Annotated in this window: 53 protein-coding genes and 3 pseudogenes (2 of these 56 only partly in view); 35 read left to right on the forward strand and 21 right to left on the reverse strand. The window is 43.1% G+C overall.

Annotation, left to right across the window (positions count from 1 at the left end):
- On the reverse strand, positions 1-670 hold the 5' portion of the coding sequence (lysS, locus tag ABWT76_RS01090; protein ID WP_054465191.1) for a lysine--tRNA ligase. Its footprint begins 908 nt before the window's first position; only the first 670 of its 1578 coding nucleotides appear in the window; the start codon lies at positions 668-670; its stop codon lies off the left edge, out of view.
- A gap of 348 nt (positions 671-1018) precedes the next feature.
- Here lysS and ABWT76_RS01095 point away from each other — a divergent pair, with 348 nt between their 5' ends.
- Entirely contained in the window at positions 1019-1246 is a 228-nt protein-coding gene (locus tag ABWT76_RS01095; RefSeq protein ID WP_054465190.1) for a hypothetical protein, read from the forward strand.
- 92 nt (positions 1247-1338) lie between these two features.
- Here ABWT76_RS01095 and ABWT76_RS01100 read toward each other — a convergent pair whose 3' ends face one another.
- A complete protein-coding gene (locus ABWT76_RS01100) occupies positions 1339-1563 on the reverse strand; it encodes a ferredoxin-thioredoxin reductase variable chain (RefSeq protein ID WP_082348764.1) in 225 nt (74 codons plus the stop codon).
- Positions 1564-1938: 375 nt separating this feature from the next.
- Between ABWT76_RS01100 and ABWT76_RS01105 the strand changes: the two genes are divergently transcribed.
- The 3 genes from ABWT76_RS01105 to ABWT76_RS01115 all read left to right on the forward strand — a co-directional run bounded on the left by ABWT76_RS01105 (position 1939) and on the right by ABWT76_RS01115 (position 3723).
- Positions 1939-2091, forward strand: coding sequence for a hypothetical protein (locus tag ABWT76_RS01105; protein ID WP_156331565.1), 153 nt, complete (start codon positions 1939-1941; stop codon positions 2089-2091).
- 57 nt (positions 2092-2148) lie between these two features.
- Entirely contained in the window at positions 2149-2502 is a 354-nt protein-coding gene (locus ABWT76_RS01110) for a hypothetical protein (RefSeq protein ID WP_054465187.1), read from the forward strand.
- Between the two features lie 516 nt (positions 2503-3018).
- The gene (locus tag ABWT76_RS01115) at positions 3019-3723 is read left to right on the forward strand and encodes a pentapeptide repeat-containing protein (protein ID WP_054465185.1); all 705 of its coding nucleotides are present in this window, start codon (positions 3019-3021) and stop codon (positions 3721-3723) included.
- A gap of 332 nt (positions 3724-4055) precedes the next feature.
- On the opposite strand, the gene ABWT76_RS01120 is transcribed toward ABWT76_RS01115, so the two are convergent.
- The gene (locus tag ABWT76_RS01120) at positions 4056-5717 is read right to left on the reverse strand and encodes a pentapeptide repeat-containing protein (protein WP_054465184.1); all 1662 of its coding nucleotides are present in this window, start codon (positions 5715-5717) and stop codon (positions 4056-4058) included.
- An 851-nt stretch (positions 5718-6568) separates the two neighbouring features.
- Here ABWT76_RS01120 and ABWT76_RS01125 point away from each other — a divergent pair.
- Positions 6569-7879 (forward strand): cytochrome P450, encoded by a 1311-nt coding sequence (locus ABWT76_RS01125; RefSeq protein ID WP_354635500.1) that lies wholly within the window; start codon positions 6569-6571, stop codon positions 7877-7879.
- A 45-nt stretch (positions 7880-7924) separates the two neighbouring features.
- Here the strand turns inward: ABWT76_RS01125 and ABWT76_RS01130 are convergent, their stop codons facing one another.
- Entirely contained in the window at positions 7925-8188 is a 264-nt protein-coding gene (locus ABWT76_RS01130) for a hypothetical protein (RefSeq protein WP_231636645.1), read from the reverse strand.
- A gap of 294 nt (positions 8189-8482) precedes the next feature.
- Between ABWT76_RS01130 and ABWT76_RS01135 the strand changes: the two genes are divergently transcribed.
- The 3 genes from ABWT76_RS01135 to ABWT76_RS01145 all read left to right on the forward strand — a co-directional run bounded on the left by ABWT76_RS01135 (position 8483) and on the right by ABWT76_RS01145 (position 10601).
- On the forward strand, positions 8483-9061 hold the full coding sequence (locus tag ABWT76_RS01135; RefSeq protein WP_354635501.1) for a TerD family protein: 579 nt from the start codon (positions 8483-8485) through the stop codon (positions 9059-9061).
- An 84-nt stretch (positions 9062-9145) separates the two neighbouring features.
- Positions 9146-9748, forward strand: coding sequence for a TerD family protein (locus ABWT76_RS01140; protein WP_354635502.1), 603 nt, complete (start codon positions 9146-9148; stop codon positions 9746-9748).
- Between the two features lie 139 nt (positions 9749-9887).
- On the forward strand, positions 9888-10601 hold the full coding sequence (locus ABWT76_RS01145) for a matrixin family metalloprotease (RefSeq protein ID WP_354635503.1): 714 nt from the start codon (positions 9888-9890) through the stop codon (positions 10599-10601).
- A gap of 231 nt (positions 10602-10832) precedes the next feature.
- Here ABWT76_RS01145 and ABWT76_RS01150 read toward each other — a convergent pair whose 3' ends face one another.
- A complete protein-coding gene (locus ABWT76_RS01150; protein ID WP_054465181.1) occupies positions 10833-12191 on the reverse strand; it encodes an MFS transporter in 1359 nt (452 codons plus the stop codon).
- A gap of 134 nt (positions 12192-12325) precedes the next feature.
- On the opposite strand from ABWT76_RS01150, the gene ABWT76_RS01155 reads away from it, so the two are divergent.
- Positions 12326-12550: a hypothetical protein gene (locus ABWT76_RS01155; protein WP_190882973.1), complete on the forward strand. Its 225-nt coding sequence runs from the start codon at positions 12326-12328 to the stop codon at positions 12548-12550.
- An 8-nt stretch (positions 12551-12558) separates the two neighbouring features.
- On the opposite strand, the gene ABWT76_RS01160 is transcribed toward ABWT76_RS01155, so the two are convergent.
- The 4 genes from ABWT76_RS01160 to ABWT76_RS01175 form a co-directional block, all read right to left on the reverse strand.
- Entirely contained in the window at positions 12559-12708 is a 150-nt protein-coding gene (locus ABWT76_RS01160) for a hypothetical protein (protein WP_156331564.1), read from the reverse strand.
- A gap of 262 nt (positions 12709-12970) precedes the next feature.
- Positions 12971-13549: a cobalamin biosynthesis protein gene (locus ABWT76_RS01165; RefSeq protein ID WP_072160679.1), complete on the reverse strand. Its 579-nt coding sequence runs from the start codon at positions 13547-13549 to the stop codon at positions 12971-12973.
- A 70-nt stretch (positions 13550-13619) separates the two neighbouring features.
- Positions 13620-15002, reverse strand: coding sequence for an FAD-dependent oxidoreductase (locus ABWT76_RS01170; protein WP_082348761.1), 1383 nt, complete (start codon positions 15000-15002; stop codon positions 13620-13622).
- Between the two features lie 54 nt (positions 15003-15056).
- Positions 15057-15530: a hypothetical protein gene (locus tag ABWT76_RS01175; RefSeq protein ID WP_054465180.1), complete on the reverse strand. Its 474-nt coding sequence runs from the start codon at positions 15528-15530 to the stop codon at positions 15057-15059.
- 177 nt (positions 15531-15707) lie between these two features.
- On the opposite strand from ABWT76_RS01175, the gene ABWT76_RS01180 reads away from it, so the two are divergent.
- Positions 15708-15920: a helix-turn-helix domain-containing protein gene (locus ABWT76_RS01180; RefSeq protein ID WP_054465179.1), complete on the forward strand. Its 213-nt coding sequence runs from the start codon at positions 15708-15710 to the stop codon at positions 15918-15920.
- Positions 15921-15966: 46 nt separating this feature from the next.
- Here the strand turns inward: ABWT76_RS01180 and ABWT76_RS01185 are convergent, their stop codons facing one another.
- The 3 genes from ABWT76_RS01185 to ABWT76_RS01195 all read right to left on the reverse strand — a co-directional run bounded on the left by ABWT76_RS01185 (position 15967) and on the right by ABWT76_RS01195 (position 19499).
- Positions 15967-16314: a XisI protein gene (locus ABWT76_RS01185; protein WP_054465178.1), complete on the reverse strand. Its 348-nt coding sequence runs from the start codon at positions 16312-16314 to the stop codon at positions 15967-15969.
- Complete coding sequence (locus ABWT76_RS01190) at positions 16302-16715, reverse strand: element excision factor XisH family protein (protein ID WP_054465177.1); 414 nt, start codon at positions 16713-16715, stop codon at positions 16302-16304. The genes ABWT76_RS01185 and ABWT76_RS01190 overlap by 13 nt, the downstream gene beginning before the upstream one ends.
- 129 nt (positions 16716-16844) lie before the next feature.
- Complete coding sequence (locus ABWT76_RS01195; protein WP_054465176.1) at positions 16845-19499, reverse strand: chloride channel protein; 2655 nt, start codon at positions 19497-19499, stop codon at positions 16845-16847.
- Positions 19500-20031: 532 nt separating this feature from the next.
- Between ABWT76_RS01195 and ABWT76_RS01200 the strand changes: the two genes are divergently transcribed.
- Positions 20032-22053, forward strand: a complete 2022-nt coding sequence (locus ABWT76_RS01200) for a mechanosensitive ion channel family protein (RefSeq protein WP_054465174.1) — start codon at positions 20032-20034, stop codon at positions 22051-22053.
- 332 nt (positions 22054-22385) lie between these two features.
- Here the strand turns inward: ABWT76_RS01200 and ABWT76_RS01205 are convergent, their stop codons facing one another.
- Together ABWT76_RS01205 and ABWT76_RS01210 are read right to left on the reverse strand one after the other, a co-directional pair.
- Complete coding sequence (locus tag ABWT76_RS01205; protein ID WP_313890615.1) at positions 22386-23624, reverse strand: aminotransferase class V-fold PLP-dependent enzyme; 1239 nt, start codon at positions 23622-23624, stop codon at positions 22386-22388.
- A gap of 119 nt (positions 23625-23743) precedes the next feature.
- A complete protein-coding gene (locus tag ABWT76_RS01210; RefSeq protein ID WP_054465173.1) occupies positions 23744-24058 on the reverse strand; it encodes a histidine kinase dimerization/phospho-acceptor domain-containing protein in 315 nt (104 codons plus the stop codon).
- Positions 24059-24582: 524 nt separating this feature from the next.
- Between ABWT76_RS01210 and ABWT76_RS01215 the strand changes: the two genes are divergently transcribed.
- The 23 genes and pseudogenes from ABWT76_RS01215 to ABWT76_RS01325 all read left to right on the forward strand — a co-directional run bounded on the left by ABWT76_RS01215 (position 24583) and on the right by ABWT76_RS01325 (position 49300).
- Complete coding sequence (locus ABWT76_RS01215; RefSeq protein WP_082348759.1) at positions 24583-24720, forward strand: transposase DNA-binding-containing protein; 138 nt, start codon at positions 24583-24585, stop codon at positions 24718-24720.
- Positions 24696-24881: pseudogene (locus tag ABWT76_RS01220) on the forward strand (IS4 family transposase); the annotation flags it as partial. The gene ABWT76_RS01215 and the pseudogene ABWT76_RS01220, both read left to right, overlap by 25 nt.
- Before the next feature lie 154 nt (positions 24882-25035).
- Positions 25036-25755 (forward strand): annotated as a pseudogene (locus ABWT76_RS01225) (transposase family protein).
- 256 nt (positions 25756-26011) lie between these two features.
- Positions 26012-27418 (forward strand): HEAT repeat domain-containing protein, encoded by a 1407-nt coding sequence (locus ABWT76_RS01230; RefSeq protein ID WP_190878075.1) that lies wholly within the window; start codon positions 26012-26014, stop codon positions 27416-27418.
- Positions 27419-28306: 888 nt separating this feature from the next.
- The gene (locus tag ABWT76_RS01235) at positions 28307-29464 is read left to right on the forward strand and encodes a KamA family radical SAM protein (RefSeq protein ID WP_054465171.1); all 1158 of its coding nucleotides are present in this window, start codon (positions 28307-28309) and stop codon (positions 29462-29464) included.
- Between the two features lie 2 nt (positions 29465-29466).
- On the forward strand, positions 29467-30459 hold the full coding sequence (locus ABWT76_RS01240) for an ATP-grasp domain-containing protein (RefSeq protein ID WP_054465170.1): 993 nt from the start codon (positions 29467-29469) through the stop codon (positions 30457-30459).
- A gap of 492 nt (positions 30460-30951) precedes the next feature.
- Positions 30952-32115 carry a glycosyltransferase family 2 protein gene (locus ABWT76_RS01245; protein WP_082348758.1) on the forward strand — a complete coding sequence of 388 codons (1164 nt, stop codon included), beginning with the start codon at positions 30952-30954 and terminating at the stop codon, positions 32113-32115.
- Positions 32116-32475: 360 nt separating this feature from the next.
- A complete protein-coding gene (locus ABWT76_RS01250) occupies positions 32476-33708 on the forward strand; it encodes a DegT/DnrJ/EryC1/StrS aminotransferase family protein (RefSeq protein ID WP_054465168.1) in 1233 nt (410 codons plus the stop codon).
- 213 nt (positions 33709-33921) lie between these two features.
- A complete protein-coding gene (locus ABWT76_RS01255) occupies positions 33922-34953 on the forward strand; it encodes a Gfo/Idh/MocA family protein (RefSeq protein ID WP_054465167.1) in 1032 nt (343 codons plus the stop codon).
- Between the two features lie 154 nt (positions 34954-35107).
- Complete coding sequence (locus ABWT76_RS01260; RefSeq protein WP_054465166.1) at positions 35108-35731, forward strand: acyltransferase; 624 nt, start codon at positions 35108-35110, stop codon at positions 35729-35731.
- Between the two features lie 36 nt (positions 35732-35767).
- The gene (locus tag ABWT76_RS01265; protein ID WP_072160678.1) at positions 35768-37132 is read left to right on the forward strand and encodes an NAD(P)/FAD-dependent oxidoreductase; all 1365 of its coding nucleotides are present in this window, start codon (positions 35768-35770) and stop codon (positions 37130-37132) included.
- Positions 37133-37162: 30 nt separating this feature from the next.
- Positions 37163-37831: a class I SAM-dependent methyltransferase gene (locus ABWT76_RS01270; RefSeq protein WP_054465165.1), complete on the forward strand. Its 669-nt coding sequence runs from the start codon at positions 37163-37165 to the stop codon at positions 37829-37831.
- A gap of 82 nt (positions 37832-37913) precedes the next feature.
- Positions 37914-39584: a glycosyltransferase family 39 protein gene (locus ABWT76_RS01275; RefSeq protein WP_054465164.1), complete on the forward strand. Its 1671-nt coding sequence runs from the start codon at positions 37914-37916 to the stop codon at positions 39582-39584.
- A gap of 184 nt (positions 39585-39768) precedes the next feature.
- Positions 39769-41388: a glycosyltransferase family 39 protein gene (locus ABWT76_RS01280; RefSeq protein ID WP_354635505.1), complete on the forward strand. Its 1620-nt coding sequence runs from the start codon at positions 39769-39771 to the stop codon at positions 41386-41388.
- Between the two features lie 241 nt (positions 41389-41629).
- Positions 41630-41965 (forward strand): acyl carrier protein, encoded by a 336-nt coding sequence (locus ABWT76_RS01285; RefSeq protein WP_054465162.1) that lies wholly within the window; start codon positions 41630-41632, stop codon positions 41963-41965.
- Between the two features lie 5 nt (positions 41966-41970).
- A complete protein-coding gene (locus ABWT76_RS01290) occupies positions 41971-42669 on the forward strand; it encodes an SDR family NAD(P)-dependent oxidoreductase (protein ID WP_054465161.1) in 699 nt (232 codons plus the stop codon).
- 62 nt (positions 42670-42731) lie between these two features.
- A complete protein-coding gene (locus ABWT76_RS01295; RefSeq protein ID WP_354635507.1) occupies positions 42732-43232 on the forward strand; it encodes a hypothetical protein in 501 nt (166 codons plus the stop codon).
- A 226-nt stretch (positions 43233-43458) separates the two neighbouring features.
- Positions 43459-44805 (forward strand): fatty acid--CoA ligase family protein, encoded by a 1347-nt coding sequence (locus tag ABWT76_RS01300; RefSeq protein ID WP_354635508.1) that lies wholly within the window; start codon positions 43459-43461, stop codon positions 44803-44805.
- Between the two features lie 466 nt (positions 44806-45271).
- Positions 45272-45421: pseudogene (locus ABWT76_RS30625) on the forward strand (DapH/DapD/GlmU-related protein); the annotation flags it as partial.
- A gap of 2 nt (positions 45422-45423) precedes the next feature.
- Positions 45424-46437 (forward strand): alpha/beta fold hydrolase, encoded by a 1014-nt coding sequence (locus ABWT76_RS01310; protein ID WP_354635509.1) that lies wholly within the window; start codon positions 45424-45426, stop codon positions 46435-46437.
- The gene (locus ABWT76_RS01315) at positions 46437-47156 is read left to right on the forward strand and encodes an N-acetyltransferase (RefSeq protein WP_054465156.1); all 720 of its coding nucleotides are present in this window, start codon (positions 46437-46439) and stop codon (positions 47154-47156) included. The genes ABWT76_RS01310 and ABWT76_RS01315 overlap by 1 nt, the downstream gene beginning before the upstream one ends.
- 1 nt (position 47157) lies before the next feature.
- Complete coding sequence (locus ABWT76_RS01320; protein ID WP_354635510.1) at positions 47158-48252, forward strand: lysylphosphatidylglycerol synthase transmembrane domain-containing protein; 1095 nt, start codon at positions 47158-47160, stop codon at positions 48250-48252.
- A 46-nt stretch (positions 48253-48298) separates the two neighbouring features.
- On the forward strand, positions 48299-49300 hold the full coding sequence (locus ABWT76_RS01325) for a polysaccharide deacetylase family protein (RefSeq protein WP_354635511.1): 1002 nt from the start codon (positions 48299-48301) through the stop codon (positions 49298-49300).
- Positions 49301-49472: 172 nt separating this feature from the next.
- Here the strand turns inward: ABWT76_RS01325 and ABWT76_RS01330 are convergent, their stop codons facing one another.
- Entirely contained in the window at positions 49473-49772 is a 300-nt protein-coding gene (locus tag ABWT76_RS01330) for a 30S ribosomal protein PSRP-3 (RefSeq protein WP_054465154.1), read from the reverse strand.
- A 113-nt stretch (positions 49773-49885) separates the two neighbouring features.
- Between ABWT76_RS01330 and ABWT76_RS01335 the strand changes: the two genes are divergently transcribed.
- Positions 49886-50710 carry a TIGR01548 family HAD-type hydrolase gene (locus ABWT76_RS01335; protein ID WP_354635512.1) on the forward strand — a complete coding sequence of 275 codons (825 nt, stop codon included), beginning with the start codon at positions 49886-49888 and terminating at the stop codon, positions 50708-50710.
- 208 nt (positions 50711-50918) lie between these two features.
- Here ABWT76_RS01335 and ABWT76_RS01340 read toward each other — a convergent pair whose 3' ends face one another.
- The 6 genes from ABWT76_RS01340 to ABWT76_RS01365 all read right to left on the reverse strand — a co-directional run.
- Positions 50919-51089, reverse strand: a complete 171-nt coding sequence (locus ABWT76_RS01340; protein ID WP_190878055.1) for a type II toxin-antitoxin system HicB family antitoxin — start codon at positions 51087-51089, stop codon at positions 50919-50921.
- Positions 51090-51288: 199 nt separating this feature from the next.
- Entirely contained in the window at positions 51289-52029 is a 741-nt protein-coding gene (locus ABWT76_RS01345) for a tetratricopeptide repeat protein (RefSeq protein ID WP_354635513.1), read from the reverse strand.
- A gap of 249 nt (positions 52030-52278) precedes the next feature.
- Entirely contained in the window at positions 52279-53808 is a 1530-nt protein-coding gene (locus ABWT76_RS01350) for a hypothetical protein (RefSeq protein WP_354635514.1), read from the reverse strand.
- Between the two features lie 266 nt (positions 53809-54074).
- Positions 54075-55802, reverse strand: a complete 1728-nt coding sequence (locus ABWT76_RS01355; RefSeq protein WP_190878051.1) for an ABC transporter permease — start codon at positions 55800-55802, stop codon at positions 54075-54077.
- 12 nt (positions 55803-55814) lie between these two features.
- Entirely contained in the window at positions 55815-57383 is a 1569-nt protein-coding gene (locus ABWT76_RS01360) for a hypothetical protein (RefSeq protein ID WP_354635515.1), read from the reverse strand.
- 140 nt (positions 57384-57523) lie between these two features.
- Positions 57524-57671: the final stretch of an ABC transporter ATP-binding protein gene (locus tag ABWT76_RS01365; RefSeq protein WP_054465150.1), read on the reverse strand. The gene runs 803 nt beyond the window's last position; the window shows 148 of its 951 coding nt (coding positions 804-951); the start codon falls outside the window, past its right edge — the gene reads right to left on this strand; the stop codon is at positions 57524-57526.

Genomic DNA, 57671 nt, shown 5'->3' on the forward strand with positions numbered 1-57671 from the left:
TGATAAACGGTCTAGCCGCAGCCCCTCCATAAATTGCTTGCAACACTGGAGTTTCAATTTCATAAAATTGTTGCTGATTCAGATAATTTCTAATACTCTGAATAATCCGACTCCGCATCATATACCGTTGCAAAGATTGGGGATTTCCGGCCATATCCATTTCCCGATTGCGGCGGCAGATTTCTGGGTCGCCAACACCATAATATAAATCAGGAAAAGGAATGGTAGCTTTTGAGATCAATGTGATGCTATCTACCTGGAGAGAAAGTTCACCCCGATTCGTCCGACAAGCAATCCCTTCTGCCCCAATAAAGTCCCCTTCATCTAATAGTTTTTGAATCTGTTTGAAGCTTAAACCAGAATCTTCTTTAACCAGTTTTTTCTCGATTTTTAGTTGAAGTTTCCCACTAATATCCGTCAGGTCAATAAAGCAAATGCTGCCACTACTGCGAAAAGAGGTAATCCGACCGGATAAGCGAATGTTTAAGCCTTCCGGATCCGCTTGACCATTTTCTAGTTCTTTTCCCGGTTGGGCGAAATGCTGGCGCACTTGCTCTGTGGTGTGAGTGCGCTGGTAAGATTGGCTAGGATAAGGTTCTATCCCTTGCGATCGCAGTTGTTCCACTTTTTGGGCGCGAACTTCTGCTTCATTGCGAGTAGTCTGAGTCATGCTGTGTTTTTTTTATTTTAGAGAAACTTTCCATTATAACATACTCGGTTCCATCTGTTGGCAAAAAACAAAAGCATTCTCTTGAACCGGGGGCGGGAGAATTGATTGATCGATTGCCTGGAATGACCGCGATCGCCATTCGACAAAGGAAAGAAGAGAAAGAAAAGAAAAAGTAAAATGAATAAAATGAATAAAATGAATAAAATGAGTAAAATGAAGAAAATGAAGAAAACGAAAAAAATGAAAAAAATGAAAAAAATGAAAATATTGCTATAGACCGCCCTGATGGATAAATCTCAACTATCCCTGGCTTTAAAAATAAAATCAAACTACCTTTGTTAAAAAATTATGCTACCTAACAATTTTTCCCAACTGATTCCTTACATACAACCGGAACTGGAAATTTTAGAAACTTACCAAGTTACTCAGCAATTTTACCAGGAAGTGAAATATAGACAAGAGTTTGAAAGCTATTGCCAATGGTATGAGGATACTGCCGAATTCCATCGTCAAGAATTGCAGAAAATGCGGGGGGATTTGAACTTATTCGGTTGGTTCATGCGGCAAAAATCCTGAAAAGTTTAGCAACAGTCTGGGCCCGCAAATTGCCAGGGGGCGAACTCACTCAATCGCCCCTATTTGGTATTTGGTGTTTGGCTGTCCGTTAATTATGACAATATTTCGAGTTCTTCTTCCCGAAAATGAGCTTTGAACTTTTTGTCAAATTGGACTTGTACTGGCAAGTTGGCGCTGATGGGTTTGCCTTGCCAGTCGTTTACCAAAGCCACCACTTCTCCTTCCAAACCCTTGAGGTCAAAGGCTTGATTCCGAGATTCAGGATGATGGTAAACAATCACAGATTCTTGAACACGAACACGAACGCCTGCTTCCATAAACAAATCCATTAGCTAATGTATCTACAAATTTGGCTCCAAGAGGTTTGGCATTTCGGTGATGCCAACAATGTCACTCTATCATCTCACATTATGTAACCACGATATGTAACCACGATATGTAACCAAGATATGTAACCACGATGAGTTTGGGGTTGAGGGGTTGGGTTTAAGGCTTTGGGTTTAAGGCTTTGGGGTTGAGGCTTTGGGGTTGAGGGGTTGGGGTTGAGGCTTTAGGGTTGAGGCTTTGGGGTTGAGGCTTTGGGGTTGAGGGGTTGGGGTTGAGGGGTTGGGGTGATGCCATCAGCGTAACTTGATCGCCTACTCCTTTGACCCTAAACAAAGGCAAAGAGCCTAAAAAAACTGTTAAATTTTATGAAGTTTACCAAGTTGATCGCCTCAAATGGTAAAGAAGGATCGTCAAGGAAATATGCTGGAGTGAAAGCGGGCAAAGGATATCGACCGGGCTGTACCAGCAACTTCTTCACCTTTGGCCAAGATGTAAATTCTGTCACACTCTCTGGGTGAAAAAGTGCTATCACATAAATATAAATCAAAAATAATAAATAGCTTGGCGAGGTCGCTATGTCATCATATACATTCGACATTTTAGGAGTTTCTCCTCTATTAGATTTTTTCACACAACAGGAAAAAATTAAGGAAAAAACTGCTCATCTCGATTTGGAATATTTAGGTAGCTATACCTGCACCCTGGATAGTTTCCTCTCCTCGGTGGAAAGCGTTTCATTGTATAAAAACTGGCAAAGAGATAAAGTGTTGGATACGGTGATTAATTTCTGGATGAAAAACGGCGAAAGTATTGAGTATTGGACTGAACGGTTACACGATGCTGGGGCTGAAAACCTTTTGGTGGCACGAGTTGGTGATATTCAGGGTTTAAAGTACACTTTTGAGTCTTTGATGAATTCTAGCCTGTAACATCATTATTGAAGAGATTTTGGCTCAAACACGAGCAAGTTTCCCTCCAACCCAATTGGTATGGAGGGTTTTTTTGTTCCCTTTTTCTCAAATCCAAGCAAATGGTAATCGGTGGGCTGATTTTAGCCCATGGGCGATCGCCCATTACCGGGAAAGACCTTGGCACTGGGTTGATTCCCCTGACCACGGGGGTCAATCATCCAGGCCGCCGCTGAATTGTTCCGGTCTTAACCAGGTCGCTCGATCTGACCCTTGATGAAATCTAGAAAATTTGTTGCAAAAATTTATACAATAATAACCCAGTTTTTTATACAATGAGAGCATAACAAGAGATTAAGTCAATTATCTCAGTGATGAACAGCACAGAGGAAATTGACCTAGATCACATTGTCCAGAAACATCAACAAAAAACTATTGATAGATTACCAGAATCTTGATCTGAAGAGATTGATCGCCTCCGGTAATGCAAAAAATGTTTTAAAGTAATAATATTAGGAGTTGAGAGTGGGAGTGAGTATGAAGTTTGGGAACTGGGCGATCGCGGTACTAATCGGCACAATCTCTGTAGGGACTCCGGCTAAAGCCGAAAATCCCGCAGATCTGCAACAATTACTAGAAACCAAGCAATGTAGCAGATGTGATTTAAGCGGGGCAAATTTAGCCGGGGTGGATTTACAAGGCGCCAACTTGGAAGAAGCCAATCTCAGTGGCACAAACCTAGAAGGCGCAAACCTGAATCAAGCGAATTTAATCCGAGCCAATTTGACCGACGCGAAATTAATCCGAGCCAGCCTGATTGCCGCTAAACTGCATGGTGCAAACATGGAACGGGCTAATTTAATTGCCGCGAATTTAACTTTAGCCGGGTTGGTAATTACTCGCTTGAATTATGCCAACCTGACCTCGGCGAATCTGGTTGGGGCGAATCTAGAAAGTGCCGATTTAGTGGGAGCCAATCTTCGTCTGGCATCTCAGTCAATCTTCAGCTTGAGGGAAGTCAGCCTCAGAGAGGGTACTCCGTTTGGTATGGAAATGGCTGGAGTTAACCTACGGGATGCGGATTTAACCAATGCCAACCTCATGGGAGCCAACTTGAATTGGTCTGATTTGACCAATGCCAAGTTAGAGAATGCGGATATGCGGTATGTGCAACTTCAAGGAGCGCAAATTTCGCCCCAAAGTGCCTATTCGATCCCTTCAGTGGTTCAAGCGGAACCGTAAGAAAAAAAAGATTGTTAGTAATTGATTTTTTTGTGGGATGACCACCAGGAAATCGAGCCGGATCTCAGACGACTATCTCCCTAAAGACTAGACCTAGATTCGACTCCCGTGGCGGCAAAATCTCTCAAGTAAAACATGAAAACATCAGTAATCATCAGGAATAATTTATAGGCGATCCCTTCTGGAAGGTTATCAAGAGGGGATCGCCTATAAATTATTCCTGATGAATTGCTAATGATGAATTGCCAATGATGAATTGCTAATGATGAATTGCTAATGATGAATTGCTAATGATATGAAATCATGGGCGGGCGATCGCTTATGGGTCTGGATCAGCCATCAAACCAACTCGACCACTGTAATCGCAATTTGAGCAATTCTTGATTTGGTTTAAACTTTTCCATAGTCGTTAAACGTAGTGGCTGTTGATGAAGCGATCCATAGATCGTATCTCGTAAATTTGGCGCCACCATAATCTGGAAAGTTTCTGGCTCAACTACAATCAAATGCAGATCAAATAGAGTATGAACATCCGCCCGCAGCAGTAAACCATAAGAAGGATCGCTACTTTGGGTGGGTTGATTAGGTTGCAAAAACGCCACTTCTAAAATCGGTTCGACATCGCAATCAGTCATCGAACAACGTCCCTGATAAGCTTCTAGCAATTGTTGTCGAAGTGTAGAAGGGCCTCTTCGCTTGGCGATCGCCAAACTCACAGAGGTAAAATACCCATTCTCACCCATTCGCTGTTTAATCAACTCCAAAAATTCTTCCGGTTCAGCATTCCCTCTCGTTCGATAATGATGACTCCGATTCAGATCCTTTTGACTCAGATGCGCTTTACTCGGACTCCTACTGACAGACTTTAACGGTAGATCCAAAGATTTCGGCTCAGGACTTGGCACAGAAACCTCTGCAACCGGGGCTTCCGATTTCCCGGACAACTCACTGACCGTCAAGGGAAAACCAGAATCCATCTTGCCATTGCTTTCTTCCCTCAAGGAAATCAAAGGCGGATCTAACAGCGGATCTAACATTTGTTCCGTCACCCCTGTCGATAGATCGGGGCTAATCGCTGCTTGACTATCTGGTAGTCTATCTGGCAGCAAAGACAATAAAATTGGTGATTCAATCTCTGGAGCTTGTGGCAAACTTGGCAAACTTTTCACCCCCTTAACCGAATCCAACACAAAACCATCCTCAAGAATTGCGGGATCTAATACTTTTCCTTTGGGCAATAGAGTCCCCAGCAATTGTGCTCCCTTGAGAGAAGCCCCTTGCATATTTTCCAGAGAAGGTAATCTGGTTTTTTGCAGATTTGCCCCTTGAAGATTTGCCGCAAACAGCTTGGCTTCCGTCAAATCCGCCTCTTCCAGATTCGCCTGTTGTAGGTTAGCATTTTGCAGATTCGCACCAAAAAGATTAGCCCCCCGCAGATTAGCCCCTTGAAGATTCACCCCTTCTAAATTGGCTCCAGTCAAGTTAGCTTTTGACAGGTTAGCTCCTTGTAGTTTTCCCTGTTTAAGGTCAGCATTGCGTAACTGTGCTTGAATCAAATTGGCAACCCGCAAGTCCACTCCGGACAATTCAGCCTTGTCCAAATCTGCCGCTTCTAAATTCGCCAAACGCAGACTAGCTCCCCGAAAGTTGGCACACATTAACCGACATTGAAACAAATTTGCCCCCTGAAGTTGTGCCTCTTGTAAATCAGCCCATTGCAAATTTGCTTTTCGCAGATTAGCTTCTTTCAGCGTTGCCCGTTGTAGGGTTGCATCAGACAAATTTGCTTTTTGCAAGTCTGCCCAAGGAAGATTCGCCAATTTTAAGTTCGCACCTTGGAAATCTATCCAACGCATATAGGCACCCTGGAGGTCGATTTCTGGTAATTGTGCTCGTTTCAGTTCCAAGCCACTTAAATTGGCATTGCGAAAATTGCGCTGGCCGCTCGTATAAAATTTGATCAATTCACTGGCACTTTTACTTTCCTCGATCATGGTTTCTCTCCTAGTCCCAAATTGTTGGAGTTTGATAACTTAAGTTGCGATGCCCCTGATTTTTCTCTGGCAAAAGTTATACTTATTGCTTCTAAATTCAGTATATTTTAATCTGCGTGCGGATGCAATCCAATTTGATGGCGATCCATTGCCATGATTGGTACACCAATTTTAAAATAAATGAAAATTATATAAAAATCAGATTTCTTTTATAATTCACGAAACTGTTAATAGTTAAACTATTGACAAAAAAATTTTTTTTGTATATATTAATCGAGAAAATTAATCTTGTTATTCAAAAACTATTATTTATATTCCAATACCTTCGCCATTTTCATGTAGAGCCTGCCCCCGCGAATGTGGGGGTTGGGTTGAGCGAGGGGAAACCCAACGGAGGAAAGAGGTTCTTAGGAAAGAGGTTCTTAGGAAAAATTTCAGAGTGGAGATTTCAATTTTCACCCTTATACGAAAATCCTAAGAACCTTTATTTTATATTCTCTATCCTGCGTTGGGTAACAGCCAAAGAACCAACCTACTTTTCAAGGCAATGCATGATTTTGGCGAAGGTATTGATATTTAAGATAGATATTTACAGCCCTTGGCGATGTAATAAGGTACATTAAGCCAGCCCCCGCGCGGGCGGGGGATCCCCCCTAGCCCCCCTGAAAAAGGGGGGGACAAAGAAAGCCGATGGCGGGATCCGAAAGCTACGAAAGCCCCCACCTCCCCTTCAAAGGCGACGGGGTGGTGGGGGGCTAAAACGTACCTCATAATATCGAAAAGTGCTGTATAATATAACTAATAGGTTGAAAATATGAATAATCAAAAAACCTTTATTTTGAGCAAGGACTATGAGAAAAGATTTACCTTTACCTCCCGGCAGTTCCGGTTTGCCTTTGATTGGGGAAACCCTTTCCTTTGTGTTTGATAAAAATTTTGCCGATAAGCGGATAAAAAAATATGGCAATATTTTCCGCACCAATATTTTGGGGCAGCCTACGGTGGTGATGTCCGGGACAGACGCGAATCAATTTATTCTTTCTAGCCATTTTGACTATTTTTCTTGGCGGGAAGGTTGGCCGCCCAATTTTGGCGAATTGTTAGGAGAATCTCTGTTTTTGCAGGAGGGAGAAGAACACCGCAGGAATCGCAAATTACTGATGCCCGCATTTCATGGGCCGGCATTACAAAATTATTTTCAGACAATGGTGGAGATTTGCGATCGCTCCCTGGAAAAATGGTCAGAATTAGGAGAATTCACCTGGTTTCCTTTAATGAAACAGATGACATTTGCGATCGCCAGTATATTATTACTCGGAAGTGAACCCGGTCAGGAAACTGAACGCTTATCAAAGCTTTTTACCCAACTCACCCAGGGTTTATTTGCCTTTCCCATTCCTCTCCCTTGGGCAACCTATCCTAAAGCCCTGAAAGCCAGAGATCAACTTTTAGCTCATATTGAAACCGCCATCCAAGATCGTCTGGAAAATCCCCGGAATGATGCATTAGGATTATTATTACAAAGTCGAGATGAAGAGGGCAATGCGCTGTCAGAAGCGGAAATTAAAGTCCAAGCTTTGTTAATGTTATTTGCCGGTCACGAAACCACCACTTCTATGTTAATTTCTCTAGCCATGAGTCTGGCACAATATCCAGATGTTTGGCAAAAAGCGCGGGCAGAACAAGAGGCCATATCCTCGGAAACCCTAACATTTGAACATCTCAAACAAATGCCCTATCTGGGTCAAATCCTCAAAGAAATTGAACGACTTTATCCCCCAGTGGGGGGAGGCTTTCGCGGGGTGGTGAAGCCTTTTAAATTTCAAGGCTATCATGTACCCGCAGGCTGGAAAGTTCTGTATCATATGAAAGGAGCACATCAAGATAGTAACATTTATTCTCATCCAGAGAAATTCGATCCCGATCGCTTTAGTCCAGAAAGGAACGAGAACAAAAAAGTTGAGTATAGTTTAGTCGGTTTTGGTGGTGGCCCAAGAATTTGTTTGGGCATGGCTTTTGCCCAGATGGAAATGAAAATATTTGCCGCCCGTTTACTGCAAAATTATCATTGGGAATTGTTGCCAAACCAAGACTTAACAATGGATCCCATTCCGACCCTTCACCCGCGTTCTGGTCTGAAAGTGAAACTCTGGAAACGTTAATTTTTTATAGCCGCCCATGCTATTTTGAACCGCTTTTATTGCGATCTAAAACTGTAGGTTTTTTTTTGCATTAAAATAGTTCCTGTTCGCGAGGGGGAATTCATCCCGATAGGACTCGAAAGCGGGGAAATCAGAGACTCCTTGATAAGACAAAATCGTCTCTGACCATTGGGAAACTGAAGTCGATGGCGGTTGCATTTGATGGCGTAAAACTTGCAGAATCAATGTTGGCAGGGGAATATTAGATTGTGTCGCTTGACGGATGAGGTCTTGTTCGAGGTCTGGCGGTAGGTCGATTGTAATTTGCATCGGTAATTTCCCTCAATTGATCCGGTTTAGATATTTTATCACACCCCCACATCCCCGTCGCCTCCCACCGACCAACCCAGAAACCACCCAGAAACAGAGTTTCTGCCGTGACCTTTGCATCCTCATCCAAATCTGGTAGAGAAACCCGGTTTCTTAGACCCTTCTCGTTCCCTAGAGACCGACCCAGTGCGATCGCGGCCTATCGTTATTTTTTGTAAATCCTAAGATTCAATCTTAAATGTCGGTATAGAATAGATGATAAATTTCAACTAAAACCCAGGAAAAAACTTCATTATGGCAGTTTCACTGAAAAAAGGACAACGAGTATCCCTGGACAAGGTAGCTCCAGGACTTTCCGAAGCATTTATTGGTCTTGGATGGGATGTTAAATCTACGGACACCGGCCATGATTTTGATCTGGATGCCTCTGTATTTCTACTAGGTGCTGATGAAAAATTAATTTCCGACAACCACTTTATTTTTTACAATAACCTCACCAGTCCGGATCCGGATAAGTCAGTTCAAAATACAGGAGATAATCTGACTGGTGTAGGAGAAGGAGATGATGAAGTTATCAAAGTTAATCTGAAAAAAGTACCGGCAAATGTTCAAAAAATTATCGTTGCCGTAACCATCTACGAAGCCGAAGAACGACGGCAAAACTTTGGTCAAGTTGAAAATGCTTTTGTGCGGATAGTCGATGCCCAAACCAAGCAAGAAGCCATCCGCTATGACTTGACGGAAGACTACTCTGTGGAAACAGCCTTAGTGATGGCAGAACTTTACCGTAAAGATGGGGAGTGGCGACTAAACGCCGTTGGTTCTGGCTATCAAGGCGGCTTAAAAGCTTTGCTCGATCGCTATAGCAATTAGCATCGCCCCTTACTTGACAAAACCCAGCGGTCTATATGGAGCGCTGCCAATAAATAGGACCCAATAAATAGGACATAGAATAAAATGGGAATTAACCTGCAAAAAGGACAGCGGATTTCCCTTTCCAAAGAGTCACCCGGTTTGAAAAAAATCTTATGCGGACTTGGATGGGATGTAGCCACAAGTTCTGGAGGAGGGGTTTTTGGGATGTTCGCTAATACTCAAAACTACGACCTGGATACCTCAGTGATCTGTTTGGATGCCAATGGCAAAATCAACGATATCGCCAATGTTATTTACTTTGGCAATTTATCTCATCGTTCCAAAGCAATTACCCATTTAGGGGATAATCTCACGGGTGAAGGAGATGGGGATGATGAGCAAATCATTGTTGATTTAACCCTGGTTCCTCCAAATATTTCCAAGTTGGTTTTCACGGTCAATATTTACGAATGTACGAAGCGTGAACAAGATTTTGGACAGGTGAAAAATGCTTTTGTGCGTTTAGTAAATGCTTCTAATAACCAGGAAATTGCGCGTTATAACTTATCTGGTTCTGAATACAAAGGCAGTACCGGCATGATTATGGCTGAAATCTACCGACACGGTAATGAATGGAAAATGGCAGCAATTGGCACAGGGGTTAAAGCAAACGGCTTAGGCGATCTGATAAAAGCATACGCCTAATGCAACCTTGAATGCTAATATATTTTTAGGAATTTTTAGGAGTCGGTCAGAAAATCTCGATCGACTTTTATTTCGCCGGATTTTCTGAACGCTGCTTTATCTAAACATTTTCTAAACACTTATTGACAGTTACAAGCAAATGTCTCTGTACGATCGCCTGAACTTCACCAGACCTACTCGCAAGCTTAAAGTCCCAATTTGGGAACGCATTGATTTGACTAGACCTCCCAAATCTCGTTGTCCCTACTGTCGATCGCTCATCCAGAAAGATTGGCAGTTTTGCGGTGACTGCGGAGTTTCTCTGCGGCAAAAAAATGACGATTTTCGCCATTGTATTTGGGCCGATTTATCAGGGATCAGTTTAGCATCAGAAAATTCAGAAAATAAAGAAGTAATCACTAATATCATCATGGATGCTTTTTCCAAAGTTTTCGGTGCTTTTAGAAGTGTCCAAGTATTTTTAACCTCAGATCCACCGGATCCGAACAAGTGGGTAACGAATTTTACTCACGTTTATATATGTGTCGATCAGGAACCCGTTAATTATCTTGGCATAGCCAGTTTCAAGCTGGGAACGGTTACGAATGGGGCGATCGTTCGCCTGGATCAAATATTTAATGCTTCTTACAGAGCTAGTCTTGATGCTAATCGATTGTCTAATTTAATTGCGAATACAATTGCTCACGAAATCGGACATACTTTGGGATTAGATCACTCTGCTTTACAGACTGATGTAATGCACGATGGACTTGACTACACGATTCATAGCATGATGCCGCCATCATTCCACGCCGAGCAAATTAACTTGATGAATCATGCGATTCGTAAATATAAGTCTTTAAAAGGATTATAAGTGATATCGGGGTATTTTTTCACTATAAAAAAGCGAGCCAGGGTTAGCATTTTTTGTAGCAATAATTTTTTTTAAGGTTGCTATTAGCTGATGTGATTTATCTATAAATACGTGAAGGAATATATTCAGGATAGCCAAAAAGCCATGAATACCGTGAAGTAAGAAAAACGGAAAAACCCCGGTTTGAAGAAACCGGGGTTTTTCCCACCAATTAATTAATCGATTAATTAATTAATCTTTAGAACCAGACTCACAAAGAGTTTTATCAGAAATGCTTTCAGTCGAATTTGATTCAGACATAATCGGGTCGCGAACCATCACCTCGACACGGCGAATCTGACGATTTTGATAAGCAATGAAAGTAGCCAAAATATTGATCAGACCCATCAATATTAAGAAGAAAGCGCTACCCCGACCTGGGCCTGTACCGATCGCCCGGCCAATAGTTCCGGCCAACAATCCATCACTTAACAGTAACGGTTCAAAGATATGATCTACAATCGGCCCGGTGAGGATATAAGCCAAAATCGAGGCAGATTTTTCCATCGCTTGTTGTAAGGCAAATACTCGTCCTTGTAAATCCGTGGGGACTTTTGTTTGCCAAATGGTTTGATTACAACTAATCACAATGGGATAGGCAAAGAGGAAACCAAATACGGCTAAACCAGCCAAAGTTACGGAACTGTTAAAGACACCAAGACATAATAAGAGTCCTTGGAATGGGACAAAGAAATAAATCCCGGAAATCTTCCGTCTTGGTCCACCCCAAGCACTCATAGTGATACTGCCCAGTAACCAGCCAAAACCGCCAATAGACAGAACCATTCCTAGTTCTTGACTAGAGGAGAAATTCAGCATTAAAGGCCAGAATAATACCTCTAAAATCCCCATTGTGAAGTAAACAACGGTGAAGAAAGTTAGCAAACCTCGCAAACCGGGACGGAAGGTAATGTAATTCCAACCAGAGACAATTTCTTGGGATAGATCGCGGGATAGGTCGCGCCATTGGGCTGATTTTTTATTGGTTTTTTCCGGTTGCGGAAAGCGAACCATCAGCATAATGGCTAAGGCAACCAAAAAAGTAGTAAAGTCAATGATGAGGATGCCTTCTAAGTGAATTACGGCAACGAGTACCCCAGCTAATGCCGGAGACAAAATTTTCGCCGTAGCGCGGGATATCTGCACCGCACCATTAGCCCTAGGCAGGTGTTGTTTGGGCACCAGTAAGCTGATAGTGGCGGAGTAAGCAGGCCATTGAAAGGCGTTGAAGATGGAGTTAAAGCCCACCGCTACATAGATATGCCAGATTTCTAGGCGATCAAAAAATAGCAACATCCAGATCGCTAGGGTGCCAATTCCGGCTACGGAGTCACTGAGAATCATCGCCCAGCGACGATCCCAGCGATCGACGATCGCACCGACTACGGGTGAGATGATGATGTTTGGTAGATGAATGAACAAAGAAATCAAGGCAAACTGTGTAACCGATCCGGTGGTTTGATATACCCAAACCCCCAGGGCAAAGCTGGTTAGACCAGACCCCACTAGGGATATCAGTTGTCCAAAGCAAATAAAAAGAAAAGTCTGCATGATGAATGCGATTTTTTGTAATCTTTTGAGTGAGTGAAAGGAGGAACATCAACCATCAGACCCAATAGCGGTTGAAGCCGATCGGGGAGTCGTGAAGGTGGGATTACAGCCAATTGATTAAAGCAGCAACCCTTGTGAGTTTATACTTATCTGAACATACCCTGTTTTTGAAGCTGTCGCTACATCAGGGGGGTAATGAGGATCGCCCCATGAGTCGATCGCCGAAATTTTGCCGAAATTTTGCCGAAATTTTGCCGAAATTTTGCCGAAATTTTGCGGATGGCCATTTGTCAGGGAAATATTTACCGGCGGAGTTTTCGCCCATCGTAGGGGCGCGATCTTTCCGGCGGTTCACTTAATATTTCCATTAATAACCTATATGCCGGAAAGATCGCGCCCTAGGCTGAAAATTCATGCGATCGCGATGCAGTACCGTGGGGCGATCCCGAATCTTGATGGGAAATACAGTTGTGAGAGTGGTAAATCCGCAAAAATAAATCTTAAATTTTTCTGACACAAAAAAATCTGCATCCTTCACTGGGTTTTTGCAGTGGTAAGTCCGATTATGTCTTGATTTGGCGGAGCAGTCCCCGGGTAATCTCAGTGATACTGGCAATTTATCATAGACAAGAAGGTTTTCATACTGGCGTTGCTCCCCCGCGCCGCCCTTACAAATACGAGATAATCCCTGATTTTTTTCTCTATGTTTGAGATTCTAAACTGTTAAAAGTTTATCCTGTTTATCGTGAAAAAAAATTATAAATGCAAGTTAGAATAGGTTAGGATTCGCGCTTGTTGTTAACATTTTGATTTGAAATGACTGTATATGCCGATTCAGCTACGGCAACGGCAATGGTTACGGCTCCTGGTTCGGTTTCTAGGCGAAAAATTTGTTTCGGCACTAGGAGCGATATTGCATCCGCAACGCTTCGCGAACGCACAGTTTCTCCCGTTTGGGCTATTTTATCCGTTGCCGGACTCACGGTGGCAACAGCACAGAGGGCAGCGGCTTCAGCCACGCTAGGGGTGAGGATTTTTTCGGCGATCGCGGCTTCAGGGTTGGGTACTGCCTGGGATCGCAACTTTTCGGCGGGAAAAGTGCGTAACGGCCATTGGCGATCGCGGCAAAGTTCCACCAGTCCCGCTTCCGTGGCTTTGGTATCAATGGTGGCAATACCGGCGATCGCCTCCACCGCCAAATGATTCTTTTGAAATACTTCCTCTATCCCCGTTTCTATCGCCTTTCTAGAGGTAAACCGTTGGCAACCCACTCCGACCCACAAAACTCGCGGTGGTAAAAGCACTTGCGGCATTTCTGATTTTGGGGCAATTTGATGTTGGTTATGGTAAAACTTCATTCAAGTTATAGATATTAATCAGCGATATTAGTGTAGTTTCTTCAGAGAGTATCGGCTAGAAATTCGCACTTTAACTATTAATTAATCGCTGCGCTTCCCGAATTCCTGATAAGTAAGCCCCATGTACCGTGGAGGGATAGTCACGGGAGGTTGCTTCTCCGGCAAATAAGAGGCGCTGGTTCACGGGTTCAGCGAGGAGATCGCGATCGCCACTATCCCCACCCACGGGAATATAGGAATAAGACCCGAAAGCAAAGGGATCTTGAGTCCATCGAGTCATCATCACCATTTCCGGTTCAGGAATGGGTTGGCCATAATTCTGCCGCAAAACCCGCATAATGCGATCGCTAATTTGCGTTTCTGATAACTGTTCGATCTGGCGGGCAAAACTACCGCCAGTAAATGCCATTAATGCCGGTTTTTGACTGTAGAGTGACCAATTTAAAAATTCACCAAAATCCGCTTTTCCTTCAGATAGACAACCAAATCCGTGATATTCTTCTGGCCAAAATTCCTGGGGAAATTTTAACACTACCTTATTTAAAACTCCCATACTTAGGCGATCTATTGCCCCTTGTTTGTTGGCAGGCAATGGGGGAGAAAACTTAATATTTCCAGATTTTAAGACTCCCAAAGGTAAGGTGACGATCGCCGCATCAGCGGTAAAATTGCCTCGATCAGTGGTGACGAATACCCCTGAATTGCTGGTGGTAATTTCCATCACTGTTTGTTGCCGCTGAATTTCCAGATTTTTCGCTAATCCGTTAATAATTTGGTCATATCCTTGGGGAAAAATATAATCATCGCCGTCAAAACTTTCTCCCTCATCAAACCACCAAGCGGAAAGATTTTCTAAGTCCGCACCCCGGTCAATAATCAGTTCAGAATTCAACCACCATTGGACTAACTGAGATTCTTGGGGTTTCAGGGTTTGGGATTTTAAAATCTGTTGAATTGTGGCTGCCAGGGAGAGGTCTTTTTCTGAATTTTCCGCTAAGGCTTCCGCCCGTTCGATAATTTTTTCATAGATTTCATAACTACTATCAATATCCTCATCGCTAATTAATTTGCCATTGCTGCCGTACAAGAGAATATTATCGAAATCTGTGGGCTTAATAGCAATATTCCATTCTCGCGCTAAATTGCCAATAGGATTATCGGTAATCCCATGAATCCAAGACGCCCCCAAATCTACGGGAAAGCCCAGGGTGCGATCGGTATAAATGCGCCCCCCAATGCGATCGCGCCCTTCCAAAACCGTCACTTGAAACCCATTTTGCTGAAGTTCTTGGGCTGCCGCTAATCCGGCAATTCCCGCCCCAATCACCAACACTTTTTGCTGTTGAGATTGTACCCGATTTTCCGCACAAGCCCAAGACAGACCGACGGTACTAGCGAATAAACTGACCTGAAGGAAACGACGACGGTTAAGCAACGATTTAATTGAGGACATAGAGGATTTAACCAGTTAAATTATCAAGCATAAAGTCCGGGTCACCATTAACAGTTACTTCGAGAAACTTATTGTCTCTGTGACTCTGTGGTTTTTCCCCGTTTGAAACAAATCTTTTTTCTGACGATAAAGCGATCGCAAACTTTCTAATCCTTCGGGGGTCAAGAGATGTTTGATCGAACCCACTAATTTACCCCAAGCAAATAATTGACCCATTGAGGTGGCTTGCTGGAAATGCTGTTGATAAAATTCAACCCAAAAGTCCGGGGCATATTTTCCTGGCCAACGCCGCCGCCAGTAATCATAATCCCGTCCTTGGGGTAAGTCAACGCCGAGAATGGGGGGCAAGTCAGCGTAGCTGACAAAACGGCTGATTCCTTTACCCACAACGAGGATCACCCGAAACCAGAGGCGCACCCGATAGATATGCTTGACTGGGACTTTTAATAATCGGGCGATCGCTTCTTTGGTGACAAACCGGCATAAAGGATGCCAGCTAATTGACTTTGGCTTAAAAGTTGTTATCATAGTAAGTGCGTTCTTATCATAGTAAGTACGTTCCCATTTTTGTGGGATCTAGTAAGTCCCTTCCCCTTTTTGTGGGATTTGGATTGGATTGGCGATCGCCCTTCAGTTTTCCAGTCCGGAGGCGTCGCCATTTATATTTTTACCACTATATGATAAATATTTATCACTTGTCAATACATGGGTCTAGTTAAGCTAAAAATTCGCGAGTTAGCAGAGGAAAAAGGCTGGAGCATGAAGGAAGTGGCCGATCGCTCTGGGTTGGTCTATAGCACGATTCGCCATTATGCGCGATCGCCCGGAATGGCTACAGTAGATTTAGTCGCCATCATCAAGTTAGCTCGCACCTTTGATGTGATGGTAGAAGACTTGGTGGAAGTGGTGAAGGAGTAGCCATTCCCATTCCCAAAAGTTCCGCAAATTTTCCTTAAAAGTTTTTTCAGGATATCCCATAACCTGTATAGGGACGAACTTCTGGGGGCTGAAATCCTAGGACAATATCGGATTTTGGTATTCCCGCTTCTAGCAATTCTTCCGTAATGCCATCTTCAATACCATCTCTTTGAATCCAAATTTTCCCATCAATAATTTGGACGTGGGTAATACAGCCGTGAACGCGGCGTCTTTTGCCGTCTTCCTGTTGCCATCCCACATCAAATAATAAAAAGTGGTTGCGATCGCGATCGACGATCGCATATTCATCAATTTGGCCATAGGAATAAGGCAAATCAGCGTGTCTTTTCAGGATTTTTTCAATAGTGTCTCGATAAAAATCTAAGCGATCCATTGGCATACCTCCTGACTTTCTGGATTAAAAACTAACAACTTAATCTGATTTATTTCCACGATTAACTTGGGTAATTCCTCAGAAAAAAAATCATAAAATACGACTTGAGGAATTGCAAGATATAATAGACGATTCTGTTGCAGTTTTGCCAAAACCTGGGAATACATGATGTATTGCCCCAAGGCTTGTTCTAAATCTTTAACGGGAGAAGGATTTAAAAAGCTTTTTACCTCTACGGCAATTTGCTGACCTTCTTTTTGTGCTGCTAACAACTTTTCTGCCCCCAAATCTACATAAGTCATCCGACCACCAAACTTCAACCGTAGCGGATCCTCTGTAATTGTCCAGCCATCTTTGATTAAAGCTATTTTAACCGCTTCGTGGTAGATATCTTTGGCCATTCTATCTGCCCCTAAATGAGCGCGATAAGTAGGTGTACATAATTAATTGTACTCATTGTACTTTGATTTGGCTGAGATAAATCTCTGGATTTAGCCAAGCTGGTCTTTGTTGAGTTGATATTGCTTGATTTAAGAAGTGCCGATCGCACTGCGGACTAAAATCACCGTACAATTACAACCGCGAGAAATTTCTTCGGGAATATTGCCCTTAATCACCTGTTGTAATAATCCTTCCCGACTGGCGCCGAGTAACACTACATCGTAATTATACTCTTGTGCGAGGGTACTAATCACATCAGGAACAGAATCGCCATATATGGGAGTAGCGGAGATGGGACAATTCACCCGCTGATTCAGAAATTCACGGGCTTGATATAATGGGGTTTTATCCGGTTGAAATTGATTAGGATCGAATACTTCACAAAGGCGAATTTCTGGTTGATTCCCAAGCTTTAATAAGCCCGGTAAAAGTTTGAGGGCTTGTTGAGAATTAGGGCCGCCACCGATGCAAAGTAACCACCGATTAAATAAAGGCACCGGACAGCTTTTAGTATTCGGAACCTCTTCTATAGGATTGTCTAAGCTGTTCATCTGTAAAGATTGACTCCATTTCACCACTACCACATGACAAGAAGCTTGGCGAATTACCGTATCAACCACGTTACTAAAAATCCGCCCAGGGCTTAAGGTGGCACCTTTCCAACCCATTAAAATTAAATCAATATGTCGCTCTTTGATAGTATCTAAAATCGCTTGGGAGACATCGTGAGTCACGCGCACTTGTGTATGCACCGGCACTCCGTAACTGCGGGCAATTCTTACCGCTTGTTTTAACAACCGACGACTCTGAGTGGTGCGTACTGGGGTTTCTGATGGGGGTTGATCCCGGTGGACTAACAGCACTTGCAGGCATTCTAGTTCTGAATTTTGCTCACGGGCGATCGCTGCTGCCAACCTAATCAAAGTTCCGGCAGTTTCTGGGTTAGCCAATGGCACCAAAATCCGAGTTTTTCCCACCGCTGGATCGCGAGTTTGATACACCACATAAGAGGGAGTAGGATTGCTTTTACCGGAAGTTTCTCTGGCTAAATGAGTGCTTTCGGTTCTAATAATATCGCTACGAGTAATAATCCCTACTAATTTACGTCCTTCGACTACCGGCAAGCGACTCAAACCAAACCGATTTAACTGATATAAAACCTCGCTTAAACTATCGTCTGAATTTACCGTTACCGGCTGTGGGGTCATAATTTCTCGGACTAATTGATGTTCGTGATAGCCTTTGGTGCCTATTTTGGCTAAATCCGCTTGACCGACAATTCCTACCAATTGACCATTGTTGACCACGGGAAAGCCGCGATGATGAGACGATGCAAACTTATGCAAAGCTTCACCGAGAGTTTGTTCGGCGCTGAGGGTTTCCACTTGCCGCTGCATCACGTCTACGGCATGGATTTCCGATAAAAAACCGCCCACTGGTTTTTCTTTTTTTAGTTCAATGCCATTTAATGCCAAAAGCTCATCATAAAGTGAACCGCGATTGATGCGTTCCGAGACTAAGTAAGACACCACGCTGACAATCATCAAAGGCAAGACTAGGTTAAAGTCCGTGGTAATTTCAAATATCATTACCACGCTGGTAATTGGCGCACGAGATACGGCGCAAAAAAATGCCCCCATTCCCGCAAAGGCGTAACTGGTAGGTTTTGCCAAAGCCACAATTTCCCATTCCCATAAACCAACTAGATAACCGAGGGCAGATCCGAGAATTAAGGATGGGGCAAATAGTCCCCCTGGGGCGCGAGAACTGGCGGCGATAATGGTGAGACAGAAGTGAGTGATAAAGGCGATCGCGCAACTTTTCGCATCAGGTTCCCCAGTCAACATAAACTCTCGTAACCCGGCGTAATTTCTAAATAGCGGCGGTAAGAGGGAGACAACAATGCCGCCAATTAAGCCAGCTAAGGCCATTTGCAGGGGCAAACCGATTCGCAGCCATCGCCGATTAAAAATAGTGGTTTGGACAATGCCTTTTTGAAACAATACCCCCAGCAACCCCGCGAGAATGCCCAACAGCAGGTAAAAAGGAATCTCTTGGGCGGAAAAGGTGGTATATCTGGCGGTGAGACTTTGATCTAGGTTGAGGCTTTGTCCCCCCAGGATCCGAGAAACTACCGCCCCGATAAAGGAAGCAATAATCGCCGGACCGAGGGTAATATTGGAAAAATCTCTAATTAGTTCTTCCACTACAAATAAGACTCCGGCAATGGGGGCATTAAACCCCGCTGCGAGTCCGGCAGCAGCCCCACAAGCAATTAACTGACGGCGATAGTCGGGAGAGGTTGGAACCCAGCGACTGAGTTGGGCTGCCAATGCAGCGCCAATTTGCACCGTCGGACCTTGTCTGCCCAAGGTGACACCAGAGGCAATGGTGAGCATACTGCCCAGTAACTTGACCGCTGCGACTCGACCATCGAGGTTGCCACCGAGTCCAGCTAAGGCAACTTTTACCTGGGGAATACCACTACCAGAGGTTTCTGGGGCGACCCGCTGGACGAGTAAACCGGCGAGAAAGGTTCCGCAGCAGGCGATCGCGGGTAGTACCAACCAGACTGGATATTGTTGGGTGAGGATTAGGCGAATGCTGCCCAGCCATTCCACTCCTTGTTTGAGTAAAACCGCTGCCAGCCCTGATACCAAACCAATTAAACAGGCTTCAAAAATCGCCAGGTTTTTCGGGCTGAGGGATTTCCCTAGGCGATCGCGAATCTTAGCCAATGGCATAAAGCAATTAAAAATTCACAATAATTTTACAGTAAACAAAAAATCGGAAATTAAGATAATTTTGCCATTGAATTGCCTTTAATTCCTGGTTTCTTGGGGGCGCGATCGCTTCATGGTCAATCCCCGACCATTTTCTTCCCCCTAAACTGTCACAATTATCACAATTACTTAAAGTTTTCGGTGTTTAATATCGCATTACACCTAAAAAATTTGCGGCTCTAAATGTAGGGTTTACCTGGCCTACAACCGGCAATATATAGTGATTTAACTCTATATTTGCGTAATTCCTCAAAAAGGCTCTATCTGGAACCACCAGATATTTTATGCCTAAATTATATTCTGTATAGAAGACATTATATAAGATGGCGAAATCAAACTGCTCTATTTTAGTTATTTTTGATAAAAATAACCAGTTAACGATAAAGAAATATCTAAAAATCATTAACTTGTCTAACTATCTCTAAATTTAGTTGACGTTTTGAGATTCGTTCACTTACAGTAAGGCATAAAAATAAATAATAGAGGACAACAGATGTTTCGCAATCGAACTCAAGTGGTTGTGCTTGCTGGGGTCGTCTGCACGGTTGTCGCCTGGGGAATTCCTGGGCGATCGCAGCAACAACCAGGGGAAACATTAGTCCGGCAAGAAACTTTGCTGGCACCAGCCGAAGCCAAAGCCGAAGCCCCCGCGCCCAAAGCAATCACCACCGAAGCTCCGACCATTCCTGTTGACCAGCTTAAATTATTAGTCAAGCCTCTGACCCTCCCTGAGTTAGAGACTGAAGCCGCAGCCTGGATGGATTTGCTAAAAGCCAAAGTTCAGGAAATCAGCAACGCTGAAATTGCCATCAAACGCAAGAATCAGGTGGTTGATCAACAACAACAGGCGGTTAAAGCCTTAGAAGATGCTAAAGCTGCCTTTGCTGCTGCTGAAGAAGCTCAAAAGGCAGCTACACCCGGTTCTCCCGAAGCTGAAGCAGCAGCTAAAAAAGTTGAAGAAGCCAAGGAAGCCCTAGGGAAAGCTCAAGAAGCAGTCAATACGGCCACTCAAACGACGGAAACAATTAACCAGGATGAGTCTGTAAAGCAATTAGTTGACGAAGCCAAGCAAGATGTAGCGGCAGGAGGCAAAACTGCTGCCGAAAAAAAAGAAGAAAAAAAACAGGCAGATCAAGAGGGTGCCACCGCATCATCCCCCGATGCTGATGAATTCGATCTTTACTGTAACCAGTACGGTTACGCCAGCTATGTAGGTCAATCCGGAGTTGAAGTTTCCTGTTCTAAGGAAAACACACAAACCGAGGCAGCGGCTAAAAATACCGAGGCAGCGGCTGACAATATTGACCAAGCCGCCGCAGATGTCGAAGCCGGTGCCGCAGACAGCGAAGCAAAACTCCAAGAAAAACAAGGACAGTTAAACGAAGCGACGAAACAATTAGAAAAGTCCTCCGCCGCAGAAGAGGAAGTGAAAACCCAACTGGTGGTCAACGTCACGACACTCCAAGGAGAACGGACTAGCCTGATCGATCGCTTAAATGTGGTTTTGGATGAAATACAAGCCAAAGGGGGCGACCCAATAGCTTACAGAACTTACATTCAAGCCGTCAGTCTTGTAGAAGTTGATGTCCGCGATACCAACGCACTGGGCATCCGAATGCTCAGTTGGATCGAGTCTGATGAAGGCGGTGTCCGCTGGGGGATGAATATTGGTAAGTTCGTGGGTATTTTAGTAGTGTCGATCGTCGTTTCCCAAATCCTGGGTCGGGTAGTCAATGGCACGATGAACAAATTCGCAGCTTCGTCTCTGTTGCGTGAATTTGTGGTCATGCTGGTGAAACGTGGCGGGGTCATTATCGGGGTTCTGATCGCATTGACCGCATTAGAAATCAGCTTAGGTCCATTGTTAGCCGTATTTGGTGGACTGAGTTTCATCCTCGGTTTTGCCCTGCAAAGCAACCTCGGCAACTTGGCTAGTGGCTTGATGATTATGGCCTACAAGCCCTTTGACGTGGGGGATGAAGTGAAGGTGGGAGGCTACTGGGCTTACATTAAGTCTATTACCCTCGCGAGTACCAAACTTCAGGGCTTTGACGGAAGTATTATTAATGTGCCGAACAATAATGTTTGGGGTGGTGACATTATTAATTTCACCACCGCAGAGATCCGTAAGCATACGATCCCAATCTCTGTAAAGTTTGAGCAAGACCTAGATCAAGTTTACAAGATGTGGATGCAGATTGCCGCATCACATCCAAAAGTGTTAGAGACCCCAGCCCCGGGTTGGTTCCCTTGGAGTAGTCAATATGACTATCAGATTTCCGTAACTCTATCAGCATGGACAAAGACAGAGGACTATTGGGATGTGTATGTTGATTTGCTGAAGATGTTGCAAAAAAGCATTGGCGAGTTAGGGATTCAGTTGACCGCTCCGGTGCAAGATATTCGGATCGAATCTGGATCTAATCCTAATGGGAAAATGCCAAATCTACCTACGGAATTGATCGCGGAATCTGCAATTGTAAAAACAGCTTCAGTGTCTCCCGAAAAAGTTTAGATATTTACCAGAAAAAGCTTAGATATTTAATTTAGCGAATCGATCTATCTTAAAATAATCAGATGATGGCCACGCATGAGCATGGCCACTTTTTTTACATCAGTCCGTCAGCTATATCCTTGTTCCCAGTTCAGAAAAGGAAATGCCAATCTAGAGTATCTGCCTCCCAGCCGTTTTTTTTCAAGTGCGATCGCGCATCTTGTTTTCGGGGCAAATGACTATATATAGATTAAATGGAGCATGGTGCTGCGCCAAATTTATCGGTCAAATTGGGGCGTTACACTGCGCTTCGCTCCCTTAACACTCCCTACCAATACTACCAATACTAACTACTAACAATTCAACAACTCTTTCAGAGCTTGGGCTAGTTTCTCATATTGCGCCTCAGTATTATAAATTTGCGCGGAAATTCTCACTATCCACTGCTGAGTTGGCCAGAAATAAAAAATTGGTACTTGAATGCCATATCGATCATACAAAGCACCGGGCAACTGATTGGCTGGAAATTGCTCGACTTTCTGGGGTAAAGGAATTGAAGCCATTGCCCCAATCATTTCATCAGGACAGGGCAAAGCAACTCCCAAGGTTTCACAGATTATTTTTCTGGCTGTCACCGCTAACTGATGATTTCGTTCCATCAGTTCCAGCCAGCCATTTTCTAGGTGTGAATCAATAAATTTTATCGCGGTGGGAACTGATAAATAAGCGGTGGGATCGTCGGTGCCTGTCCAGTCAAATTCTAAGTGGAATCTTGACTTATCCGTGCGTGGTGAATTGGTGCCGTTACTAATCGAAAGCGGACGAATCTGTGACTGTCGATCTGAGCGAATATATAAAAATCCTGCCCCTTTGGGACTGAGTAACCATTTGTGACAGTTGCCAGTGTAGTAAGTAGCGCCAATTTCTGACAAATCTATCGATACCATCCCCGGTGCTTGGGCGCCATCCACCAAGGTATCAATTCCCAGTTTTGTCAGTTGACTAATGAGTTTTTCAATGGGAAAAATTAAGCCCGTTTGACTGGTAGCATGATCGAGTAATACCAGTTTAGTTTTTGCGGAGACTTTCTGCATCACCGCTTCAATGATTTGATCCGGTGATTCCAGGGGAAAAGATACTGGCGCCCGGACTATCTGAACATTGGCGCGATCGCCCACAAAATTGAGGGCATTTTGACAGGCATTATAAGCATGGTCGGTGGTTAGTATTTCGTCTCCCGGATGGAAATGTAGCGATCGCAATACCGTATTCACCCCGGTGGTAGCATTGGGAACAAAGACTAAATCTTCAGGATTTGCCCCCACAAATTGAGCTAATTTATGTCTCGCATCATCTAACAATAGCTCAAAATCTTGCATAAAAAATCGCACTGGATCGAGTTCCAGTTGCGATCGTAATCTTTTTTGTTCAGCCATTACCACCTGGGGACAAGCACCGAACGAACCATGATTTAAAAAAGTAATCTGGCGATCGAGTGACCAAAACTCCTGCCACGGATTCCCGAATTCATCTGAAATATTAGCTGCTGATGACATGACTTTATGCTCGGTATTTCCTTCTGATAATACCATCTCACGCCGATACTTTCCGAGTCATTCATTAGACAATTCTGGCAAAATTATCAAAAGCTTCCCTTGGATCCGCCATCGGTTGGGGGTATCGAAGCCGATACTTTCCGAATCATTCATAGTCATTCATAGTCCTTGCGTAAAATTTGACATAATTGATACACCCGCTCTGGTTCTGAGATTTGATCTGCCAATTTTTGCAAATTTGCCGCAAAATCTTCACTATCTAAAAATTCTCGGATGGCGAGAATTGATATTTTAATTTGCTTCAAATATTGTTTTTTTTGTTGCTCAGAACATTTATCTTGGTAATATTCCAGCAATTCCGCTGATGCCAAAATCGTGGTTAAAGGAGTTCGCAATTCATGGGCAATAGTAGAAATCAACCAATCGATCAACTCTTGCGGGTTCAATTCGGATTCAGCCACAGGTTTCATAGTCTGTGCCTCCATTAGATATTAGGGGTTATCCAGGCAACACCGGCAATCAGCGATCTGTTTTGGCGGTAATAGCGGTAATAAAATACTAATTTAAATTATACACAATATTCAGAATAATACCATTAAATTTTTATTAAGCTTTCTGGAAACACCATTGTTTTAGCTAACACAGACGAACCATATAAAATATAAAATAATTATAATGTCAATCAAGCAAAATAAATTCAAACAAATTAAAACTATTTTTTATATAAAAAAACTAAATCAATGGAGAAAATTTGCCCTCACGATGGCGGACGCATCTTTCAAAACTTGTCTTACTCACATATTTCTTAACAATTTCAAAAGCTTATCTAGTCTGGGTTTCGCCTAATTTATTCACAAAACTTCATCTTTTTTGGGTCAAGTAAGCAGCCCGGAGATCGGACTCAAGGCCGCCAGAGGATCCGGACGGCGATCGCACAGATAGACTCATCAGCTAAAATTGACGTTCCGATTGACTCGTCTGGGATGGAGAAATTATGAATTCTTGGGTGGCCGAAGAACTCAAGCATACGGAATTGGGCGATGCGCGTCGTCATCGGCGATTGGTTTTGCTACCTCTAGATTGTGTCATATACACTCAACGCCTATTCCCCCTGAAACTCCGCCAACTTTGAATCAATGTGTGCGTTGGATTGCGAGCCTGGGTGGTTTCTTAGGACGTAAAAAAGATGGCGAACCCGGAGTGAAAACTATTTGGTTAGGTCTACGACGACTTGATGACATTGCGGGTACATGGAGGCTATTACAGGGTTACTTAAGCGGATGTCAAGAATAATAGACCTCTTGCAAAATAATTTTATGCTATAATTAAAAAATTGGCTTGATTAATGGATGCGATGGTTATAGCTAATTTTCAGGATCTTTTGCTAAAAACAGCATAAAATGCTAAAGAGATATTTTGCAGTTCCACAATAAATTAATCATCAACAATCCATTATCCATTTTATCTAAATTTGAAACCGGAGCAATTTAAACGGAGATTTGGTATCCAGATTCAAACCTTTAAAGAAATGGTGAACAAGAACAAGTCCGGTTAGAGAATCCTCAAGATAAACGAGTACGGCGTGGCGCCTTAACTCTTGAAGAACAAGTCCTAGTGGCCTTGGAATATTGGCGAGAATATCGAACTTATTTCCATATCGGCACAAATTGGGGAGTATCCGAATCAACGAGAAAGCCGAATTGTCACTAATATTGAATCAACCTTAATGAAAACGGGAAAGTTTGGTATTCTTGGGAAAAAACCATTGTTCAATGGTTTTGGGATCCCAGAATTGGTGGTAGTGGATGTCGCAGAAACAGCTATCAAAAGAAAAAAAAAATAAAAAATCCTATTCAGTAAATAAAAAATACCACAGCTAAAAAATGCAATCATTAATCAAGAAAGTAAACAGATTATTTGCCTAAATGACGAGGGGATTGCCATGATTTTAACTTGTTTAAAAAGAGCCAGGTTCATTTTCATACTGAAACCTTTACAATCGATATTTATATCAAAAATTAATAGTGATTTATTATGTTAATAGGAGTGTGAAAATTTTTAAAATATTCTCAAGTCGTTATCGAAATCGTTGCCTTATGGTTTCCCTTGCAATTTCTTGTCAGCAATTGAGAATTATGAGTTGGCTATGTGGTCGAGAATTAAATAATTATAATTATATAATTATAAGATAGATGTTTTTTGCCAGAGGTATAATTATGTTAAAAAATATGTGAGTAAGGATAAGCTCCCAAAAGGGGAGATGGGAATCTCAAAAGTTCACAAATCATAGCTATATTATGCAAAATTTACATGACTTACCAGGCGGTTGATCTCTAGATAAACTTCAAAAAATTTGCTGCCAATCATCTCTGATTGAAAATATCCTAAAATACCCTAAAATATCCTAAAAATTGATCACTATAATGTCTTTAACCAATCAAAACCTGACTGAACAAGCCCAAATTGCGGCGAAGCAAAATAACTGGTCATTTGTGACCCAATGTCTGCATCAATTGTTACAATCTGAAAAAGATGCGGGAAAAGATGCTCGCAAAAAACCAGCGATCGCCTCAAATCAGATTAAAAAACATGAAACCAAACTGAATTCACCAAAAGCCCCACAAGACCGTCAGCTATTTCCCACTATGCTAGATTTAGCCTTGCAAGTCCTAGAATTTGGTGATTTTCAAGCCCGCTGGGAAGTGGTTAAAATTTTTCCCAATCTAGGCAATGCGGCGATCGCCCCTTTAATAGAAATTTTGCAGGATGAAGAGGCGGAAATAGAATTGCGGTGGTTTGCCGGACAAATTCTGGGTCAGTTCGATCGCCCGGAAGTCGTCCAAGGGTTAATTGATTTGGTGGATAGCGACAGTGATGAAGAACTCTGCTTGGTGGCAGCAGAGGCTTTGGCTAATATTGGCCCAAATGCAATTCAGGGATTAGAAACCCTATTAAAAAATGATTCATCACGACTTTTTGCGGTTCGGGCTTTGGCGAAAATTCATCGACCGGAAATTATTGCCCCATTGTTAACGGTGGTCGATGATTCAGACTCTTTAATCCGCAAAGCAGCGATCGCGGCTTTAAGTAATTTTGATGATGCCCGAATTCCCCCAATATTAGTGACTGCATTGTCGGATTTGATGGCCACGGTGAGACTGGAAGCGGTGATTGGTTTGGGTTTATTTTCTATGCGTTCTTCTGCTGATATGTTGCCAGAGAATTTAGTGGATTTGTTGCGCGATCGCCTCTGGGATTTTAACTTAGAAGTCTGTCAACAAGCGGCGATCGCCTTGATGCGGATTGGCAATGAATCCGCTGCCGATGCTTTATTTGCAGTGATAAAATCTCCACACACCCCAATTCCTTTAACGGTGACAGTGGTTAATGGTTTAGGCTGGATGTCTCATCCCAAGGCATTAGACTATTTAGAAGAAGCTTTAACCCTGCCTTTGTCCTCCGCAGTATGGTCTTCAATAATTAGCAGTTTGGGCCGAGTAGAATCTTCGGTTTTGCAACCAAAAGCGGCGCATATTTTGATTAATTTCCTCAAGTCGGAAACTTCAAACCCGGCGATCGAACAGCCCAAAATTAAGCAGGCGATCGCCGTAGGGTTGGGACAATTAGGACAGGCGATCGCCATTGAACCCCTGAAAGAACTGTTAGCTGATGACAATGAAACCGTCAGACTTCATGCGATCGCGGCATTGAAACATTTTGATTCAAAGGCGATCGGTGAAAACTTACAGGGATTACTTAGTAACGACGCTGTAACCCTGGAAATTAACTCACGAGTCGCGATCGATATGGAAAAATTCTCCTCACATTGATCGCACAATTTTTCTATATCGGCTTTGTCTGTTTTCTCTGTTTGCTGAGGTACATAAGGATATAGATTCCCGCGAAGGCGGGAATGACAGATTTTACCTTTGTACCTCATAAATATACGAACTAATTTATAGTTTTTATTTGATATGAAACTCAAGAAAATAAACCATTGATAACCCTCTTATTTCAAGAAAACTGTTATCAAACTTTTAAGCTAAAATATTTAAAAATTTATTTTTTAAATATCAATTAGCTTGGTTAATTCAATCTGATTTTACTCTGACAGTAAGCCGTCAGAAGGGCAACGGTCAGCGACCAATGTAGGGGCTGAAAGCTGATTCCTGAAGCATCCAAGCTGATAGCTGATTTTTGATACCTGAATGCTGATCTCTGGCATACAGCAGTATAGTAGACAACAAAGTAGGGGCGAGTTTGAAACCTGCCCCTACCCGACGTTGATCCCCCCAAACCCCCGATAAGCGCTCCAATCGGCTTTTTAGCCTGGGAAAGCAAGAAGTCTAATTAGTTTTTTAGGCGATATAGCATCAAGGGGATGTTTCCGCAAGTCTTTGATTATGTTTTGGTAAGGGAATGTTAATTAACAGTGATTTTAACCGGGCGATCGACAGATCCATTGAATATAATGAAATATAATGAAAAAATTATCTGCTGCCGGACTTTTTCAAAAAGTTTCCCAACGCTCTGGAGGTGTTTGCCGTTTTACCTGTACGGGTGGCTTCCGTGCTAAAAAATACAGACAAAAAGTTCAGTAAAGCGCAGAAACGTCTCAAATTTTCTGGCTTTTTTGGACTGGTAAGCTTTTTGGCTTGAATCTGACTCCCGAAACAAAAAACCTGAGCTAGTCAAAACTTAGCTAAAAACCACCAATCATGGAATCAAACACCGTAGTTGATCAACCTCTGATAGCAAAATCCAGGCGTGAGGAAATTTGCCATATTCTTGGGACATCCTTAGACCCAGAACAATGGAAAGATTGGCGCTGGCAAATGCGTCACCGGCTGACTAAATTAGAACATTTTCAGCAGTTGCTAAAGCTCACTCCATCAGAGGAACGAGGGCTAGAAAAAGCGCGGGATAAGTTTGCGGTGGCCGTAACGCCGCATTTTGCCGAGTTAATTGACCCTGATAATCCCCTTTGCCCAATTCGCTTGCAGGTAGTGCCACGAGAAGAAGAATTAGTCACCAGTTTAGGAGATATGGCCGATCCCTGCGGTGAGGATAATGATAGCGTGGTGCCTGGACTGGTACACCGTTATCCCGATCGCGTGTTACTGCTGGCTTTGGACTCTTGCGCGGCTTACTGCCGTTACTGCACGCGATCGCGCTTAGTCAGCCAAGGGGAGATGTATCCCCTGACACGGCGGATCGATGTCATAGTTGCTTACTTGCAAGAACATACTGAAGTCCGGGATGTGCTGATTTCTGGGGGGGATCCGCTGCTGATGTCTGATGAAGTTTTGGACAACTTGCTGGGACAGTTGCGGGCGATCGAACATATTGAATTTGTGCGGATCGGTTCCCGCGTTCCCAGTTTCTTACCCCAACGGATTACCCCGTCCCTTGTTTCCGTTTTGCGGAAGCATCGCGTGTGGCTTTCCTTGCACTTTTGTCATCGGAAAGAACTAACCGCTGAAGTCGCCACAGCTTGCGATTTACTGGCTGATGGTGGCATTCCTCTGGGCAGTCAAACGGTTCTGCTGAAAGGGGTGAATGATTCCGTAGCCGCACTGAAAAATCTGTTTCACGGTCTACTCAAACTGCGTGTACGCCCCTACTACCTCTACCAATGTGACCCGGTTGTGGGCACCGCACACCTACGGACGACGGTGCAAACCGGGATTGATTTGATCTCTCAACTGCGGGGTCATACGACGGGGTATGCAGTGCCCACATTCGTGATCGATGCACCGGGTGGTGGGGGCAAAGTCCCCATTTTCCCGGAAACCGTAATGGCTTACGAAAACAGCCAAACCATTGTACGGAATTGGGAAGGCCATCTCTACACTTATATAGATCCAGTGGAGTAACCATGAAGCTTTTGATTGGTTTGTGTTACGACCTGAAGGAAGACTATCTTAAAGCAGGTTTCAGTGCGATCGAGGTGATGGAATTTGACGATGAAGAAACGATCATTGGTCTGGAAGATGCTTTAAGCCATTTGGGTCATAATGTTGAACGGATCGGCAATGGCAGAGAACTAGCGCGGAGGCTAGTTGCAGGCGATCGCTGGGATTTGATTTTCAATCTGGCCGAAGGGGTTTGGGGTCGTTCCCGTGAAGCGCAAGTCCCCGCAGTCTGTGAATTATTTAATCAACCTTATACATTCTCGGATCCCCTGACTTGTGCCCTGGCCTTGGATAAGGCTTTGGCCAAGCGGGTAGTGCGCGATCGCGGTTTGCCCACCCCAGAATTTGAAATAGTGAATACCCCCGAAGAGGCAAGCACATTATCCTTACCCCTGCCCCTGTTCCTCAAACCCTTGGCCGAGGGCAGTTCCAAAGGTGTCACCAGCCATTCTTTCATCAACGACCAAGAAGCGTTAGTCCCAGCCTGCGAAGAATTGCTGGCACAATTTCACCAGCCGGTACTCGTAGAAACTTTTCTCCCCGGCAGGGAAGTCACTGTGGGTATTGTCGGCAATGGCAGCACTGCGGGGGTGCTGGCTGTCATGGAAGTCATCTTTACTGACAAAGCCGACGCGGTAGGATATACCGCCCTGAATAAAGGCGAATATCTAGAACGGGTATCTTATCGTCTCGTCACTGATGAAGAACCAGTGGCAGCACAGGCCAACCAACTGGCTTTAAATGTCTACCATGCGCTGGGTTGCCGGGACACCGCCCGCGTTGATTTGCGCTGTGATGCCAGAGGGGTTTGGCATTTTCTAGAGGTTAATCCATTGCCAGGGCTAAACCATATCCGTTCAGATTTGCCAATTATGGCGGATCTTGCTGGTCTGTCTTACCCGCAATTGATTGGCAAGATTGTTGACAGTGCATGGCAACGGTGGCAAGAGCATTAACCATAAATTTAGTAGCGCGTCTTAGTAGCGCGTCCAGACTAAAATTATGGGTCGTAGTGGCAATTCACGAGTGGCAATTCACGAATTGCCACTACACTCACAGAATTGATCAATGCCCCCTAAATAATAGACAATTCTGGCAGAATTCTCGCTCATCTCCCCGAAGATCGGGGGGTTGGGAGGATCGATCCAGAATTTTGCCAGAATTGTCTAATAAATCTGTAAAATTTTGTAACGAGTTGCCAATTTGGCAACATAATCTCCTGATTCGAGGGTTTCATAGACTGAGAAAGACGTACTTATTTCACAATCCAGGTCAAGGCTTGGTTTTCAGGGCATTAAAAACCGGGCTGTTCATTGAGTTTTGGCTCATCAGGTCAGAAAAAATGAGCAAAAACCCGGTTTTTCTGACTACGGAAGTCGCAGGGCAGTGCAGCGAACTGTTGCATCATCTCAAGATTGCTATCTATATAGATTGAAACAGGTGAAATTATGTTAAAATCTCTCCCATATCCCGTGACAAATCCTTCGATTAAACCCCCAAGTCAATCACCGCTCATTCAATCATATAAAACCAATTGGTGGAGAGATCCACAAAAACAAAAACCCCTAGTTTCATTAATTGTGCCTGGGTACAACGAAGCGGCGATCGTGGAACAAAATCTCACTATTCTCTGCGAGTATATGGAATCTCTCCAGGATACCTATGACTGGGAAATTGTGGTGATTAATGATGGCAGTTTGGATGAGACCGGAGAACTGGCGGAAGCCTTTGCAAGTACCAGAGAAAATGTGTATGTTTTACATCATATCACCAATTTCGGACTCGGCCAAGCCCTTAAATTTGGCTTTAATTACTGTCATGGGGATTATGTTGTCGTCATCGATTTGGATCTGAGTTATGCTCCAGAACATATCGAAAGACTTCTCAGCAAAATGCGAGAAACTCTGGCGAAAATTGTCGTAGCTTCTCCTTATATAGAAGGAGGAAATATTTCTAATGTTCCTTGGGCTAGGAAAAAATTAAGTATCTGGGCTAACCGATTTTTATCCGCGACTTCTAAGGGAGAATTAGCCACAGTCACCGGCATGGTGCGAGCTTATGATGGGCAGTTTTTGCGATCGCTAAATTTGCGTTCCATGAGCATGGATATCAATCCAGAAATTATCTATAAAGCCAGAATTTTACGAGCGAGAATTGAAGAGATCCCGGCTCACTTAAACTGGCGAGTGGAGCGCACCGTGAAGAAGCCGAAAAGACGATCTAGCATGAGGATTTGGCGGCAAATTTGGTCGGTTTTATTCTCTGGATTTATTTCTCGACCTGTGATATTTTTCTTAATTCCAGGCTTATTCTTGTTTGGCTTTTCTTGTTTAGCGAATGCTTGGGTACTCATTCATACTTTTACCAATTATCAAAACTTACCGGCTGATTGGTTTCTGGATCGCTTTTCCGATGCGGTCGCTGGGGCTTTTCACCAGGCGCCGCACACCTTTATTATTGGTGGCATGACTTTGATGTTGGCAATTCAGTTAGTAAGCTTGGGAATTATTTCCATGCAAACCAAAAGCAATTTTGAAGAAATGTTTTACCTAGGAACAGCGATTTATAAATTAAATAAGCAAAATAAGCAAGAATTGAATAAAAAACATTAAAAAAGTCCCAGAACATCACTAACCCGGTTTCTTCAACAAGCCGGTTTTTTTGGCTGACTTGAATACCAGGAAGCTGGTTTTTTTTAAAATAACGGGTTTTTCCCAAAGGTTTTCCAAAAATATGCCAATTTGGCAACACGGATTTAGAAAAATAGTGTTTCATAGAAATATCTGGCGTTCCCATCAATGGCGATCGCTGTTGAGTCTAAAAAATCTGTCAATTTAGCAAAACCCAGCCAAAAATTAAGTTGGCTATTGCCGATTGATTCAACGGATTTTTTATACTTTTTTTAATAATCAAAAAAATCAAAAAGCAATCAAATTAATTTACACCGATTTAAAACCTAGGAGTTTGACATCATGGTTGCAGAAATTACCAAACAAAAAACTATCACATTACCTTCCGATCAAGAAGCTTCTGGTAGAACCCTGGGCGATGAAGAAATCGCCTTGGTCGCTGAGGCGATCCGCAGTGGAACTTTGACCAGCACCAAAGGAAATTTTGTTAAAGAATTAGAACAAAAATTTGCCGATCGCCTGGGGGTAAAACACGCTTACGCTTGTGCCTCTGGAACCGCAGCCATTCATGTAGCGGTAGCGGCGATCGATCCAGAACCCGGAGATGAAATTGTCACCACTTCCATCACCGATATGGGAGGCTTAACTCCGATTATTTATCAAGGAGCAATTCCCGTTTTTGCCGATGTTGATCCGAAAACTTGGAATGTGACCGCAGAAACCATTGAACCTTGTTTGAGCGATCGCACCAAAGCCATCATCGTCACTCATTTATTCGGCAATCCTTGCAACATGAGCGAGATTATTGAACTCGCGAAATCTCGCAATATTCCCGTGATTGAAGACTGTGCTCAGGCTTACGGTGCCAAACATAATCATCAGCACGTTGGCACTCTGGGAACCATTGGTTGTTTCAGTTTACAACAAGGTAAACATATTACTACTGGGGAAGGTGGATTTGTTGTCACCAACGATGACGCTTTAGCCCGTCGGATGTACTTATTTATCAACAAAGCTTGGGGTTACGGAGATCCAAATCCAGACCACTACTTTTTAGCCCTAAATTATCGCATCAGCGAATTACAAGGGGCTGTTGCGGTTGCCCAACTCAAGAAATTAGATGGAGTGATTTCCAGTCGCATCACCACCGCCAACAAACTGACAGAAAAATTGCAAGATATTGCCGGAATTGAAACCCCTTGGGCTGATCCGCGTAACATTCACACTTACTGGAAATATTGTCTACGGGTTGACAGTGAAGTCATTCCCAATGGCCCCGTAGGATTAGCGAAACTACTAAAAGAAAAAGGCATTTTCTCAGCGCCTCGATATATCCAGAAACCTGCTTTTATGTGCGAAATTTTCCAAAAACAACGCACCTTTGGGAATTCTCGCTATCCCTTTACCTTAGCCCGACCCGAAGCCGTTGACTACGATCGCGCCCGATTTGCCGGTACTTTTGCCGGATTAGAAAGCGTGCTCGTATTACCTTGGAACGAGCGTTACACCAACGATCATGTTGACTATATTGCCAGCGAAATTCTCAACGCGGTGGAATTACTGGTAAATCGCTAATTAAGGTTAGTTATTTCACCAATAGCCAAGGGGCTCATCCCAGTATAATCGGGGCGAAGCATTGCGGCGATTAAGTGATCGTTAAGCATCTTAAATTCCGGAATGGTTTGCCCCAAAAAAACCGGGCTAATCGCCGATAGTTTTCAACAAATTAATCTCGATTAGCTATTAGCAACTCAGCATAAATTTTTAATAAAAAACAGGTTAATCATTATGACGACAAAAACTAAATTTGGACTGGTTGGGGCAGGGGCGATCGCCCAAGCTTATGCTCAAGCATTTGAAGCCAGTGAAACCGCTGAACTTGTGGGAGTTGCCGATCTGAGAACCGAAGCTGCCCAAGCCCTCGGCGAAAGATTAGGATGCCCCAGTTACGAATCATATCAAGCAATGGGTGAAGCGTCAGAACTCGACGCAGTAATTATCTGCACCCCTCCTGTCACCCATGAGGCAATTGCCATACATTTTTTAGAAAGTCAGATTCCTGTTTTGTGCGAAAAACCCCTGAGTATTGACCTTGCAAGTGCTCGGAGAATGGTGGATGCAGCGCAAAAAGCCGGAGTAAAACTCACAATGGCTTCAAAATTCCGCTACGTCGAAGATGTCATCAAAGCAAAAAGCATTGTATCTTCGGGAATTTTAGGGGAAATTGTCTTATTTGAAAATGCTTTTACCTCGCGGGTTGATATGTCATCTCGTTGGAATGCCAAACCAGAAATTTCTGGGGGCGGGGTGTTAATTGATAACGGCACTCACTCCATTGATATTATGCGCTATTTCCTCGGAAGATTGGCAGAAGTACAGGTAGTCGAAGCCAAACGAATTCAAGGTTTGCCAGTTGAAGATACGGTGCGTATCTTTGCTAAAAGTGTCAGCGGTGTTGTCGGCAATATCGATCTTTCTTGGAGTATCAACAAAGAACTCGATTACTATATCCGAATTTACGGTTCTCAAGGAACAATTTCTGTCGGCTGGCAAGAATCTAAATACCGTCAAAGTTATAGTAAAGATTGGATTAAATTTGGCAATGGCTACGACAAAGTACAGGCATTCCGCAGTCAAATTGAAAATTTTGCTAAAGGCATTAAAGATGAAGAAAATCTGTTAATTAATCACGAAGATGCTCTGGCATCTGTAGAAGTAATTGAAGCCGCTTATGCAGCACTAGAAAACAGCAAGTGGACAAAAGTCGGACATCAAGAAAATATTAAATTCAGAATCGATCGCTTGCAATCAGCAGCTTAATTTTCACCTGTTTATGGTGGGCTATGCCCACCAACATTCCCTAGGGGTAAATACCCACCATATCTGATGGATCAACCATCAATCCTAAAGCGTAATTATTGTTTGGATAAAAATCAGAAAAAAATTATCCTTGAGTAACCCATGAGGTTTTGATATGACGGTTAAAATTCATCCCACAGCCAACATTGAATTAGGGGTGACAATTGGCGAAAAAACATCTATCTGGGACAATGTGCATATTCGTCACTCCACTCAAATTGGCGAAGAATGTATTATTGGGGAAAAAAGTTATATTGCTTATGGGGTGACGATTGGCGATCGCGTGAAAATAAACGCTTTTGTCTATATTTGCACCGCTGTCACCATAGAAGATGGAGTGATGATTTCAGCCTCAACTACCTTTACTAATGACCGCTTTCCCAGAGCCACCACTTCAGATTTAAAACAGTTAAGAACCTCCGATCCCGATGACCATACTTTGCCAACTCTGGTCAAAGAAGGAGCAACCATTGGTGCCGGTTGTACCATTGGTAATAACCTGGAAATTGGTCGTTTTGCGATGATTGGCATGGGGTCTTTGGTGACTAAATCAATCCCGGATTTTCATCTGGCAATTGGCCATCCAGCGAAGTCCATTGGTTGCGTGTGTCGCTGTGGAGAACCTTTGCTTCGTTTCACCCATGAAACAGAACAATTTGACGAGGTTACTTGTTCTGTTTGCGGATTAAAATACTCTGTAAAACATCAAGTGGTGACAGAACTTACTCCTCCCGTTTGAAATGATTACAAGACCGGAAAAGTAGGAGCATAACCGATGAGCGATCGCAATTTATCATCTACCATAAAAAATCCCCAGATAGAACATCCCAAAACAGAAAGTTGGGCAATTATCGGTGGTGGGATGCTGGGCATGACTTTAGCCCATCGTCTGGTGCAACAAGGCAAAAATGTCACCTTATTTGAAAGTGCCAATTATTTAGGTGGATTGGCAAGTGCTTGGCAACTGGGTGATTTAGTTTGGGATCGCCATTATCATGTCACCTTGTTGTCAGATACTTATTTAAAAAATCTGTTAGATGAACTGGGTTTAGCCGCCGAAATGCAATGGGTGGAAACTCGCACCGGCTTATATACCAATGGCAAGTTATATTCGATTTCTAATAGTATCGAATTTCTTCGAGATTTTCCCCTAGGGTTACTCGGTAAAATCCGCTTTGCTTTAACCATTCTCTATGGGTCAAAAATTAAAAATTGGCAAAAACTAGAAAAAATATCTGTGAGTGATTGGCTAATCCGCTGGTCGGGCAAGTCGGTGTTTGAGAAAATTTGGTTGCCCCTACTGCGATCGAAGCTGGGAGAGAACTATAAAATCGCGTCTGCTTCCTTTATTTGGGCAATTATTGCCCGACTATATGCGGCCCGTCGTACCGGATTGAAAAAAGAAATGTTTGGCTATGTTCCCGGTGGATATGCCAAAATTATCGATCGCTTTGCCCAAGTTTTAGCGGCAGAAAATGTTAAGATAGAACTCGGTCATCGGGTGACAAGAATTGAGCGATTTAACCAAGGCATCAAGATTCAGTTTGACAATGGGCATGAAGCAAGGTGCGATCGCGTAATTGTCACCTGCGCTGCCCCAATTGCCGCGCAAATTTGCCCGGACTTAACCGCTGATGAAATCAATCGACTCAAAGCCATTCAATATCAGGGAATTATTTGTGCTTCTCTGCTATTGAAGAAGCCTTTATCTGACTTCTATGTCACCAACATTACTGAGGACTGGGTTCCCTTTACCGGGGTAATTGAAATGTCCGCCTTAGTCGATCTCCAAAACTTCCACGGCAATGCTTTGGTTTACCTGCCGAAATATGTCACCCAAAACGACCCGGATTTTGCTTTATCTGATTCAGAAATTAAAGCAAAATTCATTCAAGGTCTGCAAAGGATGTATCCGGAGTTTGACCCCAGGGACATCCTCTGTTTCCAAGTCTCGAAAGTCCGGTATGTCCTGGCAATTTCTACCCTAAATTACTCAGAAATGTTGCCGCAAATTAACACCTCTATCCCCGGATTACATATTATCAACACCGCGCATATTCTCAACGGCACATTGAATGTGAATGAAACCATTCAGCTTGCGGAAAAAGTAAGTCAACAGCTTTTTACTCTGCCTATTTAACCTTGAAAACCACCACAAGGAGGTGAATATATGAACCAGCTATCTTCCATAAAACTTTTACCACCAGAGACCTTGTTAAAAACTGGTGCCGTCGATCATGCTGATTGGAACTATCGACCTATTTTAGGCTGGATTCAACGTCAAAGATTTAATCTGATTATATCTTTGTTGGCCAAAGAAAGGGTCAATCGACTTTTAGAAGTCGGTTATGGCAGTGGTGTCTTTATGCCTGAATTAAGCGATCGCTGTCGGGAACTGTACGGAATTGATATTCACCAAAAACAAGCATCAGTGAATAAAGTTTTGGCCGAATTTAATATTTCAGCAAAACTTTATTCGGGTAGTGCCACATTACTCCCATTTAAAAATAATTTTTTTGACTGTTTAGTGGCCGTTAGCAGTCTTGAATTTATTGATAATTTAGATGCAGCTTCTCAGGAAATGCAGCGAGTTCTCAAGCCGGGAGGTTCTCTAGTTGTTGTGACTCCAGGTGCTTCAAAAATTGTGGATATCGGATTAAAACTTCTTACGGGAAAAAGTGCGAAAAATGACTATGGCGATCGCCGTCAATCATTAATTCCTACTTTGCTGAAATATTTTACCATTCAACAAAAAACTACCGTACCTAGATTTGACAGTGGTCTGTTCTGTCTTTACACTGGCTTAAAACTTTGCCCTCGTCTTAAGAAGAAAATTTAACCGATCGCTCCCGACTAAGATCAATCACAATCCCTGAAAAATTAACAATTTTATCCTTAGCTAAAAAAATCGGTAGTTTTATATGAAAAACACGATAAAAATCAGATTAACGACTAATGAAAATTGGCAATTTTTGCCTAATTCATTTAAGTTTTTATTAGTTGTAGTTTTAGCGATCGGCATTTTTTTTAGGTTTGCTAACCTGGAGCAAAAAATTTACTGGGGCGATGAAGCTTTTACTTCTCTGTGGATTTCTGGTCATACATCAACGGAGTTAATGGCCAGTCTTTTTACCGGGGAAATTATTCAAGTTGAAGACTTCCAAAAATATCAGGGTATTTTTCCGGGAAATAACGTCATTGATACCGTGAATGCTCTAGCAAAAGATACTCCTTTGATGCCACCACTGTACTTTGCCCTGGTGCGCTGTTGGGTGGGAGTTTTTGGTGACTCGATCGCCGCTATAAGAGCGCTTTCTGCTGTGATTAGTTTATTCGTATTTCCAGCGATCTATTGGCTATGTTGGGAATTGTTTAATTCATCATTAGTCGGATGGATTGTGATCGCCCTTACCGCTGTATGTCCTTATCAAGTTTTATACGCCCAAGAAGCGAGACCATATATCTTATGGGCAGTGACAATTTTACTTTCTAGTGCCTGTTTACTCCGAGCCATCAGGATTAATAAACCGCTCAATTGGGGCATATATGCGATCGCTTTGACTGCCAGTCTATACACGCATCTATTTTCTGTATTTGTGGCCGTCGGGCAGGGAATTTATCTTCTCATAATTCACCGGTTTCGCTTGAATAAAATATCGATCAACTATTTGCTATCTTCTTTGGCAGCAGTCCTCTTATTTTTCCCTTGGTTTTTATGCATCATAAAATTTCAACAGTATTATCCAGATAGTTCTGGTGCTTCTATTTTTACTTTATCCAAGCGCTTAATCGGTTTGTTTACTCGATGCTTTATCGATTTCGGATCGGATTATTCAGACTCAGTTATAACACTTATTATAATGACGATAATGAGCAGTATTATTATTATACTAATTGGTTATAGCTTTTGGTTTTTAATTTTTCATAATCCTGTGAAAATATGGGGTTTTGTGCTTCTGTCGAGTCTGCCAATCCTGCCTCTAGCCGTTTTGAGGGATTTAATCAAAGTATCTCAAGTGCTTCTAACCAGTCCAAGATATTTGTTTCCGGTTATTTTATATGTACAAATATCTGTGGCTTATTTGATATATATTTGGCTTCAAGGCAATCAAACAAATCATAAAAAATACCGAATTGTTTTCGTATCATTAATTGCATCAGGTATATTATCTTCTGCCGTTAGCTTGCCAGCCGAAACTTGGTGGAATAAGCCAATCCCAATTCAATATCCTCGAATTGTCGAGAAGATAAATCAATCTCAAAATGCCCTCATTATTAGTGATAGTTACTTATGGGCGATGTGGAATTTAATTTACTATCCTAACTTGGATACTTCAAATCTACAGTTTCAATTGTTTACCCCCGAAACCCTAGAAATGTTTGACTTTGCTCAAAACATTAACATGAAATCAAGAGTTACTGGGAAGAATACAGCCAGGGACGATGAAAATCAAAAAATATTTTTATTCTGGCCATCTAAGGAGTTGATTAATAAATTAAAAAATACTCATAATTGGGCTGTTGAATCTGTAAAAAATGTAAATTTTTTATGGAATGTTACATCTCTAAGCCAGAAAAATAATATATCCTAAAGTGAATCAAAAATATTGTCTTACTTTACCCCTGTCTGAAGTATGGGTGAGATTTATATCCTAATAAACGGATATATTTTCTAGATACATTCGTCATAAAAAATCAAGGCAATTTTCAACACAATAAACAAAAAATGCGATTTTTATAAATAAAATTTGGTCTGATTTTAGACCGAGGATAACTATGAAAACAATGAATATTTTTTTAAATAATCATTGCCAAATTAACCCTAAATGGCTAAGATTTATCATTATCTCCGCTTTAGCAATCGGCATTTTTTTTAGATTTGCTAACCTGGAGCAAAAAATTTATTGGGGCGATGAAGCTTTTACTTCTCTGTGGATTTCTGGTCATACATCAACGGAGTTAATGGCCAGTCTTTTTACCGGGGAAATTATTCAAGTTGAAGACTTCCAAAAATATCAGGGTATTTTTCCGGGAAATAACGTCATTGATACCGTGAATGCTCTAGCAAAAGATACTCCTTTGATGCCACCACTGTACTTTGCCCTGGTGCGCTGTTGGGTGGGAGTTTTTGGTGACTCGATCGCCGCTATAAGAGCGCTTTCTGCTGTGATTAGTTTATTCGTATTTCCAGCGATCTATTGGCTATGTTGGGAATTGTTTAATTCATCATTAGTCGGATGGATTGCGATCGCCCTTACCGCTGTATGTCCTTATCAAGTTTTATACGCCCAAGAAGCGAGACCATATATCTTATGGGCAGTGACAATTTTACTTTCTAGTGCCTGTTTACTCCGAGCCATCAGGATTAATAAACCGCTCAATTGGGGCATATATGCGATCGCTTTGACTGCCAGTCTATACACACATCTATTTTCTGTATTTGTGGCCGTCGGGCATGGAATTTATCTTCTGATCTTAGAACGGTTTCGACTGAGTAAAATCTTGATGGCTTATTTGATAGCATCTGTTGGGGGGATGTTGGCGTTTTCTCCCTGGATTTTATTGATCCTAAAATTTCAAGAGTATTATCGAGAGCAACCCGGGGCTTCTATCTTTGTTATAGCCAAGCGCTTAATCGGGATTCTGCCTAGAATTATTATCGATTTCGGCTCTGGCTATTCAGACTCGGTTCTGAAAATTTCTGTGATGCTGATCTTAAATTCCCTCGTCTTGGCATTTATCTGCTATGCTTTTTGGGTGACTATTTGTAAAAATCCTCTAAAAATTTCCGCCTTTTTGGTAATTTTTACCTGGTTTATCTTACTGGTGACAGTGTTCAGAGATTTAAATTCAACTTCTGGAGTTCTACTAACCAACAAAAGATATTTGTTTCCGGTTGTTATGGGTATAGAAATATCCATAGCGGATTTTTTATCCTACCAACTAAGTCAGAAAAAAATCCCTCAAAGGCTCTGTCATATTATTTTATTAGGATTGATTTCATCAGGAATTTTATCTGGGGCGATTAGTCTGCCGTCAAAAACTTGGTGGAATAAGGAGGTTGGCAATGACTATACTGAAATTGTGGAGCAAATAAATCAATATCAAAATCCAGTTGTAATCAGCGACACGAAATTGTGGGTAATCTGGAATTTAATTTACTATCATAAATTGGACAAATCAAAGTTAAAATTGCAGTTGTTTACTCCCAAAACTCTTCATATGTTTAACCCTGAAAAAACTGACGCAAATATTTCTGATACCAGCACCGTAGACTATGGGAATAGCGATTTACTTTTATTTTATCCCTCTCCAGGATTAATTGCTAAATTTGAAGCCTCTAGTGATGGAAAATTGGCATCTGTAAATAAGTTAAGATTATGGTCACTTAAATAATTATTAGCTCAAAAATAATTAAAATTCAACCCAGCGACCTGCCTGGGCTATGGCAATTGAAAAATCGCGATCGCTTGAGTCAGTCAAGTACCAAATTGCAAAAAAAGTAAATTTTTGTAACATAATGCCAAACTGGCAACACAGCTAGATGAATCGGGTTTTTCATAGGGATATAGAAATTTTCAGCGATTCGTCGGCAAGGCGATCGCAGTTCACCGACTCACCCGAAAAGGAGTAATCCATGAGTAATCAACCCTTGACCACATTGGAGAAATCTACTATAACTTCGGAAATTGTCTCCCTAATTTTGGCCAATGTTCGGGACATTGCCGAGGAACAAGATATAGAAATTTCTGATAATTTAGACGAAAATACTCCGCTGTTTGGTAAGCACGGCTTATTTGATTCCTTGGGACTGGTCTCCCTGGTGGTCGCGGTGGAAGAAGCGATCGCCGATAAATATGGAGTTACTGTGAGTCTCGCGGATGAAAAAGCCATGTCCCAAAAGCACAGCCCCTATCGTAATATCAGTTCTCTAGCTGAATATGCCAGTAGTTTAATTCCTACGGAAACGTAAATAATATGGATCATCCGATTACTTTGATTACCGGAACTCGCAAAGGAATTGGCAAATTTTTAGCCGAACACTATGTCGCCCAAGGACATCATGTCATTGGTTGCAGTCGCGGGGAAATCGATTGGAAATTAGACGGTTATATTCATTACGTCGCGGATGTTGCGGATGAAAAAGCGGTTCAGGCAATTTTTGCCGATTTACGCCAAACTTATGGTCGGCTAGATCATTTAATTAATAATGCGGGAATGGCTTCTATGAATCATTCTTTGCTCACTCCCGTTTCCACAGTTCACAAACTGTTAGATACGAATGTGGTCGGCACTTTTCTCTTTTGTCGAGAAGCGGCTAAATTAATGAAAAAAAATAAGTATGGTCGCATCGTGAATTTCACCACGATCGCCGTACCCCTGAAATTAGCAGGAGAAGCAATTTATGTAGCATCAAAAGCAGCAGTGCTTTCTTTAACGGAAGTTTTAGCCAGAGAATTTGCGGAATTTGGCATTACGGTTAATTCCGTGGGTCCCGTACCCATTGAGACGGATTTAATTCGGGCTGTCCCGAAAGAAAAAATTGACCAGTTACTTGCCAAACAAGCGATTCACCGTTTGGGAACCTGTGAAGATGTGGCTAATGTGATTGACTTTTATCTCAAAAAAGAAAGTGGCTTAGTTACAGGTCAAAATCTGTTTTTAGGGGGCGTCTAATTTTTGAGATAATCATTGATTATTTAACGGTTTCTCATTGTTAATTACTGGAGAAGCTGAAGATGAGTAAAATCATTTTTTCCTCGGTGCTGAATAGTGATTATTATGATGATTTAGAAAAGCTGATGTTTTTCAACCCCCAACAAGAAAAAGTCAGAAATGAGGTAATTTCAGCGGTAGAACGCTATGGTCAACCGAAAATTTACCGGGATGGCGATCGCCTGAGAATTGGGGTGGGTTCTTTCTCAATGGTGCAAGCATTATTTGCCCTGAATGGTCAAAAAGCCGATCGGCAATTGCTGGGGATGATTGCTTATATGCGCGAAAATCCTGACAATATGGCGATTTTGCATATCGTGGTGCGAGAAGACTATTCTGCGGTGGGAATTCATGGTAATGAAATGTTACTAATGCACTTAATCGATCGCGTCAGGGAAATTGCCGCTAAAATTAAAGGCATAAGTTGCGTAACCCTTGCCTATAAATCAGAAAAAATTACCAAAATTCCGGTCAAACACCGAATGGCTGAATCAGGAATTACGCATGAGGTCGGTAGGGTGTGAAAGCGCAAAGCGTAACGTACCAATATCCCATATAAGTAGACGGGCAGAAATAACCACAGACCCAATGAGAAAAAAACTGTCATTCCCGCGAAGGCGGGAATCCACAGCCTATCGGCGGGGAAAGAAAAGTGAAATTAATTATGTTCACCTACTTATAGAGTCGTTGCGTAAGTCATAAGGATGTTTGAAATAAATTAATTTAACCAAAAATTATGGAGGTTTTTAAGTGTATATTGACTTTTTACTTGACATATTTAATCGCCACCGAGAACAAGAGGCAATCGTCTGGCGAAACCAGCTATTTTCCTACGATTGGCTATTAAATGCGATCGCCGATTGGCGCGAAAAACTTAGGGGAATTGAAGGGTTAGTGGTCAGCTTGGAAGCAGATTTTTCGCCCAACGCGATCGCCTTGTTGTTAGTTTTAATCGAACAGAACTGCATCATTGTTCCCCTGAGTAGTTCTGTAGACATGAAAAAAGCGGAATTTCGGGAAATTGCTGAGGTAGAAACAATCATTAAAGTCAGTGATTTAGAAGCAGTGGAAATTGAGGAAACGCCCATCACTGCCACTCACGAACTTTTGCTAAAACTGAAACAGCAAAGCAGACCGGGACTGATTCTCTTTTCCTCCGGTTCTACGGGAAAAAGTAAAGCGACCGTCCATGATTTTGTGCCGCTGTTAGAAAAATTTAAAGAACCACGCCAATTTTTACGCACCCTGACTTTTTTACTCTTCGATCATATCGGCGGAATTAATACCTTATTTTATAGTTTAGCCAATGGGGGATTAGTGGTTAGTATTGAAGATAGGTCGCCGGATGTAGTTTGCCAAGCCATTGAAAAATACAAGCTGGAATTATTACCTACTTCACCCACTTTTATCAATTTAATCTTGTTGAGTGAAGCCTACAAACGCTATGATATTTCTAGTCTTAAGCTGGTGACTTATGGCACGGAAGTCATGGCAGAAACCACCTTAAAACGATTTAACCAACTATTTCCCAATGTTAGATTATTACAAACCTATGGATTATCAGAAATTGGCATTATGCGATCAAAGTCAAAATCTTCTGATTCTTTGTGGGTAAAAGTTGGGGGCGAAGGATTTGAAACTCGCATCGTGGATGGTCAGCTAGAAATTAAAGCAAAATCCGCCATGTTGGGCTACATGAATGCACCGAGTCCTTTTACGGAAGATGGCTGGTTAAAAACTGGTGATGCGGTAGAAGTTGACGGAGAATATATTAGATTTTTAGGCCGAAAATCAGAAATGATTAATGTGGGTGGGGAAAAAGTTTACCCCGCAGAAGTCGAAAGTGTTCTTCAGTTAATGGACGGAGTGGACGATGTGGCCGTTTGCGCGGAAAAAAACCCAATTACCGGGCAAATTGTTAAGGCCAAAGTTAAACTAAGTACCAATGAAAGCCTCCCAGAATTTAGAAAACGAATGTGGAGTTTTTGTCAAAAAACAATGCCTAAATTTAAAATTCCCCAAAAAGTCGTTTTGGCAAATGATTGGATGCATAGCGAACGGTTTAAGAAAATGAGGAGGGACATTGAAACTGGTTGAACCAATTGTCAGCGATCGCTATACCCCAGTGGAATATCACCAGTTTTCCCAGCCCAAAAATCTCCGTATAGCGATGAAAATTGCCGGGATACTTTCTTGGCCATTAGTATTACCTTTAGCCTGGTTATCTCGAAAATCGGATTTTATCTTTCGCACGGTTTCTGAATTATTAGCAATTGTCCCTTATTTATTCGGGGTAATTATCCGATATGAGTTCTACCGCTGGACTTTAACCTGGTGTGGGAAAAATGTGGCGATCGGCTTTGGCACAATATTGACTTATCGCAATATTAAAATCGGCAGCAATGTCAATATTGGCAACCATATTACGATTCATTATTGCGATATTGGGTCTTATGTTTTGATTGCCGACGGTTGCCAACTTTTGAGTGGTTCCCGCTATCACAATTTCGATCGCACCGACATTCCCATCGCCTTACAAGGTGGCCAACTACGGCGAATTCAAATTGGCGATGACTGCTGGATCGGGGCCAATGCAGTGGTGATGAACGATATCGGTCAAGGGAGTGTGGTTGGGGCGGGGGCGGTTGTCACCAAGGCCGTAGAACCTTATACCGTTGTAGCGGGAAATCCGGCAAAACCAATCAGGAGTCGTTTATGAATCCCATGAATCAAATCCAAGCCTCAACCGAGGGTAGGGTGGGCAAAATTTTGCCCACCCTACGGATAGCGATCGCCTGTATTCTCAGCACGATCCTCGGCTGTGCTTCCAAAGCCAACATTTCCCCTCCCTTTGAAGCGGGGGCAAAGGGGTATTCCCCAACCCCGAAATCGACTAACGACTTTCCTGACTATTCTCGTACCCCGGTGCTATTTGTCCACGGTTCCGGCTTAAGTTCAAGCACATGGCAGCCCATGATCAAACATCTGCAAGAAATTGGTTATCCATCGGCATATCTTTACGCCGTGGAGATCCAGCCCAATGATGGGGCAAACGATCGCGCCGCCGAAACCTTCATTGCCCCTGCGGTGGAGTCGATGTTGGCCAAAGCCCAGGCAGCCGCCAGAGATGCCGCCAAACAAAAATCTAACGTCCCAAAAAATATCGAACCGATACCCGTGAAGGTGGATATCGTAGCGCACAGTATGGGGGCGGTAAGCAGTCGCTGGTACATCGCCAAACTGCATCCAGAACGGGTACGCACTTGGATTTCCCTTGCCGGGGCTAATCATGGCACCAATGCCCTCTGCGGTTATTCCGGAGCAGGGAATCAACAAATGTGTCCAGCCTTTGCCACTTCTGCGGAGGACAGTCCCTTGCAGGTGGCACTCAATGGCACCCCCAGCGCCCCGATTGATGAAACTCCCTTCGGACTGGGAGTTGATTCCCCAGAAGTCAAAACCATTCCCCCAGACACAGACCGAGAGATTTTATATCTCTCCGTGCGAATTGAACCCGATGGTTGGATTAAACCAGAAAATAGTGCCGTAATTGATGGGGCTGGAGGACTGCCCATCCCCATCCCTGCGGGAGTCCCGGTGCAAGAAACCAGTCCCGGCAACTACTTATTTCAAGGTCGCGTCGGCCACGATCCCCTGCCCCAAGACCCGGATCTAATTCGTCTGGTAGCCAGTATGCTTAGTGTCCGCGACGGACAGGAGAGGCGTTAATGAGTATCTCTTACCAACTTGTTCCCTTTGATCGAAACACCCCTGCACCCGTGCAAGTTCTCGCTCGACTGCATCAAGAGCTAATCCCCAGTAGCCCAATTGTCTTATTGGGTAAGGGATTTATGGAGCAATTTTACTATCATATATTGCCCCGCGAGGGTTTAATTTGTGGTGCCGTGGCCTATATCGACGGTCAACCCGCCGGATTTATCGTCGCCACACCAGACTCAGCCCGGTTTATGAGAATTGGCCTCCGACGCCATTGGTGGCGATTAATCTGGATCATTGGCACTTCGGTGCTGCGGGAACCTAAGCGACTGGCGGCGATTTGGGAAGCATGGCAAATTATGAGGAGTAGGGGTCAATGGCCATTGACCCCTACTGGTGAAGCAGAAGCACTGGAGGGAGAACTGCTTTCTTTTGGGGTACTGCCTGCTTACCGAAATCCAAAATTTATTAGACAATCTGGTTTACAAATTTCCCAGGATCTTTTCAACCGGGCTGTAAGCCAGATTCAAGAGGCAGGAATTTGCCAAATTCGAGCGATCGTTGACGCGGACAATACTCCCGCCAAACTGTTTTATCACGGATTGGGATGGCATCTCGATCGCACCCAAGTCCCTGGTTGGCGACTTCCCAGTGTGGATTTTGTCTGGCGAAACACGGCAAAAGCAGATCCGGCGCAACCAAGCTTTCAAGCTTTAAACAAGGGGAACTGATATGAAAGAAAAACAAGATTCCCTGAAAAAAAGAGAGACTTCCGTTCGTCGCTGGCTATACGGACTATTGGGTCTAATCATCACCATTGTCTTTTTAGTCTGGGCATTACGGGGTGTATCCCCAGGGGTGGTATGGCAAGCGGTGCAACAATCCCAAGGAGAATGGGTGCTGCTGGGGTTAATCACCTTTATCAGTTCCTTTTCCATTCGGGCAAGACGTTGGGGCACCTTGCTGGGGGCACACCACGACCCAGGGTCCTTTAAAATCCGTCAATCTGCGGTGTTCATTGGCTTTGCCGGTAATGCTATTCTCCCAGCCCATGCGGGAGAGGTGATTCGTTCTTTAATTCTGCACCGATTTGGCGGCGTTCCTTTGGGGGCAGCCCTGGGAAGCATCTTCGCCGAACGGTTGCTGGATGCGGTGGTCGCCTTTCTCTTATTATTAATTGCCCTGTTGTCCGTGACCCAAGCTAGTCACCTTGGGGCCGTACAACCGGGAAATTTCTCCTCTTTGCCCGTTGGCTGGATCGCGCTGGTGTTAGCGATCGCCTGTGTAATGTTCTTATCCGCCGCTAGATGGCCTTTGGCGATCGCGGAATTCGTTGGCAAAGTTAGCCGAGTCTTCGGTCTGGGTCGCCATGCCCCCCGAATTGAGGCGATCGTCCGCAGTCTACTCAGTGGACTCGAAGCCCTCCGCTATCCTCAACGGGGCATTATGGCGGTGATGGAGAGTTTCTGTATTTGGGGCATGACCGGCATGACCTACTGGTTCCTGATGTTGGCCTTTGGCATTAATACCCCCGGCCCAATGGGGGCTTTGTTCGTCCAAGGGGTTGTGGCATTAGCGATCGCCATTCCCTCGTCCCCCGGTTACTTAGGCCCATTTGAAGCCGCCATCAGATTCGGACTGGGACTCTACGCCATTCCCCCAGATGCGATCGTGGCTTTTGCCATCACCCTGAGAATTCTCATGTTCTTCAGTCTCACCGCGATCGGATTTTTCCTCGCCACCCGGTTGGGTCTATCTTGGCATGACTTCATCCAAAGCAAAAACGACCAAAAAGCGGGTGTTTTCACCAAATCTGGATCTGGGTGAGGAGGCAAAAATTACGAAGAGAAACCCCATTCCTGAGATTAAAACCATGAACAAAAATAAAAATAAGCAACAAAATAACAAACCCTACGCCAGCTTATCCCTAGACCTGGATAACAAATGGTCATATATGAAAACTCACGGCGATCGCGGTTGGGAAACTTTCCCCTCCTACTTGGATATTGTTGTGCCTCGGTTCCTGGAATTTCTCAAAGCCAGAAATCAGACCATTACTGTCTTTATTGTCGGTCAAGATGCGGCATTAGAAAAAAACCACCAAGCCCTAAAAGCGATCGCCGATGCAGGCCATGAAATTGGCAATCATTCCTTTAATCACGAACCGTGGTTACATCTTTATTCCGAGGCAGAAATTGAACAAGAAATTGTCATAGCCCAACAGCAGATTAAGCAAGTCACGGGCAAACGTCCCATTGGATTTCGCGGCCCTGGTTTCAGTATTTCCCAAAACACTTTACAGGTTTTGAAAAGACAAGGCTATGAATATGATGCCTCAACTTTCCCCACTTTTCTCGGCCCGCTTGCCCGGGCTTATTATTTCCTCACCACCAAATTAGACCCGGAAGAACAACGCAAACGCAAAGCATTATTTGGCAGTCTCGCCGAAGGATTTCGACCCTTAAAACCCTATCATTGGCATCTGGATGCCGGGGAAATTGTGGAAATTCCTGTAACTACCATGCCCATTTTTAAAGTGCCGATTCATGTCAGCTATATTCTCTATCTCAGTCAATTTTCAACGGGGTTAGCCTTACTTTATTTTCGGATAGCCATGTTGTTATGCCGCTTAACCGGAGTGCAACCGTCTTTATTGCTTCATCCTTTGGATTTTCTTGGTTATGATGATGCCCCAGAGTTGGCATTTTTCCCGGCGATGAAACTGCCCTCGGCAAAGAAAATAGAAATCCTCAGTCAAGTGCTTAATTTAATGTCCGATCGCTTCACAATTGTGACGATGCAGCAGTATGCTCGCGAAGTATCGCAAAAAGCGAATCTGCCCCTGGTGCAGCCAAATTTTCAACATAATTGTTGATTGTTGATTGTTGATTGTTGATTGTTGATTGTTGTTTGTTGTTTGTTGTTTGTTCAGCAACCACCAACCACCAAGCACCAACCACCAACCACCAAAAAAATAATCAGCGGATGTCCCCCTATTTTCAATTACCAAGGGATATCCGCTGTAAAAAGATTCTCGGAAAGCTAGATCAACTGCTACCAGTAAATTGAAGTTCTGGAAATTTACCTTGAGCAGAGGATAAAGGAAGCCGTCTGCCTTCTTCTTGCCAATAGTTAATTACTTCTGTAGCTTTATTGAGTAACTCGACGCGATCGACTTCGGCGATCCAGTGCTTGCCTTCGAGTTCATTCTTCAGTTCTTCCCAGGCATCATTGCGAGGCCAAAAGAAGTAACGAGTTAATGGACTGGTGCCTTGACCAACAACTTGATCTACCGCAAGGGCTACGTTGTCCTCTAGCCAGAGAACCTTTAGAATGAATTTTGACAATCAAACCTCCCGGACAATGCGGTGACTATTTTACAAATGTACAATTCTCTATTGTACAACAATTTTTGTCAATAGCGCAGTTATACAGCAATTATTTTTTTGGGAGGAAATCAGTGAGCGGGGAATCAACTAGAGGCGACCGGGCAATCGCGATCGCGGTTTTTGATATCGATGGGGTGGTCAGGGACGTGAGTGGGTCATACCGACGGGCGATCGCGGATACCGTGGAACACTTCACCGCCGCCAAATACCGCCCGACATACCGCCCCACCCCTGGGGATATCGACCAACTCAAATCAGAAGGCATCTGGAATAATGACTGGGAAGCTTCCCAAGAATTAATCTATCGCTATTTTGAACGGCAAGGTCAAAGCCGTGGGGAAATAAATCTTGACTTTGAAACCTTAGTGGCATTTTTTCAATCCCGGTATCGCGGCACCGACCCGGTGAACATGAATGGCTACATCACCCAAGAACCTTTACTATTACAACCCAGTTACTTAGCCAGTCTCACAAATGCGGGAATTCCTTGGGGATTTTTTAGTGGGGCAATGCGGGCAGAAGTTGCTTATGTGCTAGAAGGGGCGTTAGGGCTGGAAAATCCCGTGGTTGTAGCGATGGAAGATGCCCCCGGAAAGCCCGACCCCACCGGACTTTTTGCCGTTTTAGCCCAACTGCAACAACAGTATCCCATCTCAAAAACGACTCCAACGATCTATGTCGGCGATACGGTGGCGGATATGTGGACGGTGCAGAAAGCTAAGGAACAACAAGGCGATCGCTTTTGGGTCGGGGTGGGAGTCTTGCCCCCTCATGTCACGAGCGATCGCCGGGAAGCCTATATTCAAAACCTAGAAAAAGCGGGCGCCGCTGTGGTCCTGAGCAACGTCCAAGAATTAACCCCAGAATTAATTCAAAAATTAGTTATTGGTTGTTAGTTATTGGGTAGGGATTCTTTCGTTGTTAGTTGTTAGTTATTGGTTGTTGCTTGTTAGTTGTTCGTGGTCGAATTTTCAGAACTAATAACTAACAACTAATAACCAATAACAATAGACTTGTTACTTTCCCAGGCTAAAAAGCCTATAAGGGTTTTAATGGTGGGGGTTATCAATCCATTATTTTGCAAAAGCTTCAATAATTTCTTATTCAGCTTACCGATTTTCCAAAAGTCTCAACATGAAATAAAATAGCAGATCGCACATCATTGAGATCCTCTTGATATGTATCCCCTTGACCGACTACAACTCCCTTGATACCTAAAGGATAGGCAACATAACCATCAGGGTGTTTTTCTACAATAATTTTGCTATTTTTCATCGTTTTTTCTATTAAAAAAACAACGAAATTGACTGGAATTGTATTTAGTTGGTTGTTGTTTGTTAATTGTTGGTTGTTAATTGTTTTTTGTTGTTTGTTCCAGATTATTCCATTGGTAGGGTGGGCAAAATTTTGCCCACCCTACTAATAACGAACAACCAACAACAACCAACAACCAACAACCAACAACCAACAACAATTACTTAATTTCAATAAATTTTTGCAAAGCGGCGACCATTGCCGGAGGCCAACGGCGAATCTGACTCACCCAAGTGAGGTCTTGATAACGGCGATCTAATCCTGCTGCTGCCACCCAGTTACTTTCGGCTTCGCCAATTTTGCCTTCTGACCACAGGGCGGCGCTAAGGGCTGCCCGCATATCGGCAAATTTGGGGTATTTGCGGACTAAGTTTTTCATCTGCCGCAAGGCTTCGGACTTTTCCCCAAGCTGATACAGGGCCAGGGCATAGTTTGCGCGGGCAAAGGCATAGTCGGGGGCTAATTCACTGGCTATTTCATAGTCAGCCACAGCCGCTTGCCATTGTCCTAAACCCGCTTCCGCATTGCCTCGGTTATTGTAGGCTGCGGGATCTTCGGGGTTGAGTTCTAGGACATGGTTATAGTCCGCGATCGCCTCTTCATAGCGCCCCAACCCTTCCCACGCGGTGCCCCGGTTGAGATAGGCATCCGGGGCATTGGGATAAAGTTCTATAGACTTGTTATAGTCCGCGATCGCCTCTGCCAACTTATTCTGGCTAACCCTAGAATTGCCTCGGTTACTCCAAATTGCCGGATTTTCGGGAAACATTTGTAAAATTTCCGTCCAATAAGCCTCTGCCGTGGCAAAGTCTCCGGCATTAGTCGCGGACATAGCTTGACTGACCAACTCTTCCGCTTGAATAATTTGGGTTTCGGTGGTGGGATTTTCTGATTTGGCCATTACCGGCGCCATATTTCCCAACCAAATCCCCACAGTAACAATCAGTACACACAATAACCTTAAAATCACAGTATCCTCACAATTACCGTTTATGGCAATTGTACGAAAATTTCGCTCGCTGTTACAAATACAAGGTTATTTCTGGTTTGTTTGTTGTTTGTTGTTTGTAGGGGTCAATGGCCATTGACCCCTAAATTAAACCCTACATTGACCCTAGAACAGAAAAATTTAATTTGGGCAAGTCATCGATTAATCACCAGCTAAAAGGGCTTTTGTTTGTGACTCACCGGCTAGACGAAGTTGCTGTTTCAGTTTCCACGTTAAAGCGGCAATAATACTGGAATGACTGAGGACAACTCCGAGAAAACCGTTTAATGAGATATATTCAGTGCCTAAAAATGGGAGTGGGGTAAACAGATACAATTCGGGAACATAGTCTGGATTAACCTGGAATATCCCTAAAAGCAATAAGGGAAATATCATGGCGATGCCGATACTTGAAGCAGCCCAAATTGCCCGTTTATTGTTTTTAATTAGCAGCATCAGTTGAGCTAAGACTGCATAGATCAACATTAAGGTACAAGCAATGAAAATACCCGCGATCGCCCATATTTGTTCTTTGCTATCTATGGGATATAACAAAATCCAAGGCAGGAAAATACCGATTGTGATGCCAAGATTAATCGCGATCGCTACTGGGGCAGGACTTTTTTCACCAAATATCCAATCTTGCCAGGAATATTTCAAATTTTGAGTATGGGAATATCGCGCCCAATCTTGCAAAGTTTGGCGATGGGGAGACAGCATAGCAATCAAACCCATAAACCAGCATAAGTTGATTAAAGCAAGGGCAATTATGCTGTTTTCAAAAACATAATTGCTGGGTGGAAATAGGTTGATTTGGGGTAGAACAAAACCTAGTAAATTAATCTCAAAACAAGCGACTAAGCTGTAACTCTCTTTTTTGCTAAAAATTGTCGCGGTGGTATTTTTAAAGCGGCGGTTTAACCCTCGCCAAATCCAATAAATCCACAGAAGACAATTGAAGATAGCAAATCCTCGGAATGCGAAGATATTATCGGCGATCGCAGTCCAAAACCATTGCAAGTCTTGAAATTCCATGTAGTAATCATATAAAATGCCGAAATCCGTATATAGAGATAACCAAAGGCAAAAAGTAGCTGTGCCTGCGGCGATCGCCCCTTGAGTTCCGCCCAGAAAAACGTAAAGCATTCCCAGGCTGTAGAAGAAACCGCAAATTGCCCCTAAGAGTACATAGAAACTCAGTAGCAAAGGTACAGAAAAATCAGCCGCGATCGCTGACCAAATATGCAAAGGCAAAGCCACCGCAGCCCCTAAAAAAATAATGATGGGAACTCCCAGCATTTTGCCCAAGAGAATAGTATAAGTTGACTGAGGAGTTAGGCGAATAAAATTTAAAGTGCCGCGCCGCTGTTCTTCAGCTAAATTTGAGACTAATAAATAAACTCCACCGACCACCAGAGTCAAAACCAAAATCCAACTAAAACTATGGTGTAAATCTTTCCACCACTCCGGCCAATTAATCGTACAAAAACCCTCTGTTTCCGTACAATATGGATGATAAAGTTCTATTTTTCTGGAGGGCAGTTGTACCCAGAAGTAAAGTAATAACAAAAGCTGAATCGCCAGAGATGCGCCAATACCGAGGAAAACGTTACGATTGTTCAGCCGTCCTTTGAATTCACGGAATATTTGCGGATTCCATTCGCCGATGGGATCTAATAATGAAATATTCATCGTATTTTTTTGGGTCATAGTTAGTGGTTAGTAGGGTGCGTTAGGCGCTAATTCTATTCATATAAAAACCGTTAATTTTCAAAATAGCGCCGTAACGCACCATCTTTATTTAGCGTAGGTTGGGTTCAGTAACGGGTAGGGTGCGTTAGTCGCTAACTTAACTGATATAAAAACCGTTAACTTTTAAAATAGCGACGTAACGCACCAAATTGACATTAAGCAAAACTACAATTTTCAAGCAGTGATTAACCCACGACATTTACATCTTAAATTGTAGGCAATTTCACTGGTTTCAGCAAGGCTTGAGTGGCTGACTGACCCAAATGATTCACTCGCCGTTTCAACACCAAAGTTAAACCACCTAAAATGGCAAATTGCCCCACAAAAGCTAACAGCACATAATTGAATGAAATATGTTCTGTGGCCGCCCAATAAAAGGCGGAAAATAGCCAGAGAAATGGTTGGTCATCGGGTTCCAGGGAAAACAAGACAAAAACCATTAGAGGCAAAACAGTTAATGTCTCTACAATGCTGGCTGCCCAAATGCCTCGTTTCTGGGTTTTCATTAATAACATTAACTGGGCAATGACTGCGTAAATGGTAATCGAACTAATGAATAATAAGAGATTCCCTAAAGCAGCGGTTTTGATTGTTTCATTAGGCCATAGCAAAATCCAAGGGACTAATAAACCAGCGGCAAAAATAGCATTAAGCGCGATCGCCACAATCGCCGGACTTTTTTCACCCCAAACCAAATCCTGCCACAGGGATTTAAAACTGTTGCTGTGAGAATATCGCGCCCAATCTTGTACCGTTTGCCGGTGAGGAGAAAGCGCCGCGATCAACCCAATAAACAGCAGTAGATTTAAGAGTAATATATAACCCAAATTCTCAGAAAAAGCTCTAATAAATTCGCTATATTCATAAGGTTGTCCTTCTTGCAGAGCAAAACCTAGCATCGCTAATTGAAACAGAGCAACCAGGTTATAACTTTGGCGCTTACTAATTATCGTGGCGGTGGGGTTGGGGAAGCGACGAGAAAGCCCTTGCCAGATAGCATAAGTCCAGAGGCAGTAATTTACCACCATGAGGCAAAAAATAGCGATCGCCGAAGCACCTAACGGCCAATAAAACCATTGCCAAGAAGATAAATTACCGTAGTTAAAATAATGCTCTGCGGGTTGTAAGCTGGCTAGATTCTTAGCAACTAAGTTTGGCAGTAATATGGCGGGATTGAATAAATTTAGCCAATCGATAGGTGAATGAAGGACTGGGGTTGAATATCGCTCTAGTCTTACAGATGTGAATGCGAGGCAGCCAAAGACTAAACCACTCCCTAACCAGGTTTGAAATCCACCTAAGTAAGCAGTGGTTAGCCCAAATAGCATGGCTAAACTATAGAAGAAAATGCAGCCAGCAATTACGGCGATATCAAAACCGATGATTAATCCCAAGGGAATTTGGGCGGATAATCCAGCCCAAGTATGCAGCGGTATGGCCAATAAAACCCCCAGATAAAGTAATATTGGTACGCCGAATAGTTTACCCAGCAAAATTGTTTGGGTAGACCGAGGACTGACGCGGATAAAATTTAGGGTGCCATTTTTTTCTTCTTTGGCTAGGTCGCTGATTAGCATATATGTCCCCGCCACAAAGAGGGCGAAAACCGCTGCAAAACTGAGCCACAAAAATATGTCTAGCCACCATAAATCCCAGTTAATTAGCACTTGGCCAGAAGTATCTGTTAAACATACATATCCAGAGTTTATTTCGCGGTAAGTTTCTAAGCAGTAGTAATGGGAATAGTATGTATTTAGGCTGTTGGGTAATTGGCTGCCGTAAGTCCCCACTAGAATTATCTGACTTACGAGGGAAATTGCCGCAGCGATCGCCACATTGCGGGTTTTCAGTCGCCCTTTGACTTCTCGAAAGAGTTGGGGATTGATATCACTCAAACTGTCCAGCCATTTTTCAACAAATTTTTTTAGATTCATGGTGATTTGTCTCTATACTGACGTAAGTAATTTTTGAGAGTCAGAGGCACCGAGATGATGCAATTTTTTGGTTAAACCAAAACTCAATCCGGCAATGACTAACCATTGACCTAATATAACAAAACCGATCGCGATCGCGGGGGCTTCTGGCACCGCTGCCCAAGCTATACCAAATACCGAAAACATCCACAACACCGGAGATTTGTTTTCTACCGCTAATAAAATTAGTATCGGTAAAAAGATAGCGCTAGTTAATTCAATTAAGGTTAAACCGGCTCTTTGTTGGCTTTTCATTAATAGCCCTAGCTGAATAATTAGGGCATAAATTAAGATTAAATTAACGCTCATCACCCAAGCGGCGATCGCTTGCATTGAGTTAGAAATACTGCTATTGACTAAGATCCAAAAAGGGATCAAAATTAAGCTGCTAATGCCGATATTAAGAGCGATCGCTGCTGGGGCGGGACTTTTTTCTCCTAAGATTAAATCTGCCCATAAATTCTGTTTTTCCCCAGCGCTTGTTCCTTGCCAGAAATTTTGATTTTGATTTCGATATCGTGACCAATCAATCAGAGTTGGTCTTTGCGGACAAATTATGGCGGCAATAATTAAGAGAAAGCCTAGGTTAATAATGGAAATCGGCAGTAAAGTGAATAATAAGCTTTTATCATCTTTAATTACCGACATGAATGGCCAAAGTAATCCTAGTAGCCATACTTGAAAACTGCCCACGATCCAGTAACTTTGTTTTTTGCTGATTAAGGTGCAATGAGGATGATTAAATCGGCGATTTAAACTTTGCCAAATCCAATACGCAACCGTCCCAACAGTCATCAATGTCCAGAGAGTCATTAACCCTAAATGGTTGCCAATTGGTAAAGCAAACCATTGCCAGCTTTCCCAACCATAATATGTCAGGCTAGACCAGGAAAATCGGGTAAAAATTATGGCTAAATACGATGACCCTAAACAAAAACTCACGATAGCCAAGGCGCTTTCTTGATGTTCGGCGCTACTAAACAAAATAGTCAGCATAGCCAAGGAAAAAAGAAAAATAGCCCCCACCAAAACTATAGCATATAAACTGACCAACCATCCGAGCGGAATTCCCGCAGCGATCGCGGAAATTAAATGTAACGGAACTGCCAGTAAAATTGTCAGATAAACTAATATCGGCACCCCTAATAATTTGCCGATAAAAATTTTATGGCTGGACTGAGGACTTAAGCGAATAAAATTCAGCGTACCCCCACGTTGTTCTTGAGTTAAATCACGCACCAGCAGGTAAACTACACCGCAGAATAAGATCAAGGAAAGCATCCAATAAAGAAATTGAAATATTAATAACCATTTAATTTCCCAAACATATTCTACACAATAACCGAGGGAGTGATTATTTTCATATTTAATACATTTTGAGTCAGATAATGCGGTAAAGAGTAGAAATTGAAAGCCTAAAGAACCTCCTCCGACCCAGATTAAGTTCCGCAGGGTTAATCTTCCTTTTAGTTCTCGAAATAACTGGGCATTCCAGTCACCGACTATATCGATTATTTTGTCAATCATTGTAATTGTGAACATACTTATTTGTTCCAGATACTTTTTGTCGGTTATTTGTTCTTGGTTGCTGGGTTAGAAACTGGGGCTAACTGTTAATCCGACATTTAATCCGACATTGCCGTTTCCCTACCCCTGCCCCTCTGCCCCTCCGCACTCCTGCCTTAAGAGGCTTGCTTATGTCCTAATTTGAGAAAAATGGTTTCTAGGTCTTCTTGGGTGCAATGAAATTCCGTGAGAGCAATGCCACTTTCTACGAGCGATCGCAGCAATTTAGCGCTATCTTCTGGATTACCGGAAAATTGCACCCGC

Origin of the sequence: Planktothricoides raciborskii GIHE-MW2, assembly GCF_040564635.1 — a bacterium.
Lineage (GTDB): Bacteria > Cyanobacteriota > Cyanobacteriia > Cyanobacteriales > Laspinemataceae > Planktothricoides > Planktothricoides raciborskii.

What these genes read in the sequence shown, in the direction of transcription:
- ABWT76_RS01095 (WP_054465190.1), top strand. Translation starts at nt 1,019, where the DNA reads ATGCTACCTAACAATTTTTCCCAACTGATTCCTTACATACAACCGGAA.
- ABWT76_RS01100 (WP_082348764.1), bottom strand. Translation starts at nt 1,563, where the DNA reads ATGGAAGCAGGCGTTCGTGTTCGTGTTCAAGAATCTGTGATTGTTTAC.
- ABWT76_RS01105 (WP_156331565.1), top strand. Translation starts at nt 1,939, where the DNA reads ATGAAGTTTACCAAGTTGATCGCCTCAAATGGTAAAGAAGGATCGTCA.
- ABWT76_RS01110 (WP_054465187.1), top strand. Translation starts at nt 2,149, where the DNA reads ATGTCATCATATACATTCGACATTTTAGGAGTTTCTCCTCTATTAGAT.
- ABWT76_RS01115 (WP_054465185.1), top strand. Translation starts at nt 3,019, where the DNA reads ATGAAGTTTGGGAACTGGGCGATCGCGGTACTAATCGGCACAATCTCT.
- ABWT76_RS01120 (WP_054465184.1), bottom strand. Translation starts at nt 5,717, where the DNA reads ATGATCGAGGAAAGTAAAAGTGCCAGTGAATTGATCAAATTTTATACG.
- ABWT76_RS01125 (WP_354635500.1), top strand. Translation starts at nt 6,569, where the DNA reads ATGAGAAAAGATTTACCTTTACCTCCCGGCAGTTCCGGTTTGCCTTTG.
- ABWT76_RS01130 (WP_231636645.1), bottom strand. Translation starts at nt 8,188, where the DNA reads ATGCAAATTACAATCGACCTACCGCCAGACCTCGAACAAGACCTCATC.
- ABWT76_RS01135 (WP_354635501.1), top strand. Translation starts at nt 8,483, where the DNA reads ATGGCAGTTTCACTGAAAAAAGGACAACGAGTATCCCTGGACAAGGTA.
- ABWT76_RS01140 (WP_354635502.1), top strand. Translation starts at nt 9,146, where the DNA reads ATGGGAATTAACCTGCAAAAAGGACAGCGGATTTCCCTTTCCAAAGAG.
- ABWT76_RS01145 (WP_354635503.1), top strand. Translation starts at nt 9,888, where the DNA reads ATGTCTCTGTACGATCGCCTGAACTTCACCAGACCTACTCGCAAGCTT.
- ABWT76_RS01150 (WP_054465181.1), bottom strand. Translation starts at nt 12,191, where the DNA reads ATGCAGACTTTTCTTTTTATTTGCTTTGGACAACTGATATCCCTAGTG.
- ABWT76_RS01165 (WP_072160679.1), bottom strand. Translation starts at nt 13,549, where the DNA reads ATGAAGTTTTACCATAACCAACATCAAATTGCCCCAAAATCAGAAATG.
- ABWT76_RS01170 (WP_082348761.1), bottom strand. Translation starts at nt 15,002, where the DNA reads ATGTCCTCAATTAAATCGTTGCTTAACCGTCGTCGTTTCCTTCAGGTC.
- ABWT76_RS01175 (WP_054465180.1), bottom strand. Translation starts at nt 15,530, where the DNA reads ATGATAACAACTTTTAAGCCAAAGTCAATTAGCTGGCATCCTTTATGC.
- ABWT76_RS01180 (WP_054465179.1), top strand. Translation starts at nt 15,708, where the DNA reads ATGGGTCTAGTTAAGCTAAAAATTCGCGAGTTAGCAGAGGAAAAAGGC.
- ABWT76_RS01185 (WP_054465178.1), bottom strand. Translation starts at nt 16,314, where the DNA reads ATGGATCGCTTAGATTTTTATCGAGACACTATTGAAAAAATCCTGAAA.
- ABWT76_RS01190 (WP_054465177.1), bottom strand. Translation starts at nt 16,715, where the DNA reads ATGGCCAAAGATATCTACCACGAAGCGGTTAAAATAGCTTTAATCAAA.
- ABWT76_RS01195 (WP_054465176.1), bottom strand. Translation starts at nt 19,499, where the DNA reads ATGCCATTGGCTAAGATTCGCGATCGCCTAGGGAAATCCCTCAGCCCG.
- ABWT76_RS01200 (WP_054465174.1), top strand. Translation starts at nt 20,032, where the DNA reads ATGTTTCGCAATCGAACTCAAGTGGTTGTGCTTGCTGGGGTCGTCTGC.
- ABWT76_RS01205 (WP_313890615.1), bottom strand. Translation starts at nt 23,624, where the DNA reads ATGGTATTATCAGAAGGAAATACCGAGCATAAAGTCATGTCATCAGCA.
- ABWT76_RS01210 (WP_054465173.1), bottom strand. Translation starts at nt 24,058, where the DNA reads ATGAAACCTGTGGCTGAATCCGAATTGAACCCGCAAGAGTTGATCGAT.
- ABWT76_RS01215 (WP_082348759.1), top strand. Translation starts at nt 24,583, where the DNA reads ATGAATTCTTGGGTGGCCGAAGAACTCAAGCATACGGAATTGGGCGAT.
- ABWT76_RS01230 (WP_190878075.1), top strand. Translation starts at nt 26,012, where the DNA reads ATGTCTTTAACCAATCAAAACCTGACTGAACAAGCCCAAATTGCGGCG.
- ABWT76_RS01235 (WP_054465171.1), top strand. Translation starts at nt 28,307, where the DNA reads ATGGAATCAAACACCGTAGTTGATCAACCTCTGATAGCAAAATCCAGG.
- ABWT76_RS01240 (WP_054465170.1), top strand. Translation starts at nt 29,467, where the DNA reads ATGAAGCTTTTGATTGGTTTGTGTTACGACCTGAAGGAAGACTATCTT.
- ABWT76_RS01245 (WP_082348758.1), top strand. Translation starts at nt 30,952, where the DNA reads ATGTTAAAATCTCTCCCATATCCCGTGACAAATCCTTCGATTAAACCC.
- ABWT76_RS01250 (WP_054465168.1), top strand. Translation starts at nt 32,476, where the DNA reads ATGGTTGCAGAAATTACCAAACAAAAAACTATCACATTACCTTCCGAT.
- ABWT76_RS01255 (WP_054465167.1), top strand. Translation starts at nt 33,922, where the DNA reads ATGACGACAAAAACTAAATTTGGACTGGTTGGGGCAGGGGCGATCGCC.
- ABWT76_RS01260 (WP_054465166.1), top strand. Translation starts at nt 35,108, where the DNA reads ATGACGGTTAAAATTCATCCCACAGCCAACATTGAATTAGGGGTGACA.
- ABWT76_RS01265 (WP_072160678.1), top strand. Translation starts at nt 35,768, where the DNA reads ATGAGCGATCGCAATTTATCATCTACCATAAAAAATCCCCAGATAGAA.
- ABWT76_RS01270 (WP_054465165.1), top strand. Translation starts at nt 37,163, where the DNA reads ATGAACCAGCTATCTTCCATAAAACTTTTACCACCAGAGACCTTGTTA.
- ABWT76_RS01275 (WP_054465164.1), top strand. Translation starts at nt 37,914, where the DNA reads ATGAAAAACACGATAAAAATCAGATTAACGACTAATGAAAATTGGCAA.
- ABWT76_RS01280 (WP_354635505.1), top strand. Translation starts at nt 39,769, where the DNA reads ATGAAAACAATGAATATTTTTTTAAATAATCATTGCCAAATTAACCCT.
- ABWT76_RS01285 (WP_054465162.1), top strand. Translation starts at nt 41,630, where the DNA reads ATGAGTAATCAACCCTTGACCACATTGGAGAAATCTACTATAACTTCG.
- ABWT76_RS01290 (WP_054465161.1), top strand. Translation starts at nt 41,971, where the DNA reads ATGGATCATCCGATTACTTTGATTACCGGAACTCGCAAAGGAATTGGC.
- ABWT76_RS01295 (WP_354635507.1), top strand. Translation starts at nt 42,732, where the DNA reads ATGAGTAAAATCATTTTTTCCTCGGTGCTGAATAGTGATTATTATGAT.
- ABWT76_RS01310 (WP_354635509.1), top strand. Translation starts at nt 45,424, where the DNA reads ATGAATCCCATGAATCAAATCCAAGCCTCAACCGAGGGTAGGGTGGGC.
- ABWT76_RS01315 (WP_054465156.1), top strand. Translation starts at nt 46,437, where the DNA reads ATGAGTATCTCTTACCAACTTGTTCCCTTTGATCGAAACACCCCTGCA.
- ABWT76_RS01320 (WP_354635510.1), top strand. Translation starts at nt 47,158, where the DNA reads ATGAAAGAAAAACAAGATTCCCTGAAAAAAAGAGAGACTTCCGTTCGT.
- ABWT76_RS01325 (WP_354635511.1), top strand. Translation starts at nt 48,299, where the DNA reads ATGAACAAAAATAAAAATAAGCAACAAAATAACAAACCCTACGCCAGC.
- ABWT76_RS01340 (WP_190878055.1), bottom strand. Translation starts at nt 51,089, where the DNA reads ATGAAAAATAGCAAAATTATTGTAGAAAAACACCCTGATGGTTATGTT.
- ABWT76_RS01345 (WP_354635513.1), bottom strand. Translation starts at nt 52,029, where the DNA reads ATGGCCAAATCAGAAAATCCCACCACCGAAACCCAAATTATTCAAGCG.
- ABWT76_RS01350 (WP_354635514.1), bottom strand. Translation starts at nt 53,808, where the DNA reads ATGAATATTTCATTATTAGATCCCATCGGCGAATGGAATCCGCAAATA.
- ABWT76_RS01355 (WP_190878051.1), bottom strand. Translation starts at nt 55,802, where the DNA reads ATGAATCTAAAAAAATTTGTTGAAAAATGGCTGGACAGTTTGAGTGAT.
- ABWT76_RS01360 (WP_354635515.1), bottom strand. Translation starts at nt 57,383, where the DNA reads ATGTTCACAATTACAATGATTGACAAAATAATCGATATAGTCGGTGAC.